Origin of the sequence: Ensifer sp. YR511, assembly GCF_900103045.1 — a bacterium.
GTDB lineage: Bacteria > Pseudomonadota > Alphaproteobacteria > Rhizobiales > Rhizobiaceae > Ensifer > Ensifer adhaerens.
In genome coordinates this window covers 501,002-556,190 of record NZ_FNGR01000001.1, presented here as the reverse complement: position 1 = coordinate 556,190, position 55,189 = coordinate 501,002, and the positions used below count along the sequence as shown (strand labels likewise).

At 63.8% G+C, this 55,189-nt stretch carries 56 protein-coding genes and 1 pseudogene (1 of these 57 only partly in view); 35 read left to right on the top strand and 22 right to left on the bottom strand.

All coding sequences use genetic code 11. The annotated features are described in order from the left end of the window. Positions 1 to 84 precede the first annotated feature (84 nt). The 9 genes from BLU15_RS02760 to BLU15_RS02720 all read left to right on the top strand — a co-directional run bounded on the left by BLU15_RS02760 (position 85) and on the right by BLU15_RS02720 (position 8,465). A complete protein-coding gene (locus BLU15_RS02760) occupies positions 85 to 642 on the top strand; it encodes a DsbA family protein (protein WP_034792975.1) in 558 nt (185 codons plus the stop codon). Positions 643 to 1,002: 360 nt separating this feature from the next. Beyond that, positions 1,003 to 1,665, top strand: coding sequence for a peroxiredoxin (locus BLU15_RS02755; RefSeq protein ID WP_034793680.1), 663 nt, complete (start codon positions 1,003 to 1,005; stop codon positions 1,663 to 1,665). Positions 1,666 to 2,071: 406 nt separating this feature from the next. Continuing rightward, the gene (gene ubiA, locus BLU15_RS02750; RefSeq protein WP_090294206.1) at positions 2,072 to 2,986 is read left to right on the top strand and encodes a 4-hydroxybenzoate octaprenyltransferase; all 915 of its coding nucleotides are present in this window, start codon (positions 2,072 to 2,074) and stop codon (positions 2,984 to 2,986) included. A 139-nt stretch (positions 2,987 to 3,125) separates the two neighbouring features. Beyond that, positions 3,126 to 3,341, top strand: a complete 216-nt coding sequence (locus tag BLU15_RS02745) for a hypothetical protein (RefSeq protein ID WP_034792977.1) — start codon at positions 3,126 to 3,128, stop codon at positions 3,339 to 3,341. A gap of 129 nt (positions 3,342 to 3,470) precedes the next feature. Further along, positions 3,471 to 3,986: a metal-dependent hydrolase gene (locus BLU15_RS02740; protein WP_060582795.1), complete on the top strand. Its 516-nt coding sequence runs from the start codon at positions 3,471 to 3,473 to the stop codon at positions 3,984 to 3,986. Positions 3,987 to 4,104: 118 nt separating this feature from the next. Then, positions 4,105 to 5,838 (top strand): methyl-accepting chemotaxis protein, encoded by a 1,734-nt coding sequence (locus BLU15_RS02735; protein WP_090294204.1) that lies wholly within the window; start codon positions 4,105 to 4,107, stop codon positions 5,836 to 5,838. A gap of 544 nt (positions 5,839 to 6,382) precedes the next feature. Beyond that, positions 6,383 to 7,297, top strand: a complete 915-nt coding sequence (locus tag BLU15_RS02730) for an ABC transporter substrate-binding protein (RefSeq protein ID WP_090294453.1) — start codon at positions 6,383 to 6,385, stop codon at positions 7,295 to 7,297. Next, complete coding sequence (locus tag BLU15_RS02725; protein WP_090294202.1) at positions 7,294 to 8,001, top strand: L,D-transpeptidase; 708 nt, start codon at positions 7,294 to 7,296, stop codon at positions 7,999 to 8,001. Before BLU15_RS02730 ends, BLU15_RS02725 begins: the two co-directional genes overlap by 4 nt. A 170-nt stretch (positions 8,002 to 8,171) precedes the next feature. Next, positions 8,172 to 8,465: a hypothetical protein gene (locus tag BLU15_RS02720; RefSeq protein ID WP_226020593.1), complete on the top strand. Its 294-nt coding sequence runs from the start codon at positions 8,172 to 8,174 to the stop codon at positions 8,463 to 8,465. 33 nt (positions 8,466 to 8,498) lie between these two features. Here the strand turns inward: BLU15_RS02720 and BLU15_RS02715 are convergent, their stop codons facing one another. Together BLU15_RS02715 and BLU15_RS02710 are read right to left on the bottom strand one after the other, a co-directional pair. Further along, the gene (locus BLU15_RS02715) at positions 8,499 to 10,019 is read right to left on the bottom strand and encodes an arylsulfatase B (RefSeq protein ID WP_090294199.1); all 1,521 of its coding nucleotides are present in this window, start codon (positions 10,017 to 10,019) and stop codon (positions 8,499 to 8,501) included. A 593-nt stretch (positions 10,020 to 10,612) separates the two neighbouring features. Further along, a complete protein-coding gene (locus BLU15_RS02710; protein ID WP_090294452.1) occupies positions 10,613 to 11,212 on the bottom strand; it encodes a class I SAM-dependent methyltransferase in 600 nt (199 codons plus the stop codon). Positions 11,213 to 11,452: 240 nt separating this feature from the next. Between BLU15_RS02710 and BLU15_RS02705 the strand changes: the two genes are divergently transcribed. Next, positions 11,453 to 12,115, top strand: coding sequence for a LysE family translocator (locus BLU15_RS02705; protein ID WP_090294197.1), 663 nt, complete (start codon positions 11,453 to 11,455; stop codon positions 12,113 to 12,115). Positions 12,116 to 12,237: 122 nt separating this feature from the next. On the opposite strand, the gene BLU15_RS02700 is transcribed toward BLU15_RS02705, so the two are convergent. Further along, positions 12,238 to 12,687 (bottom strand): hypothetical protein, encoded by a 450-nt coding sequence (locus tag BLU15_RS02700; RefSeq protein WP_060516042.1) that lies wholly within the window; start codon positions 12,685 to 12,687, stop codon positions 12,238 to 12,240. 497 nt (positions 12,688 to 13,184) lie between these two features. On the opposite strand from BLU15_RS02700, the gene BLU15_RS02695 reads away from it, so the two are divergent. The 4 genes from BLU15_RS02695 (at position 13,185) to BLU15_RS02680 (ending at position 16,595) form a co-directional block, all read left to right on the top strand. Further along, positions 13,185 to 14,414 carry an aminotransferase-like domain-containing protein gene (locus tag BLU15_RS02695; RefSeq protein WP_034792987.1) on the top strand — a complete coding sequence of 410 codons (1,230 nt, stop codon included), beginning with the start codon at positions 13,185 to 13,187 and terminating at the stop codon, positions 14,412 to 14,414. A gap of 271 nt (positions 14,415 to 14,685) precedes the next feature. After that, positions 14,686 to 15,456 carry a siderophore-interacting protein gene (locus BLU15_RS02690; RefSeq protein ID WP_034792990.1) on the top strand — a complete coding sequence of 257 codons (771 nt, stop codon included), beginning with the start codon at positions 14,686 to 14,688 and terminating at the stop codon, positions 15,454 to 15,456. 260 nt (positions 15,457 to 15,716) lie between these two features. Next, on the top strand, positions 15,717 to 16,304 hold the full coding sequence (gene recX, locus BLU15_RS02685) for a recombination regulator RecX (RefSeq protein ID WP_060516044.1): 588 nt from the start codon (positions 15,717 to 15,719) through the stop codon (positions 16,302 to 16,304). 27 nt (positions 16,305 to 16,331) lie between these two features. After that, entirely contained in the window at positions 16,332 to 16,595 is a 264-nt protein-coding gene (locus BLU15_RS02680; protein ID WP_060583206.1) for an EamA family transporter, read from the top strand. On the opposite strand, the gene BLU15_RS02675 is transcribed toward BLU15_RS02680, so the two are convergent. Continuing rightward, complete coding sequence (locus BLU15_RS02675) at positions 16,553 to 17,023, bottom strand: group III truncated hemoglobin (RefSeq protein ID WP_090294195.1); 471 nt, start codon at positions 17,021 to 17,023, stop codon at positions 16,553 to 16,555. The genes BLU15_RS02680 and BLU15_RS02675 overlap by 43 nt on opposite strands. Before the next feature lie 331 nt (positions 17,024 to 17,354). Between BLU15_RS02675 and BLU15_RS02670 the strand changes: the two genes are divergently transcribed. The 3 genes from BLU15_RS02670 (at position 17,355) to BLU15_RS02660 (ending at position 21,387) form a co-directional block, all read left to right on the top strand. Next, entirely contained in the window at positions 17,355 to 19,019 is a 1,665-nt protein-coding gene (locus tag BLU15_RS02670) for an arylsulfatase (RefSeq protein WP_162727320.1), read from the top strand. 151 nt (positions 19,020 to 19,170) lie between these two features. Continuing rightward, the gene (locus BLU15_RS02665) at positions 19,171 to 20,763 is read left to right on the top strand and encodes an arylsulfatase (RefSeq protein ID WP_090294193.1); all 1,593 of its coding nucleotides are present in this window, start codon (positions 19,171 to 19,173) and stop codon (positions 20,761 to 20,763) included. Positions 20,764 to 20,961: 198 nt separating this feature from the next. After that, complete coding sequence (locus tag BLU15_RS02660) at positions 20,962 to 21,387, top strand: GNAT family N-acetyltransferase (RefSeq protein ID WP_090294191.1); 426 nt, start codon at positions 20,962 to 20,964, stop codon at positions 21,385 to 21,387. A 26-nt stretch (positions 21,388 to 21,413) separates the two neighbouring features. Here BLU15_RS02660 and BLU15_RS02655 read toward each other — a convergent pair whose 3' ends face one another. The 11 genes from BLU15_RS02655 to BLU15_RS02600 form a co-directional block, all read right to left on the bottom strand. Further along, on the bottom strand, positions 21,414 to 21,755 hold the full coding sequence (locus BLU15_RS02655; protein WP_034793040.1) for a DUF6616 family protein: 342 nt from the start codon (positions 21,753 to 21,755) through the stop codon (positions 21,414 to 21,416). Positions 21,756 to 21,803: 48 nt separating this feature from the next. After that, positions 21,804 to 22,598 (bottom strand): DNA alkylation repair protein, encoded by a 795-nt coding sequence (locus BLU15_RS02650; protein ID WP_090294189.1) that lies wholly within the window; start codon positions 22,596 to 22,598, stop codon positions 21,804 to 21,806. Beyond that, complete coding sequence (locus tag BLU15_RS02645) at positions 22,595 to 23,119, bottom strand: MarR family winged helix-turn-helix transcriptional regulator (RefSeq protein ID WP_090294187.1); 525 nt, start codon at positions 23,117 to 23,119, stop codon at positions 22,595 to 22,597. Before BLU15_RS02645 ends, BLU15_RS02650 begins: the two co-directional genes overlap by 4 nt. 79 nt (positions 23,120 to 23,198) lie before the next feature. Next, positions 23,199 to 23,993, bottom strand: a complete 795-nt coding sequence (locus tag BLU15_RS02640) for a DUF1194 domain-containing protein (protein ID WP_089043536.1) — start codon at positions 23,991 to 23,993, stop codon at positions 23,199 to 23,201. A 137-nt stretch (positions 23,994 to 24,130) separates the two neighbouring features. Then, positions 24,131 to 24,949 (bottom strand): arginase family protein, encoded by an 819-nt coding sequence (locus BLU15_RS02635; RefSeq protein WP_090294186.1) that lies wholly within the window; start codon positions 24,947 to 24,949, stop codon positions 24,131 to 24,133. 138 nt (positions 24,950 to 25,087) lie between these two features. After that, a complete protein-coding gene (locus BLU15_RS02630; protein WP_090294184.1) occupies positions 25,088 to 25,972 on the bottom strand; it encodes an NAD(P)/FAD-dependent oxidoreductase in 885 nt (294 codons plus the stop codon). Positions 25,973 to 26,136: 164 nt separating this feature from the next. Then, on the bottom strand, positions 26,137 to 26,571 hold the full coding sequence (locus BLU15_RS02625) for an RrF2 family transcriptional regulator (protein ID WP_034793085.1): 435 nt from the start codon (positions 26,569 to 26,571) through the stop codon (positions 26,137 to 26,139). 447 nt (positions 26,572 to 27,018) lie between these two features. Further along, on the bottom strand, positions 27,019 to 27,750 hold the full coding sequence (locus tag BLU15_RS02615) for a hypothetical protein (RefSeq protein ID WP_090294183.1): 732 nt from the start codon (positions 27,748 to 27,750) through the stop codon (positions 27,019 to 27,021). 78 nt (positions 27,751 to 27,828) lie between these two features. Next, the gene (locus BLU15_RS02610; protein ID WP_090294181.1) at positions 27,829 to 28,770 is read right to left on the bottom strand and encodes a DMT family transporter; all 942 of its coding nucleotides are present in this window, start codon (positions 28,768 to 28,770) and stop codon (positions 27,829 to 27,831) included. A gap of 16 nt (positions 28,771 to 28,786) precedes the next feature. Then, complete coding sequence (locus BLU15_RS02605; RefSeq protein ID WP_090294179.1) at positions 28,787 to 29,752, bottom strand: DMT family transporter; 966 nt, start codon at positions 29,750 to 29,752, stop codon at positions 28,787 to 28,789. After that, complete coding sequence (locus tag BLU15_RS02600) at positions 29,749 to 30,324, bottom strand: TetR/AcrR family transcriptional regulator (protein WP_060516055.1); 576 nt, start codon at positions 30,322 to 30,324, stop codon at positions 29,749 to 29,751. The genes BLU15_RS02605 and BLU15_RS02600 overlap by 4 nt, the downstream gene beginning before the upstream one ends. 288 nt (positions 30,325 to 30,612) lie before the next feature. Here BLU15_RS02600 and BLU15_RS02595 point away from each other — a divergent pair, with 288 nt between their 5' ends. The 4 genes from BLU15_RS02595 (at position 30,613) to BLU15_RS02580 (ending at position 34,135) form a co-directional block, all read left to right on the top strand. After that, complete coding sequence (locus BLU15_RS02595; protein ID WP_034793096.1) at positions 30,613 to 32,016, top strand: DUF1254 domain-containing protein; 1,404 nt, start codon at positions 30,613 to 30,615, stop codon at positions 32,014 to 32,016. Positions 32,017 to 32,108: 92 nt separating this feature from the next. Further along, positions 32,109 to 32,804 carry an SOS response-associated peptidase gene (locus tag BLU15_RS02590; protein ID WP_089043543.1) on the top strand — a complete coding sequence of 232 codons (696 nt, stop codon included), beginning with the start codon at positions 32,109 to 32,111 and terminating at the stop codon, positions 32,802 to 32,804. Between the two features lie 268 nt (positions 32,805 to 33,072). Continuing rightward, positions 33,073 to 33,414, top strand: coding sequence for a hypothetical protein (locus BLU15_RS02585; protein ID WP_143034194.1), 342 nt, complete (start codon positions 33,073 to 33,075; stop codon positions 33,412 to 33,414). A gap of 94 nt (positions 33,415 to 33,508) precedes the next feature. Continuing rightward, the gene (locus tag BLU15_RS02580; RefSeq protein WP_210336535.1) at positions 33,509 to 34,135 is read left to right on the top strand and encodes a histidine phosphatase family protein; all 627 of its coding nucleotides are present in this window, start codon (positions 33,509 to 33,511) and stop codon (positions 34,133 to 34,135) included. Positions 34,136 to 34,255: 120 nt separating this feature from the next. Here the strand turns inward: BLU15_RS02580 and BLU15_RS02575 are convergent, their stop codons facing one another. Together BLU15_RS02575 and BLU15_RS02565 are read right to left on the bottom strand one after the other, a co-directional pair. After that, complete coding sequence (locus tag BLU15_RS02575) at positions 34,256 to 34,612, bottom strand: response regulator (RefSeq protein WP_090294177.1); 357 nt, start codon at positions 34,610 to 34,612, stop codon at positions 34,256 to 34,258. Between the two features lie 248 nt (positions 34,613 to 34,860). Beyond that, entirely contained in the window at positions 34,861 to 35,784 is a 924-nt protein-coding gene (locus BLU15_RS02565) for a bifunctional helix-turn-helix transcriptional regulator/GNAT family N-acetyltransferase (protein WP_090294175.1), read from the bottom strand. A 246-nt stretch (positions 35,785 to 36,030) separates the two neighbouring features. Between BLU15_RS02565 and BLU15_RS02560 the strand changes: the two genes are divergently transcribed. The 4 genes and pseudogenes from BLU15_RS02560 to BLU15_RS02545 all read left to right on the top strand — a co-directional run bounded on the left by BLU15_RS02560 (position 36,031) and on the right by BLU15_RS02545 (position 40,872). Continuing rightward, on the top strand, positions 36,031 to 37,767 hold the full coding sequence (locus BLU15_RS02560; protein ID WP_060516063.1) for an adenylate/guanylate cyclase domain-containing protein: 1,737 nt from the start codon (positions 36,031 to 36,033) through the stop codon (positions 37,765 to 37,767). A gap of 124 nt (positions 37,768 to 37,891) precedes the next feature. Beyond that, positions 37,892 to 40,201, top strand: a complete 2,310-nt coding sequence (locus BLU15_RS02555) for a rhodanese-like domain-containing protein (protein WP_090294174.1) — start codon at positions 37,892 to 37,894, stop codon at positions 40,199 to 40,201. Between the two features lie 184 nt (positions 40,202 to 40,385). Continuing rightward, positions 40,386 to 40,562: pseudogene (locus tag BLU15_RS38840) on the top strand (arsenical-resistance protein); the annotation flags it as partial. Between the two features lie 61 nt (positions 40,563 to 40,623). Continuing rightward, positions 40,624 to 40,872 carry a hypothetical protein gene (locus BLU15_RS02545; RefSeq protein WP_034793118.1) on the top strand — a complete coding sequence of 83 codons (249 nt, stop codon included), beginning with the start codon at positions 40,624 to 40,626 and terminating at the stop codon, positions 40,870 to 40,872. Between the two features lie 121 nt (positions 40,873 to 40,993). On the opposite strand, the gene BLU15_RS02540 is transcribed toward BLU15_RS02545, so the two are convergent. Both BLU15_RS02540 and BLU15_RS02535 read right to left on the bottom strand, forming a co-directional pair. After that, the gene (locus BLU15_RS02540) at positions 40,994 to 41,362 is read right to left on the bottom strand and encodes a VOC family protein (protein ID WP_060583226.1); all 369 of its coding nucleotides are present in this window, start codon (positions 41,360 to 41,362) and stop codon (positions 40,994 to 40,996) included. A gap of 156 nt (positions 41,363 to 41,518) precedes the next feature. Continuing rightward, positions 41,519 to 42,409: a LysR family transcriptional regulator gene (locus BLU15_RS02535; RefSeq protein ID WP_090294445.1), complete on the bottom strand. Its 891-nt coding sequence runs from the start codon at positions 42,407 to 42,409 to the stop codon at positions 41,519 to 41,521. A 285-nt stretch (positions 42,410 to 42,694) separates the two neighbouring features. On the opposite strand from BLU15_RS02535, the gene BLU15_RS02530 reads away from it, so the two are divergent. Beyond that, positions 42,695 to 44,140: an MFS transporter gene (locus BLU15_RS02530; RefSeq protein WP_090294171.1), complete on the top strand. Its 1,446-nt coding sequence runs from the start codon at positions 42,695 to 42,697 to the stop codon at positions 44,138 to 44,140. Between the two features lie 145 nt (positions 44,141 to 44,285). Here BLU15_RS02530 and BLU15_RS02525 read toward each other — a convergent pair whose 3' ends face one another. Together BLU15_RS02525 and BLU15_RS02520 are read right to left on the bottom strand one after the other, a co-directional pair. Then, positions 44,286 to 44,759, bottom strand: a complete 474-nt coding sequence (locus BLU15_RS02525) for a GNAT family N-acetyltransferase (RefSeq protein WP_244546698.1) — start codon at positions 44,757 to 44,759, stop codon at positions 44,286 to 44,288. 50 nt (positions 44,760 to 44,809) lie between these two features. After that, positions 44,810 to 45,184, bottom strand: a complete 375-nt coding sequence (locus BLU15_RS02520) for a DUF4180 domain-containing protein (RefSeq protein WP_034793127.1) — start codon at positions 45,182 to 45,184, stop codon at positions 44,810 to 44,812. Positions 45,185 to 45,573: 389 nt separating this feature from the next. Between BLU15_RS02520 and napE the strand changes: the two genes are divergently transcribed. The 8 genes from napE to BLU15_RS02480 all read left to right on the top strand — a co-directional run bounded on the left by napE (position 45,574) and on the right by BLU15_RS02480 (position 52,654). Next, on the top strand, positions 45,574 to 45,762 hold the full coding sequence (napE, locus tag BLU15_RS02515) for a periplasmic nitrate reductase, NapE protein (RefSeq protein WP_034793129.1): 189 nt from the start codon (positions 45,574 to 45,576) through the stop codon (positions 45,760 to 45,762). Between the two features lie 9 nt (positions 45,763 to 45,771). Continuing rightward, positions 45,772 to 46,272: a ferredoxin-type protein NapF gene (gene napF, locus BLU15_RS02510; RefSeq protein ID WP_034793131.1), complete on the top strand. Its 501-nt coding sequence runs from the start codon at positions 45,772 to 45,774 to the stop codon at positions 46,270 to 46,272. Further along, a complete protein-coding gene (locus BLU15_RS02505) occupies positions 46,265 to 46,549 on the top strand; it encodes a chaperone NapD (RefSeq protein WP_090294170.1) in 285 nt (94 codons plus the stop codon). The genes napF and BLU15_RS02505 overlap by 8 nt, the downstream gene beginning before the upstream one ends. Then, positions 46,546 to 49,053: a periplasmic nitrate reductase subunit alpha gene (gene napA / locus BLU15_RS02500; RefSeq protein WP_090294168.1), complete on the top strand. Its 2,508-nt coding sequence runs from the start codon at positions 46,546 to 46,548 to the stop codon at positions 49,051 to 49,053. The genes BLU15_RS02505 and napA overlap by 4 nt, the downstream gene beginning before the upstream one ends. 44 nt (positions 49,054 to 49,097) lie before the next feature. Then, a complete protein-coding gene (locus tag BLU15_RS02495) occupies positions 49,098 to 49,553 on the top strand; it encodes a nitrate reductase cytochrome c-type subunit (protein ID WP_089043553.1) in 456 nt (151 codons plus the stop codon). A gap of 4 nt (positions 49,554 to 49,557) precedes the next feature. Beyond that, a complete protein-coding gene (locus BLU15_RS02490; RefSeq protein ID WP_034793141.1) occupies positions 49,558 to 50,256 on the top strand; it encodes a NapC/NirT family cytochrome c in 699 nt (232 codons plus the stop codon). Positions 50,257 to 50,852: 596 nt separating this feature from the next. Continuing rightward, entirely contained in the window at positions 50,853 to 51,275 is a 423-nt protein-coding gene (locus BLU15_RS02485; protein ID WP_060516071.1) for a YciI family protein, read from the top strand. Between the two features lie 530 nt (positions 51,276 to 51,805). Continuing rightward, positions 51,806 to 52,654 (top strand): hypothetical protein, encoded by an 849-nt coding sequence (locus tag BLU15_RS02480; RefSeq protein ID WP_034793150.1) that lies wholly within the window; start codon positions 51,806 to 51,808, stop codon positions 52,652 to 52,654. Between the two features lie 106 nt (positions 52,655 to 52,760). Here BLU15_RS02480 and BLU15_RS02475 read toward each other — a convergent pair whose 3' ends face one another. Then, complete coding sequence (locus BLU15_RS02475; protein ID WP_090294166.1) at positions 52,761 to 54,698, bottom strand: elongation factor G; 1,938 nt, start codon at positions 54,696 to 54,698, stop codon at positions 52,761 to 52,763. Positions 54,699 to 55,025: 327 nt separating this feature from the next. Here BLU15_RS02475 and BLU15_RS02470 point away from each other — a divergent pair, with 327 nt between their 5' ends. Further along, positions 55,026 to 55,189, top strand: the 5' portion of a protein-coding gene (locus BLU15_RS02470) for a DUF1254 domain-containing protein (RefSeq protein WP_090294165.1). 1,276 nt of this gene lie beyond the right edge of the window; 164 of the gene's 1,440 nt are visible here — the first part of the coding sequence; it begins with the start codon at positions 55,026 to 55,028; the stop codon falls past the right edge of the window.

Genomic DNA, 55,189 nt, shown 5'->3' with positions numbered 1-55,189 from the left:
CATTTCGTCGAAGCCTTGCAGACCGGGCGCATGGCTCTCGACGTTCATCGAACAGATCAGGCGGCTTGAAGAAGGGGACATCACATGACAGACGCACCTTGGCACGCCGATCCACTTACCTGGGGCACCGGTCCGCACCTCTTCGAGGTCTTTCTGGAACCGACGGATCCTTACTCGGCCAAGGCATTCGGCAAGCTCGATGCCCTTCTCGCCCGCGCCGGCGCGGACAGGATCACCATCAAGATCCGGCTGCAGTCGCAGCCCTGGCACATGTATTCCGGCGTCGTCGTTCGCTGTATTCTTGCGGCCTCGACGCTGGCGGGCGGCAAGGAGACCGCAAAGACCGTCATCGCGGCCGTCGCTGCGCATCGGGAGGAGTTCGAGTTCACCCACCACGCCGGTGGGCCCAACATGGACGTGACCCCCAACACGATCATCGAGCGACTGGAAGGTTATAGCGGCGTGCAACTGAAGGCGGCCTTTGCGATCCCCGATCTCGATCGGGAGATCAAATGGCATTGCCGGTACGCCCGCCAGAACGGCATCCACGTCTCCCCGACCTTCATGATCGACGGGATCGTGCGGCCGGACGTGAGCAGCGGCGATGATGTTTCGGCCTGGGCGGCGAAGTTGCTCGCCTGACGAAGGTTGCAAGGGACGCTTCCGGCGGGCAGCGGCCAGGCCCCCGTTGCGGGCATTTTCCCGGGGCTCGACCGGGCCGTTGGCGACGCCCGTCTTAACAGTTGCCTTAACCGGCAAAAGTGGCACACTGAGCCTCGCGCGACGGCGCCAAGCGTCTGAATGACAGGGCGGAGGCCACTGTAATATTTTGTTTTTCTAAAGGATTTCTCTCCGGCCGATTTCCGTCGGAAAACACGTGTTGGAAAAAGCCAGAGGAATACAGCGGGCTTTTTGAGCGCCTTTTCGGACGCCGCGTTGCCAAAAATCTAAGCGCTGCCACCGCTCCGGATGGGCGCGGTGCATACACAACTGGAGGGTATCGTGACGCTTGCAATCAATGACCTCGCACCGGACTTCGAGGTCGGGACAACCGACGGCACGATCCGGTTTCACGACTGGATCGGCGACTCCTGGGCGGTGCTGTTTTCGCACCCGAAGGACTTTACGCCCGTCTGCACCACCGAGCTCGGCTACATGGCGCGCATCAAGCCGGAATTCGACCGGCGCGGCGTCAAGATCATCGGCCTTTCGGTCGATCCGCTCGACCGCCATGCCGGCTGGGCCGCCGATATCGAGGAGACACAGGGCCATGCGCCGAACTTCCCGATGATCGCCGATGTCGACTACACCGTCTCGAAGCTCTACGGCATGCTGCCGGCGCCGGTTTCCGGCGATCCGACCAAGCGCACGCCCGCTGACAACCAGACGGTGCGCAACGTCTTCGTCGTCGGCCCGGACAAGAAGATCAAGCTGATTCTCATCTATCCGATGACGACAGGCCGCAACTTCGACGAGGTGCTGCGCGTCATCGACTCGCTGCAACTGACGGCCAAGCACAAGGTGGCAACGCCGGTGAACTGGCAGCAGGGCGACGACGTGATCATCGCCGGCTCCGTCACGGATGAGGATGCCCGCAAGGTCTATCCGGAGGGCTGGCGCGCGCCGAAGCCCTATATCCGCATCGTGCCGCAGCCGAAGGGCTGAGGCGGGGCTGACATTTCGCCAGGGCGCGGAAGCGCCCGCGTTACGGGTTCGTCCTTCGTTGCTGGGGGTGAGGGTTTATCCGCATTCCGCGACGAGGGGGCTGCCCCTCATCTTGCGGTGAGGGAGCTGACCCTCACCCGCCTGCCGGCGCCTTCTCCCCGCATGCGGGGAGAAGGGACGTTGGCGTGCCTTCCGCGTTTCCTTTTCCCCGCCTCTGGGGGGCGGCGGATAGGCCGTTTAGCTTCCATTCCCACGACCCATGGTTGCCGGAGCGGCGAACCCCGCGCCGGAAGCCTGCTTCCTCTGCGACAGAATCCCTCCTTTATCTGAGCACGCCCGCGCCTATAGTGCCGCTGTTTGCGACCGCCGCCGGAGCGCGCCGCACGCTGACTGGATGACCCGCCCCATGACCGCAGCAAGCCGCCCCGACCTGACAGACATTCACCGCGGCGACTGGGTGGATCGCCGGTTGCCGCGGGCGGTGCGGCCCTATACCCGTCTTGCGCGGCTCGACAGGCCGGTCGGTATCTGGCTGACGCTCTTTCCCTGTTGGGCGGCGCTTTTCCAGGCGGCGCATGGCCTTCCCGAGATCCGGGATATTCTGGTTTTCACGCTCGGCGCATTTCTGATGCGCAGTGCCGGCTCCACCATCAATGACATGGCCGACCGCAATTTCGACGGGCATGTCGAGCGCACGCGGTTTCGTCCGCTTGCAAATGGTGAGATCGGTATGTCCCGGGCCGTTGTCTTCCTGATTGCGCAACTTGCGCTCGCCGCTTCGCTCCTTGTATTCTTGAGCCCCGCGACCCGTGTGCTTGCGGTGTGCGTCGTGCCGCTCGTGTTCCTCTACCCCTTCTGCAAGAGGTTCACCCATTGGCCGCAAGCGGTCTTGGGCGCTGCCTTCAACTGGGGCATGCTGATGGCCTGGTCGCAGGTTGCCGGACATGTTCCGGCGGGCGCTGTGCTGATGTGGGCCGGCGCCGTTGCGTGGCAGATCGGCTATGATACGGCCTACGCCTATGTCGATGTGCGAGACGACACGCGTCTCGGTCTCAAGTCGACGGCGATCCTGTTCGGCTCCCGCGGCAAGGCCTGCATCGCCCTGTTCTACGGCCTGACGCTGGCCGCCTGGTCTGTCGGCGGCTGGATGCTCGGCATGTCGAGCCTGTATGCCATCGGCATGGTGGTGATCGCGGCCCATCTCGCGTGGCAGGCCCGGCGCTTCGACCTCGATCGCCCCGAAATCAGCTATCGACTGTTTCTGACGAATATCCTGACCGGCGTGCTGCTGGCTGCCGCCGCTCTCGCCGGAAGTTTTTGAGGGACGCCGAACGTCCGGCCTGCCGCCTGGAATACGGCCGACAGGCGGGCGACGCATTGACGCCCGGCGCGAGCGCTCCATGTCATATCCAGATGTCATATCCAGGCGTTCAGCGCAGTCAAACGGGCAGGGGCAGGCCATGCAAAGGTTCTTCGTCAGCGTCGCCAAGGAATTCGAGGCCGATAGCGCCGAGGAGGCGGCCCTTTTGATGTACCAGTATCTGACCCGCGAGCCGGCGCCGCTTTCCTACGCCGTCACCGACGAGGCGAAGAACATTACCAGGCTGACGCTCGAGCGCGACAAGGCGGACGAATTCGCGAGCGTCGACCACACGGCAGATCCGGGCAACTGGTAACGTCCGCTGGCAGCGATGCCTGTGGGTGGAAGCCATCAAAGCGACAAGTTCGGTTGCAAATCCTCGGCGTTCGCGTCAAGACTGCGCCTGTTGGGCGCGGGTTTCGCCGCGCTTCGGGAGGAAACCTGCTTGTTCATTGCACATCTGCCGGCCGGGTATCTGCTGTGCCGCCCGTTTGCGCGCCGCAACCCGTCGCAGGCCCGCGCCATCTTCGGTGTCGGGCTTGTCTGTTCCGTCCTGCCGGATTTCGATCTCGCCTATTTCTACCTGATCGACCAGCGCCGCACGCCGCATCACGACTACTGGGTGCACACGCCGATCTTCTGGCTGGTGCTGGCGGCGACGGTTGCGCTTGTTCTCATCGCCACCGGGCGGCGCAAACAGCTCGTCCTTGTCGGTGTCGGGCTTTCGAGCGTGCTCCTGCATCTGGTGATGGATTCTGTCGCGGCTGATATCCGCTGGTTCTTTCCTTTTGTGGATCTCAGGGTGAACCTTGTGCATGTGCAGGCGGTCTACAAACCCTGGTACCTGAACTTCCTCTTGCACTGGACCTTTGCGCTCGAAGTTTTGATCTGGCTGCTTGCCGGCCATTTCGCTTTGCACGATTTGAGAGCGCGGCGCACGATCGGGACCGAGGCCGCATGAGAGCAAAAGCAGGGCAATTCTAGGGGGCGCGAAAAGAATCGCTTAAGAAATTTATCATACGAATAGCTACAATTCGCATGTATCCCTTTTCGATTTGTTAGCTATAGGTCCCGCCCTCATGACTGGCCTGCCGTTTCTTTTTTCGTCCGATGCCAAAGCCATGCTCGATGCGATCAACCGGTCGCAGGCGATCATCGAATTCGATCTTTCCGGCACGATCCTGACCGCCAACGGGAATTTCTGCCGCGCGATGGGTTACGATCTCCACGAGATTGGCGGCCGGCATCACCGCATGTTCGTGCAGCCGGAGGAGGCGGCGTCCGCTGCCTATGCCGACTTTTGGGCACGCCTTGCCCGCGGCGAATATGACAGCCAGCAGTACCGGCGCATCGGTAAGGGCGGGCGGGAGATCTGGATCGAGGCTTCCTATAATCCGGTGTTTCGCGGCCGCAAGCCCTACAAGGTGGTGAAGTTCGCGACGGACATCACCGCGTCGAAGGCAAAGAGCACCGACGATCAGGGCAAGATCGACGCCCTGTCGCGGGCCCAGGCGATCATCGAATTCACGCCTTCGGGCGAGATCATCACCGCCAACGAAAACTTCCTTTCGGCGATGGGCTACGCGCTTCCCGAGATCGTCGGCCGGCACCATTCCATGTTCTGCGAGCCGGACGATGTCCATTCGCCCGCCTATGCCGGCTTCTGGCGCGACCTTGCGGCCGGGCGCTTCGTCACCGACCAGTTCAAGCGTATCGGCAAGGGTGGCAAGACGGTCTTCATCCAGGCGTCCTACAATCCGATCCTCGACGATGCCGGTCGCGTGTCGAAGGTGGTGAAATTCGCCGTCGACGTTTCCGACCGCGTGCTTGCGGTCCAGGAGATCGGCGCCGGGCTCGGCCGCCTAGCCGAGTGCAACATCCGCATGACGCTGGACGAGCCCTTCGTCGGTGAGCTCGAAATCCTACGGCGCGACTTCAACACCTCGATCGGCATGTTCCAGGAAACGCTGTCGGCCGTGCTCAGCCAGACCCGCGACCTCAACAGCAACAGCCACGAGATGAAGGATGCCGCCGAGCATCTTGCCGACCGCACGCGCCAGCAGGCGGCAGCCCTGGAGCAGACCTCGGCGGCGCTGGAACAGGCGACGGCGACGGTGCGCACCTCAACCGAGAACACCCAGCAGACCCGCGCACTGGTGCAAAATGCGCGGCAATCGGCGCACAGCTCTTCCGGCGTCGTGCGCGATGCGGTGACGGCGATGCAACGCATCAAGGCGGCCTCCGAGGAGATCAGCCAGATCATCGGCGTGATCGACGAGATCGCTTTCCAGACCAACCTTTTGGCGCTCAACGCCGGGGTCGAGGCGGCGCGCGCCGGCGATGCCGGCAAGGGCTTTGCGGTCGTTGCCTCGGAGGTGCGCGAGCTCGCCCAGCGCTCGGCCAAGGCCGCCAAGGAGATCAAGGCGCTGATCCAGAATTCGGTCGCCGAAGTCGCCGAAGGCGTGCGCCTCGTCGGCGATACCGGCAGCGCGCTGAAGGAAATCGAGGACTTCGTCGCGGCGATCGACACGCGGATCGCGGCGATCGCGACGGCTGCGACCGAGCAGACGGCGGGCCTCGGCGAAATCAATGCTGCGGTCAACGACATCGACGTCATGACGCAGAAGAATGCGGGCATGGTGGAGCGCACCGCCGACGTCAGCGTCCGGCTGGCCGAAGGCGCGCAGCGGCTGACGGAACTGGTCAACCGCTTCCAGCTCAACCGCCGTGCCGAGCGGCGCGAGGCGGGCACGGCAGCGGCAACGGGCGGCATGGGTGACCGTCGCCGCGCGGCCGACGCGCGGGCCGCCTGAGGGAACAAAGCGGGACGTGCGGGGCGATCATGCCCTGCCGTTCCGCGGGCGGGCGGGCCGGGGGTGCGGCCCGCCTCATCCCCTCCAAGGCAACCTTCGTGCGTTGGAGAGCCTTACCGCAGCAACGAAATTGTGACCGCACCGTCTCCGAGGTCTCCCGTGGCATTGGCGCGTGATAGACGATCGGCAGACGTGTCCGTGCAACGTGTGGTATCGCTGATACGTTGACGAAGCCCACGGTTCTATGCATTCTGCCGGCCAACGAACGAAGATGCCGGATACGGCACGGGAAGAGCAGGGCCAAAGGCCCAAGGCATTGATAAGCTTCGCATTCGCCAACGGCGCCCGTGCGTCTCGCCAGGTCGCCATGGCATTCTGAAGAGCTGCAGGGTCTCGCGATCAAGGGAAACCTGCAGAGTTGCGACGCGCTTTGGCGTCGCTTGAGCACGACATACGCATTCACGACGTCATTCGCATCGATTGCTCGAGGCCGGAGGGGATTGTGAAGGAAAAGTCGAGGTTTCTGCCAGCGGTGCTGGCTGCCATGCTGGCCGCATCCGTGGCGCTGCCTGCCACTGCCGCCGATCTGGTGATCGCCATGCCGAACTGGCCGTCGGGCCAGGCGACGGCCAATATCCTGAAAGTGGGCATCGCCAAGAAATTCGGGCTCGATGCCGAGGTCAAGGAACTCGGTACGCTCAATGCCTTCGTCGGTTTCGAGGCGGGCACGGTCGACATTCAGCCTGAGGTCTGGCGACCGAACTTCGAAGACGTCGTGCGCAAATACGTGACCGAAAAGGGGGTCGGACAGCTGACCGAACGCAGCGTGCCGGCCTGGCAGGGCCTTTGCGCCACGCCGGAAGCGGCCAAGACGATCAAGTCCGCCGCCGATCTCAGCGACCCCGAAAAGACCAAGGTCCTCGACACCGACGGCGACGGCAAGGGCGAGATGTGGATCGGCGCCGCCACCTGGTTTTCGACCGGCATCGAGCGGGCGCGGGCGGCCGGCTACGGCTACGACAAGACGCTGACGCTGTTCGAGGCGGAAGAGGAGGTGGCGATGGCTGCCGTCGATGCGGCCGTCGCGACCGAGAGGCCGATGGTGTTCTACTGCTACGCGCCGCATCACGTGTTCGAGCTGCACCCGATCGCACGGCTCGAAGAGCCGCCGCACGATGCCGCCAAGTGGAAGATCCTGCCGCCGAGCGACCCGCTCTGGGTGTCGAAATCCAGCGCCTCGACCGCCTGGGAAGCGGCACATTTCCAGATTGCCTATGCCACTGCCTTCGGCAAGAAACACCCCGATGTCGCGAAGTTCCTGGAGAAGGTGGATTTCTCGCCGGAGGAAGTGACGAAGATGAGCTACGCGCTGGAGGTCGAGCGGCAGGCGCCGGCCGATTACGCGAAGAAATGGGCCGAGGACAACGCGGCGCGCATCGACGGGTGGGCCAAGCCATGAGCGGACGTTCTGACGACAATCGCCTTGCCGGCACGGACCGGCCCCTGTGGACGCGGCGCAGGCTCGGTGTCGCGGTGCTTGCCGCCGCCCTTACGCTCGAGCCGCTCGCCGCCTGGGCGCAGACCCAGATCTACGATGCCCGCACCAAGAAATGGGTGAACTACGACAAGAAGAAAGCGCGGCAGTATTTCGCCCGCAACAATCAGCTGCCAGAGGCGTTCCGCCGCCAGGTGGTGACCTTCCGAACGGCGGAACAGCCGGGCACGATCATCATCGACGGCAACCAGCACTTCCTCTACCTGGTGCAACCCGGCGGCGAGGCGATCCGCTACGGCATCGGCGTCGGGCGGGAGGGCTTCGGCTGGGCCGGCATCGTGCGCGTCGGGCGTACGGCCGAATGGCCGACCTGGACGCCGCCGGCCGAGATGGTGGCGCGCGACCCGAATGCGGCGAAATGGGCGGCCGGCATGCCCGGCGGGCCGGACAATCCGCTCGGCGCCCGCGCGCTCTATCTCTACGAGGGCGACCAGGACACGATCTACCGCATCCACGGCACGGTGGAGCCCTGGACGATTGGGCTCGACGTTTCCTCCGGCTGCATCCGCATGAACAATGACGACGTCATCGACCTGCATTCGCGCATCGAGATCGGCGCCAAGGTGATCGTGCTGATGCAGGGGGCAGCGCTCTACAAGGGCGTTTGAGGCAGTATAGGCAAGACGGGTCGCTTGAGAGCGGCGCGTCGGCGCAGGCACCTTGCGGGCGCCAGGAAAGAACCGATCGGCCGCCGGGGACACGGGTGGTCGATCGCGCGAAGAAACAGGGACAGAAGATGCGAAGGGGAGGATACGTGGTGAGCGAGGGGATATTGCGTATGAAAGGCCTTGTTCTGGCGCTGGCGGCCACGGCCGCGATCAGCGGTTGCCAGTCCGCGCCCAAGCCCGAGGATATGGCGCGCACCAGCCTGCAGACGGCGCCGGCTGATCTGCAGCTCCTGTGTGCCCATGCGGCCGCCGGTGCTGCCCAGGTCGACAGCGCCAAGGTCTTGCCGACCAGTTCGCGGGCGCTCGATGCCGCCTCCTACAGCGTCGACCTCGACGCCGCCGGCCGCAAGTTCACCTGCATCGTCGACACCGCCGGCAGCGTGAAGTCGGTCACGCCGGTCTAGCAGACAACCCGGCCGCGGCCATGCTGCCGGCCGTCAATCACCAATATTGAACAGCGTCGAAGGATCGGCAACGACGGGCGCTGCGTAGAAGGTCAGGCGCGCCGCGTCCATCAGCAGCAGCGGCTGGTCCATCTCGACCGCAAGGCTGGTGATCCAGTCCTGGAAGTCGCGCACGCGGTCGGCGTAATCGGCCGAAACATCGTGTGCCTCGGACGGGTCGGCGCCAAGATCGAAGAGTTCGACCTTTTGCGGCAGCGTCGCCTTCCAGACGAGCTTCCAGTTGTCCCGGCGCACGGCGCCGCCCATGGGGTCGACGTTGTAGACAACCTCGGTGCGCGGCGTCGGCTTGCCCTCGCTCAAAGAGGGCCAGAGGTTGATGCCGTCGAGCGGCTGGTTCTTGTCGAGCGTCGCGCCGACGATCGCTGCCAGCGTCGGATACATGTCGACCACATGGACCATGCCTGCGACCTTGCCGGGCTTGATCTTCTTCGGCCAGTTGGCAAGCGCGACCACGCGGGTGCCGCCCTCGTAGAGTGTGCCCTTGCCGTCGCGATAGGGGCCGTTGTCGGCCGGCAGCCCGCCGCTCACCTTGCTGTCGCCGGCAAAGAGCGAACTCGTCACACCGCCATTGTCGCTGTGAAAGACGATCATCGTGTTGTCGCGCATGCCGCGTTTTTCAAGCGACGCCAGCAGCTTGCCGATGCCGTCGTCGAGCACGGAGATCATCGCCGCATAGGCACGGCGGTTCTTGTCGGCGATGTGCTTGTAGCGCTCGAGATAGTCATCGGGCGCCTGGAAGGGCGTGTGCGGCGCCGTGAAGGCGAGGTAGAGGAAGAGCGGGCTTGCGGGATCGTGGCTTTCGACCACCCGGGCTGCCTCGTCGCCGATCAGCGTGTTGTCGAAGCCGGTCTCCTCGAGCGGCCTGTTGCCACGGTACCAGTCCTTCACCCCATGGGAGGCGTGCTTGAAGTGGTCGATCTCGCCGACCAGCGCGCCATAGAAGGTGTCGAAGCCGCGCTGCTTGGGCCAATATTCCGGCTTGGCATGGCCGAGATGCCACTTGCCGACCAGCGCGGTTCTGTAGCCGGCATCCTTCATGACCTGGGAAAGCAGGTATTCGTCGAGCGCCAGCCCGTAGGAGCCGGACGAGGGGATCACGCCCGTCTGCAGGCCATAGCGCAGCGGGTAGCGGCCGGTGAGGAAGGCTGCGCGCGTCGGCGTGCACATCGGCTGGGTGTAGAACTGGTCGAAGGTTACGCCGGTCGCCGCCAGCCTGTCGAGATTGGGTGTGCTGATGTCCGAGCCGCGGAAGCCGACATCGCCCCAACCGAGATCGTCGGCGATGATGTAGACGATGTTCGGCGCCGTCGCGCCGGCTGCTTGCGCCGCATTCGGGGCAAGAGCCGCAAGGCTCGCCGGCAGCCCGGCGGCAACGGCGATCGCCGCACTGCTCATGAGAATGTCGCGCCGGGTCAGGCCGGCTTCCGGATCCGCCCCAGCCGTCTTGCCGCCGCATGCGTTTGCACGGGCGTTGTTCGCTTGCAGTTCAGACATGCGCACCCCCTGGAAATGCGACCCGACCGGACGGCGGATCTTTTATTCGATATTTCTAATATCTGCACCGTCCGGTAGCGCCGTCAATTAACATTGTCGTGGTGGCAAAGGGGCGAAATGGCGCGTCGTTGACCGCCTATCGACGGCTGTATCGTTGAGCTATCGCGGCACTGTCACCGATAATTTTCATGGAATTAAGCTTTGTGCAGTGCAAATAAATAATGCTGCAGTGCAGATAGTATTTTGGAGAATTGCGTTGTTTGGTCAGTATATTTTCCAGAACTTCTTCCAAGTTTGGAAAATCTATGCTCTCATAGGTTTAGTTGGAAGGAGGACATGCCATGCTCTCGTTCTTCGAGCACTTTGCGCTTTTCGACGCCTTGATCGTTGCGGCAATCTGCACGCTTCTGATCCTGAGTTACTTCAGCCGCGAGGCCTGAGGGCGCGGGGAAGCAAAACGGGGTCCGTGGACGACCCGGAGGGGTTCCGCAATGGCGCGCGGGCGCTTCAAGCTTGCCGTCGCTGAACCGCGACAACACGTGGCGTCGTGCACTTCGATCTGCATGGCTTTACGGTCGTAGCGCTGAACCGGTTCAAGCCGTGCGCCTTGCCGAGACATGCAGCCAGCGGGTCGGTTCGCCGTCATAGCCGCTTCCATCGGCCTCGCTGATGTCAGGCTCGGGCCAGCCGGCGTCTTCGAAGCAGGCGCGCAGCCAGTCGGCTGAGGGGTAGTTGAAGTAGCGGCCGAAGCGGTCGTGGCCTTCCGTCTCGCCGGCCTTGAAACTCGCCTGCAGAAGACCGCCCGGCTTCAGCGTCCGGCGAATGCGTGTGAGCACGTCGGCAAGCTCCGTGCGCGGCACATGCAGAAGCGAGGCCTCGGCCCAGATGCCGTCGAACCGTCCTTCCCAAACGATCTCCTGAAACGTGATGACCTCGACCTTGCGGCCGATGCGCACTTCGGCTTCCCGCGCCAGTTCCGCCGAACCGTCGCAGGCGCTGACGTCGAAGCCATGGTCCAGCAGAACAAGGCTGTCATGCCCGCCGCCGCAGCCGAGATCGAGCACCGAGGCGCCGGGGGCGAGACGGGCCATGAAGGCCGCGAGACGGGTTGCCGGCGGCTTGCGTTCGCGCGCCGCATAGGTGGCGGCGTTGTCGCGATAGAAGGCGAGGGTGTCGTCGTCGGGTTTTGTCATCGATGCTTTCTGGGCGTTGGCGCCGGCGTGGGAAGGGCGATTGCCTTGGGCTGCGAAAATCCGTTCCGTCAGCGTTTCGTCATGGATCGTTTTTCTCCGTTCGAAGCCCGAGAGCAGACTAGACGAAGATGGCGGCAGGCGGAGCAAAAAATATCGGCATGCTGCGGGTAAAGCGGGCTGATCGACAGGCCTGACGCTTCCGGATAAGCATGTGGCAGTTGTCCTCAGCCGGAACCTTCAATGGTCGATCTTCCCATTTTCCTGACCTTCGTTGCTGCACTCTTCGTTCTGGAGATCACGCCCGGTCCGGACATGATGCTGGTGCTCGCCCGCGGGATCGGGCAGGGGCGCCGGGTGGCGCTGCTGACGGTGGTCGGCATGATCTTCGTCGCCGGCGTCGTGCAGGTAGGCCTGCTGGTCCTCGGCGTCGCCTCGCTGCTGAAGGCCTATCCCGCCGGTCTCATTTTTCTGCAGTGGGTGGGGGCCGCCTACATGCTCTATCTCGGCGCGCGCATGGTCTGGTCGAGTTTCGGCGATGCGGCTGAAAGCAAGCGGCTGGCGGCGACCGAGGTGTCCGACTGGCGCGCGGTCCGCGAGGGAACGATCAACAGCCTGACGAACCCGAAGTCGCTGCTCTTCATGTTCGCCTTCCTGCCGCAGTTCGTGGACCCGACCGCCGGCCCCGTTTGGCTGCAGCTTGCCGTGCTCGGCACCGTGCAGAAGCTTGCCGGCATCCTTTCGCTCGGTTCGGTAGCGCTTGCCTCGGGAACGGTCGGGCAGGCGCTTTATCGTTTTCCGCGGCTGCTCGTCTGGCAGCAGCGTTTTACCGGCGCCGTCATGCTGGGGCTTGGCTTCCGGCTCCTGTTTGCAGGCAACGCCAGCGCGCCGGCGGTCAAAACGTGAGGCGGTGCTGTCCCCGCTGGGCGGGGACAGCACTTGAAAGACGTTGCTTGATGGCAGAGGGCCTAGGTCATCTGCCGCGTCGTGTCGATTGGCCGGGTCTGGAGCCGGCAATGCCTACCGTCTCACTTGGCCGCCTGGGTCGTGCCGAGCACGTAGTCTCCGTCCCAGTGCCAGATCTGCTTGTCGTCAACCGTGACCTTCACGATCGCCTGGAAGCCCGCGAGCGTGCCGCTGCCGGCGTGGAACGCACAGGTGCCGAGCGGCGGCTTGGCCGTATCGTAGACGACGCAGTATCCGAGCGCCGAGTCGCCGTTTCCGACAGCGATGACGGCGGTGCTGCTGGAGAAGAGGGGATTGGCGACCACCGGTCCATAGTAGAGGATTTTGCTGCCAGCCGGGATCGCTTCGAGGTTCGATTCCGTAATGGTGCAGAAGCTCGGGGTGTCGCCGGTGAACTGGCTGCACTCCTTGGCGATCTTGAGGGGGTGCGTCTCCGGCGCTGCGGGTGCCGCCGACGCCGCTTGTGCCAGCGCCAGGGCGGCGCCAGCCGACAGGATAAACAGTCTGCTCATGGCCTAGTCCCTCCGGTCGAATTGAGGGGAGAAATTTTACGCTTCGCCTCCTTCTCCGGCAATTTGCCACTTTGGGTTATCAGGCGCCGGGTGCCGCTGCCGGCGCAAGGACAAGCGGACGACGGGCGTCTGTGCGATTGGGGCCAAGCGGCGCGAGCGTAGCGGTTGAGCGGATGGCTTGCTTTACCTCATGGCGCGTGGCATTCGGCTCAAGTTGACGTAACGTCAGGTCCTGGACGTTGCGTGCGCGGAGCCCCAAAAGCCCGAAAAGCGCACGGAATTAGGTCAATAATATTGACATAAATTGGTCGTCATGGTCCTGTCGCTTCACCGTCCAGAGCATCCTTCCTTCCAGGGGGATCGCCCGAAGCGGAAAGATGCTCTAAACAAAAAACCAGAGCGTGCTTTGTGCGTTCATGCGAACGCACGGCGCTCTAGAATGACGCGGGAGGAAGCGGAGAACCGCTTTCCGCTTATAATCTCTGAGGAAACACCCCATGCTGGATTGGGAACATATCTTCGCGACGCGCTCGAACCGGATGCGCGCTTCGGAAATCCGCGAACTGTTGAAGCTGCTCGATCGCCCCGACATCATCTCGTTTGCCGGCGGCATTCCCGATCCCGCGCTGTTTCCGGATGCGGAATTCAAGGACGCCTATGCGGAGATCTTTTCCGGCCCGGCCGTGAGTGCCGCACTGCAGTATTCGGTCAGCGAAGGCTACAAGCCGCTGCGCGAATGGCTTGCCAAGCAGATGGCCGATCTCGGCATTCCCGCCGGCGCCGACAACATCTTCATCACGTCCGGTTCGCAGCAGGGCCTCGACTATCTCGGCAAGCTGTTCCTGTCGCCGAACGATACCGCACTTGTCACCTGGCCGACCTATCTCGGCGCGTTGCAGGCCTTCAACGCCTATGAGCCGACCTACGACCAGCTGAACCCCAACGGCAACCGCACGCCGGAAGCCTACCGTCAGGCGGCGGGCGAGGCGGGCGGCCGCGTCAAGTTTGCCTATCTCTCGGCCGACTTCGCCAACCCGACCGGCGAGACCGTCGACCGGGCCGGCCGCGAGCGCGTGCTGACGCTTGCCGAAGAGCTCGACATTGCCGTCATCGAAGACGCGGCCTACCAGTCGCTGCGCTATGACGGCGAGCCGGTGCCGCCGATCCTGGCGCTCGAAATCGCCAAGAAGGGCGACATCAACAATACCCGCACGATCTATTGCGGCTCGTTCTCGAAGACGCTCGCTCCCGGCCTTCGCGTCGGCTGGGTCTGCGCCTCGGAAAAGGTGATCCGCAAGCTCGTGCTCTTGAAGCAGGCAGCCGATCTGCATTCCTCGACCATCAACCAGATGGCGATCTGCACCGTTGCCGAGCGCGGCTTCGATGAGCAGGTGGCGAAGATCCACCGGGTCTACAAGCAGCGCCGCAACGCCATGCTCGCAGCGCTTGAAAAGTACATGCCCGAGGGCGTGTCCTGGACGAAGCCGGAAGGCGGGATGTTCGTCTGGGTGACGCTGCCAAAGGGCATGGACGGCGCCGCACTGCTTGCAAAATCGATCGAGACCGCCAAGGTCGCCTTCGTTCCCGGTCGCGCCTTCTTTGCCGATGGCTCGGGCGAAAACACCCTGCGCGTTTCCTTCTCCTGCGCCAACGATCAAATGATCGACGAGGGCATCCGCCGGCTCGGCGACCTCATCCGTGGCGAAGTTGCGGCTCTGGCGGCTTAAGGCTTCGTCAGACCTTCTTCATTTTGAGAAACGCGCTTGCTCCTGCGGGCGCGTTTTTCTTTTGGCTGGTAAAACCTTCGTGTTTTAGTCAAGATGACGCATTGATCGAAGCGGGGCCTTCCGATAGTTAGAACGTGACATGACCGGGCCACCCCCGGCCACGTAAGCGTTAACGTCACTCAACGCGTATGATCGAACGGCCAGAAGCGGCTTCGATCTGCGCGACTGTGTCCTGCGGATCGAGCTTTTCGAGGCCCTCCAAAGGATGCAAATGGACAATTCTCCCAACTATTCCCATCTCCCGACGCCGCGCATCGAGCGTGTTCGCCATGAGCTGAAGCGCCGCTCGCTCGTCGTTTCCGGCATCGAGCGGGTGACGCCGGGCATGCTCCGGATCACGCTTTCCGGTGAGGATCTCGCCGACTTCGTCAGCCTCGGGGCGGATGACCACATCAAGATCTTCGTTCCCGGCGCAAACGGCACCGAAGAGCGCCGGGACTATACGCCACGGCGCTACGACACAGACGCGCGCGTTCTGGCGCTCGATTTCGCGTTGCACGAGGCGGGCCCCGTGACCGCCTGGGCAATGGCGGCCTCCGTGGGGGACAAGCTCGAGATCGGCGGGCCGCGTGGTTCGGCGGTCGTGTCTGGAGATTTCACGCGATGGCTGCTGATCGGCGACGAGACGGCGCTGCCGGCGATCGGGCGGCGGATCGAGGAGACGCCGGCGGGGCATCAGATCACCAGCGTCGCCGCGGTCACCGGGCTGGACGAGCGGCAGAAATTCCGCACCAAGGCGGCGCTCACCACCCATTGGGCCTATCGCCCGCTCGATCAAGCGCACGATCCGTCAGCGCTGCTTGCCGTCGTGCGTCAAGTGGCGCTCGAGCCCGGCACCTTCGTCTGGATCGCGGCCGAAGCCGCAGTCACCCGGGCGATCCGCACCCATCTCGTCGAGGAGCGCGGCTTGCCGCTCAGCTGGCTGAAAGCCTCCGGCTACTGGGTGAAGGGCAAGGCCGACAGCACCGAGAAGTTCGAATAGACATCACGCTTTCCGGTGCCTTTGCTCGGGCATCACGACGGGAACGCTCGGCCGGCGGATCAAAAGATCCGCGCAGGCCCTGCTGCGGTTACCTCAGGCGCGCCTCTCTTGAGGGGCGCCCGCCGCCCTCATGCCGGCGGAACAAGGCCGGGAAAACACGTCGTGGGCTCGGGTGCGCAATTGCCTTGTCGTGGAGAGTCAGGTCATTTCGCATCTTTGGGCGACGTCGATCCGATCACGCGGATCGACTGGTGCCATCAATGGTTCAATTCGAGGGCAGGGCAGGCTTGGACCTCATCGACGATCAAGCGCAATCCGATCAACCGACGCCGCGCATGTATGCCTGGGCGCGCAATTCAGCGGCCTATCGGCTGGCGCGGCAGATGCTGACGGAAAAGCAGCTCTTCGACGCCATCTCGCGCAAGGCGCGGGAGAAGTTCGAGGATATCAGCGTGAACCAGGTGGAGCTGCTGGCGGCTGCGGCCGTGACCTTTGCCTATGACAATGGCGCGCTCAACGACAAAGCTTATGCCGAGATCAAGACCCGCTCGGCCATGCGCGGCGGCAAGTCGAAGCGGGCGATCGCCCAGAAGCTGTCGGAAAAGGGCGTCGCGCGGGACGCCGTCGCTGCGGCGGTGGCGGAAGCCGACGATCTCTATGCGGCCGTCGTCTTGGCGCGAAAGCGCGCCTTCGGGCCGTTCCGCAAGGCGGCGCTCGACGAGAAGCGTACGGCCAAGGAGCTCTCCGCCTTTGCCCGGGGCGGTTTCAGCTTCGAACTGGGCAAGCGGGTCTTTGCGATGTCGGTCGACGAGGCCGAGGAGATTTTGTTTGCAGGCCGCTCGCTCTGACCCAAGGGGGCAGGTCGTGTTGTCTGATTGCTCTTCCTGTTCGCCTGGGTCACGCCTCAGGCGATCGGCAAGGACCTTGCCGCCGCGGGGGCGGGCATGCTGGCGCTCGCCCTGATCTCCGGCATCGTCCAGTACGCGCTTGCCTTCTGGCTCTACCTGATCGGCCTCAAGCGCCTGCCGGCGAGCACGGCTGCGCTGTTCCTGACCCTGACGCCCGTCTTCGGCATCGGGCGTAAAGGCCGCGGCAATTACCCGCGCTTCAGCGCCGGATCGTCCATCGCCGGATTGTAGAACAGCGAAAGCGTCAGGCTGCGGGCGATGCGTTCGGCCGTGGCCATGAACCAGGCCTTGGCCTCGCCGTTCGGGGCGATGTCGTCGAGCGTCGTGGAAAAGAGATCAAGCCATTTCGGAAAGAGATCCGGCGTCATGTTGGCGACGCCGACATGCGCCTGCACCGGCTTGCCGCCATAGGCGCCGTTGCGGAAGGCGACGGCCGACCAGAAGCTCTTCATCTTGTCCATGTGCTCCGGCCAGCGGCTGGAAAGCCTGGCGTCGAAGACGGGGCCGAGTTCGGGATGGGCGAGCACGCGGGCGTAGAAGGTCTCGACGAGACGATCGATGAAGGCCGCATCGATGCCGATCGCCTTCATCTCGGCTTCCGCTCGTTCGCGGATTGCTGCGACATGAGCGGCGCGGCCCTGCAAGTCGTTGTCGTCCATCCCGATGTCCCTGTCTCAATGCCCATGTCTCGATGCCCATGTCTCAGGCCCAGGCCCTTATCTTTGGCGTCTTGCATATAGGCATGCGGGGGCGTCGCGCCAGAGGCCAAAGGGGCGATTGCGTCAATCTGTCAGAGGTTACGCTGGGTGAGTTTTGCCAGTGCTGTTCTACCCGGCCTTGCAACGGATTGCCCGCGTCGCGCGTCGCAGTAACGGTTGCGAGCCGGCACGTCGTAACTGTTACGTACTTGGACACCCACCCCCGCACGCGCATCATCCGCCCGGTCCTCGACAGCAGTGCATTTCCGATCGCCTTAACTAGGAGAGTACGATGAGCATGCATGACGATAACAAGGCTGCGCCAGCGATGGCCGAGAATGGGGTAACGGATGTCAGCCGCCGCGATCTCCTTCTCAGTGGAACAATTTTTGCAGCCGCGTCGCTGGTGGCAGGCGCTGCTTCGGTAAGCCCGGCCAAGGCGCAATCCTCTTCTTCCGCGAGCGGCAAGCCGCCGAACATCCTCGTCATCTTCGGCGACGATATCGGCATTCCGCAGATCAGCGCCTACACGATGGGGCTGATGGGCTATCGCACGCCCAACATCGACCGTATCGCCGCCGAAGGCGCGATCTTTACCGACAGCTACGGCCAGAACAGTTGTACCGCGGGCCGCGCCTCCTTCATCCTCGGCCAGGAGCCTTTCCGCACCGGGCTCTTGACGATCGGCATGCCGGGCGACCCGCACGGCATCCAGGACTGGATGCCGACAATCGCCGACGTGTTGAAGACCAAGGGCTATTCGACCGGCCAGTTCGGCAAGAACCACCTCGGCGACCGCGACGAGCATCTGCCGACCAAACACGGCTTCGACGAGTTCTTCGGCAACCTCTACCACCTCAACGCCGAGGAAGAGCCGGAAGGCTACTTCTATCCGAAGGACCCGGAGTTCAAGAAGAAGTTCGGCCCGCGCGGCGTCATCAAGTCGAGCGCCGACGGCAAGATCGAGGACACCGGCGCGCTCAACACCAAGCGCATGGAAACGATCGACGAGGAATTCCTGACGGCTGCCAAGGATTACATCGACCGGCAGGTGAAGGCCGACAAACCGTTCTTCTGCTGGTTCAACTCGACCCGCATGCATGTCTTCACCCACCTGAAGCCGGACTCGCTCGGCAAGACCGGCAAGGGCATCCATGCCGACGGCATGGTGGAGCATGACGGTCACGTCGGCCAGCTCCTGAAACAGCTCGACGATCTCGGCATCGCCGACAACACCATCGTGCTCTACACCACCGACAACGGCGCGGAACTGGCGCTGTGGCCGGACGGCGCGCAGACGATGTTCCACGGCGAGAAAGGCACGACCTGGGAAGGCGGTTTCCGCATTCCGATGATGGTGCGTTGGCCGGGCGTGGTAAAGCCGGGCACGCAGATCAACGACCCGGTGACGCTGATGGACTGGCTGCCGACCTTTGCGACCGCCGCCGGCATCGCCGACGTCAAGGAAGAGATGAAGAAGGGCTTCAAGGGCACGTCGAAGACCTTCAAGGTGCATCTCGACGGCTACGACCTGACGGGGCTGTTGAAGGGCGAGGCGAAGGAGCCGCCGCGTGACTCGGTCTACTACTTCGACCAGGGCGGCAACCTCAACGCTATCCGCTGGAACGACTGGAAGCTGAGCTTCGCCCAGGCGAGCCACGGCAACATCGCCACCGCCACCCGTGAGGTGCCGAGCTGGGCCGTAATCGCCAACCTGCGCATGGACCCCTACGAGCGCGGCATGGAAGACGGCGGCGGGGCGATCGAGTTCCTCGCCCGCAACATGTGGCTGCTGGTGCCGATCCAGGGCAAGATCAAGGAGTTCTTCGCCGACTTCAACGATTATCCGTACCAGGCCGGCAGCACGCTGAACGCCAGCGGCATCAACTATGGCTGGCTTGCGCAGCAGGCAGCGATGAAGCGGCTGGGCGAACTGGAAAGCCTGGCGCCGCGGTAAAGAGCGGAAAGACTCCGCCGCCGGCGACCGCTGGCGGCGGGACGCAAAGCGCCGGCGGCTTGTAAAAAGGCCGCCACCTCTTGCCGCGGGTCAAGGTCCGGCGGCATCCCTTGCGTAATTCCTTGCGTTCGATCGCAAAAAGGAGCGTGCGATGTGCCTGCGGAGTCTGCGTGCCCTTGCCCTACACACGGCGATCCTGGTGGCGTTGCCGACAGTGGCGCCGGCACAATCGGTGCTGACTCAGGCCATACGCACGAGCGAGGCGCAGGAGCCAGCGCTGATCCATGCCGACCAGCAGTCCGCGGCGCAACAGAAGCTCGATACGCTTTATGCCAGGCTGGGCAAGAGGCCGAACATCGTCTGGCTCGTGGTTGATGACATGGGCTATGGCGATCCCGGCGCCTATGGCGGAGGTGCTGCGATCGGCGCTGCGACACCCAACATGGACAGGTTGGCGCGCGAGGGCCTGAGGCTCACCTCGGCCTATTCGCAACCCACCTGCACCCCGACGCGCTCGGCGATCCTGACGGGCCGGTTGCCGGTTCGCACCGGCCTGACGCGGCCGATCCTTGCCGGCGACAAGATCACCAAGAACCCCTGGGCCGACGAGATTTCCCTGCCGACGCTGCTTGGTGGGGCAGGGTACAAGACCGTGCTCTCGGGCAAGTGGCATGTGGGCGAAAGCGAAGGCATGCGGCCGCACGAGGTCGGGTTTGATGAATTCTACGGCTTCTACGAGGCCGAGAAGGAAATCACCCAAGGGGTCGACAAGCGGCGTTACCCCGATCTGGTGCTGAACCCCGAGCGGCTGGCGATGCTGAGGAAGACCGGATCGAGCACGGCGCTGGTACAGGCGGTAAAGGGCGGGCCAGTCAGCCAAGTCGAAGAGATCGACAGCATCGAGAAGATGGCCGAAGGCGATCGGATGCTCAAGGAATTCACGGTGAAGAAGATCAAGGAGCTTGCGTCGGGAACGGCGCCGTTCTTCCTCGAACACTGCTTCATGAAAGTGCACGCCGACAATTTCGCCTCCAAGGCCTTCGAAGGCAAGAGCGGCAGCAAGTACCCCTACAAGGACGACGTGGTGGAGGTGGATGCCTATATCGGCGAGATCGTCGACGCGCTCGATCAGGCCGGCGTCCTGGACAATACCTTCATCTTCGTCACCTCCGACAACGGCCCGCAGCTCGATAGCTGGCCGGACAGCGGCTATACGCCGTTTCGCGGCGCCAAGGGATCGGCCTGGGAGGGCGGCATCCGCATCCCGGCGATCGCCTACTGGAAGGGCATGATCAAGCCCGGCCGCGAAAGCGACGAGCTCTTCGACCTGATGGACCTCTTCAACACGTCGCTGAGCCTTGGCGGCATCAGAGACAACGTGCCGGTCGACCGCTACATCGACGGCATCGACCAGACCTCGTTCCTGCTTGCCGACGACGGCCGTTCGAACCGCGAGAAGGTGTTCGTCTGGAACGAGCAGAACCTGATGGCGATGCGCATGTACGAGTACAAGATCCACGTGAAGGTGGTGGAAACCAAGGCCCAGTGGCTGAACATCGACATGACGACGGTGAGCGACGTCGGCCTCGCGCCCTGGCTGTTCAATCTCTACATCGATCCGAAGGAGGAATATCCCGTCGGCCACCGGATGAACGCCTTCCTCGCCTCGATGCTGGCCGAGATGAAGGCGCATGCCGCCACCTTCAAAAAATATCCGCCGAAGAACATCGGGCTCGGGCAGTGAGCGATCCGGTACATAACAGGGGACGTCGTGGATTTTCAGTGGACGCGGCGGGGATTTTCAGACACCGCGCCGTCGCCTTGAGGTCCGGTGGCAACTTCGTCTTGCCGCCGTGAGAGGGGCAGTTGAGATAGCGCTTTCGCGATTGCGCCCAGCGACACCACATCCTAGTTTCCCGCCAAATCTGCCGGGAGCTGAACCATGCGAATTCGACCTGCGGTCAAGGACGACCATCCGGCGCTTTGCGCGATCGACAGCGTTGCGGCCGACGATCTGAAGCGACGCGCCGACATTGCCGACTGGATCCAGCAGGGCTGCTGCCATCTCATCGAGATCGAGGGGGAGGCTGCCGCCTATGGCGTGCTGACCCACCACTTCTTTGGCCAGGCCTTCATCGAAATGCTGATGGTGGGGACGTCCTGGCGCCGGCGTGGTCTGGCTGGGACGCTGATCGCTCACTTTCAATCCATGTCGTCGGGCGCGAAACTCTTCAGCTCGACCAACATGTCGAACCGTCCGATGCAGGACCTGTTGGTCAAGGCCGGGTTCCGGCCGAGCGGCTACATCGACAATCTCGACGAGAACGATCCGGAGATCGTGTTCTACAGCCCCCCAAGCCGAGCGTGACCTGAGGGGGCCGGATAGCGTGGGGCTCAGGCGGCCGCGCCGAGCTCGGCGAGGTGGCCGGCGAGGTCGGTGCCCCGACCGGCGGCGTTGATCGTGTCGAAATATTCGTGCCAGCCGGATTGGGCGATGCCGGCGACGAGGGCTTCGAGTGCTGTCGCGTCCGGGCAGCGCCAGACGGCGAAGAAGGTCTGCGATGCCGCATGCAGCTTCGACTGGTCGACCTTGCCGAAGGTGATGAGCTCGACGCCGAGCGCCGACAGGCCCGGCATGGCGGAGCCGATCGCGGCCAGGAACTGCTGGCGCCCCTGACGGGGAAGGGCGAGCCACGCCGGCTTGGCGCTGTAAAGTTCGGTCAGGTAGTGAGGCATAGTCTGCTTTCTTGTTGTCAGTCTGAGGTTATGCCATTCCGGGCGCTCTCAAGCGTTTCCGGAACTGGATCTGGTGGGGATGGATCGAAGCGCGCGGCGACAGATGCGCGATGTCGCGGGTCCTGAGCTTTCGGCGGACCAGCGTGCCGCCAGCGCCTGGACCCACTCGGGCCGATCCTTGGCCGCATCGTTCAGCCAGTTGCCGACCGAATCCTGCACGTAAGGTGAGGGATCGGCGCGCAACGGCTCGAGCACGGGCAGCGCGCGTTCGGGCTCCTGCTTGAGCGCGGTGATGTGGGCGCACCAGACGCCGCGCGGGCGGATGGATTCCGAGGCGAAACGGCGGATGCGTTCGGATGGATCTGATGTCCACTCGGCCGCCAGCAGGGCGATCGCTTGATCCAGATCGGCCGCGAGATGCGGGCGAACGGCGATCCAGGCCCATTCGCGAACACCGAAATGGCTATCGTCGGCCAGCGGCCGGATCGCGGCCAGCCGCTCGGCGAGGGTCATGTTTTCTCCGGCCGCCACCACGAAACAGGCCCAGCCGCGCACCGTGTCCGAGGAATGCTGCTTGAGCGTCTCGAAAGTCGAGGGGCCGAGGCGCTCTCCGATCAGCCGGGCGGCAAGCGGCATGCGCCGGGAGATGCCGGCCGACGCGGCCGATGTCATCTCGGCAAGGGCATCGTCGTCGATGCCGGGCACGATGTTGCCCATCAGCGCTGCGAAGTCGACCGCGAGGCATTCGGTCAAGGTGATGGCTTGCGCTCCGGCGTTCAGCTGCGCCAGGCGCTCGGCGCCAATGCCGATGGCGCCGCGTTTCTTGGTCTTGCTCTCGCTCACGCCTGTGTTTCCGGCGTGTTCTTGGGCGTGGCGCCAGTCTCCAGATTTTGCCAGATGCGCTTGAGCAGCCGGTGGAACGTCTGGTGTTCATCGGCGCTGAAACCGGCAAACAGCGAGGCGATCCAGGCGCTGTGTTCGCCCAGCAGATCGCGGGCAGTCCTGCGGCCGGTTTCGGTGAGCATTACCGCGATCTTGCGCCGGTCATTAAGGCCCGAGCGGCGCTCGACGAAGCGATCGCGCTCCAGGCCGTCGAGGAGCCCGGTGATGGTGGCGCGCGTCACGCCCGCGCGATCGGCAAGCTCATGCGGCGACAGGCCCTCGGGTTGATCGTTGAGCAGGAAGAGGATAACGAACTTGCCTTCCGACAGCCGGTGGGGCGCCAGTCTTGCGGCGCAATCCCGGTCGATCGCGCCTGACAGCGCCAGCAGTTCGAAGCAGGCGCGCATGTTGCCGGTCTCGGCGACCGCACGACGCTCGGCTTCCTGCAACATGGCCCGGTGTTTTTGTTCCAGCATTGTCATAAGGCGACAGATAATAAGGCGCCTAATTAGAGTCAACGGCTTCTTCGTTGTCGGCTGTGGATGGGGCGGCAGACCTGCCCTACCGCCCGATCATCCGCTCCTGCATTTCTTCGCCGATGAAGCAATTGTAGCCCTCACCGAACCGGGCTGCGCGCACCGTTTCGGGCGACAGGCGGCTTATCTCCAGGCCGGAGATTTCGATGATCAGCTTGCGCAGGATGGCGCGGGCGAACTCGCCGCTGTCCGTCACCTTCACCAGAAAGGCGCCGTCGCCGCCGATCACGCATTCGCGGTAATAGGCGTCGAGATCGGGGATCGCGGCGGAGTCCCAGGCGACGTGGGTCTTCAGCATGATCGGCAGGCCGTCGATGGTGATGCCGCGGGCAACGGTGGAATTGCGGGCGACAGGGGCGGGGACGCCGGAATTGTTGGGACCGTCGCCCGAGATGTCGATGACGCGGCGGCTGCCCTCAAAGGGGCTGTAGTCGAACAGCCGTCGGGTGAAGGCCAGCGTGTTGGAGATCGAGGTGAAGGCGATCCGCCGGATCGGCTGCCGCCGCAGCAGCTCGGAATATTGCGAGGCCGTGCCGCGGCCGTCGATCAGCGTCCAGGGCGTGACCTGCACCGCCGAGCCGCCCCATTCGACATAGGTGACGGCGATGCGGCCGACGGGACCATTCTCGATCGCCTCGATGAGGGCGGGCTCCAGGAAGGCCGCGACATAGCCCTGCCGCTGCAGCCGCTGCTCGTCGAGTTCCATGGAATAGGAAACGTCGACGGCGAGCACCAGTTCGAGATCGACCCGGAGCGGTTCGGCGGAAGCACTCCCGCAGAAAAGGCAGACGTAGGCAAGAAGGATCGATCCGAGCTTCATGGCAGCCGATACCGAAGGCGAGCGGGATATCCATGCTACGCCCAAACCGACCTAGCGCAATGCGGGGTCCGCCGCCGATGGATTGGCCGGCTGAGCCCCCTGCGGTTAGGCAAACCTGCCGGCAGGCTCTGGTCAGGTCAGCGGCGCAGCTTCTGCAAAAGCGGTTCCAGCGCCTCGATCAGCGGTTCGGGCGAAACCGGATCGCCGCCTTCCTCCCAAACATTCTGAAACTCGGCGATTTCAAGCCCGACGACTTCGCTCCTGGCAAGGACCGCACAGGCTGCACGCAGGTCATCGAGCGACAGCCCGTTTTCATGCTGGTAGTCGGTGGGCACGATGCCGGGGTTCAGCACGTCGCAGTCGAGGTGGATATAGACCGGACGGCCGGCGACGGCTTCGGCCAGCCTTTGCGGGAGATTGGCACCGGGACGAATATGCGGAATGCGCTTCGCCTCGATGAGTTCGGCCTCGAAGGGATCGAGGTCCCGCTGGCCGACGAGCACGATATTTTCGATGGAAAGCCCGCCGCCCAGACCGGACTGCCAGAGGCCGCAGGGCCCGGACAGCGCCAGCCCGCCGAGATAGCCGGTGCTGCTGGCCTCGGGCGTATTGAGGTCGCCATGGGCGTCGAACCAGACGACGACCGCATTGCCGTGGTGCCTCGCAAGGGCAGGCAGGGTTGCGAGCGAGACGGCACAGCGGCTGGTCGCTGCCAGCGAAAACGATCCCTCGGCGTAGATCACATCGAAGCGATCTCGCATGCGCTTCAGAGCCGGCGTCGCGGCTTCGAGCTCGACCGTCCAGTGGCCGTTCAGCGCCGGTTCCGGATCTCCGACCGTGACCGTTTCGAGGCCGAGTTTTCGGGCGAGATGGGCGGCAACGGACTTCGCGCCGGGAATGCCGAGGTCGTTGTGATCGCCGGCGCGACCCTGAAAGCAGGTGAGGGCAATGGGCATCGATGGCGGCTCCAACTCGCGTTTGCAGCGAACGAAGCACAGAGGCCGTCGATTTGGCAAGGCTGGAAGCCGAACGGCGCAAAGCGGTTGCGTCCGTCCGGTATTCCTTCATGCCAGCGTCCTTGCTCGGTGTGCCTTCTATCCGAACACCAGCGAGCGGTGCAGTTGCGCGCCGGCCCAGGCGCCGTCGCCGACGGCAAGCGAGACGGAGTGGGGAACGCGGCCGACGTCGCCGCAGGCATAGGCGCCGGGAATGGTGGTTTCCTTGGCGGCCGTCGCCCGGATCTGCAGGCCCATCGGGGTCTCCTCGATCTCGCAGCCGAAGCGCTCGGCGATGTCGCATGAGGGCGTGGTGCGGGTGGCGACGAAAAGGCCTGCGAAGGGCAGGCGGCGGCCATCCGTCAGCACCACGTCGGCATGGCCTTCGAGCCGTGCGACCGGGGTTTCGTCGATGGTTACGCCGCGCCTGACGAGATCGGCACGGCCTTCGGCGTCGAGGGTGATGGCGCCATTGGTGAAGAAGGTCACCTTGCCCCATTCCGGAATGAGCTGCGCCTGGTGGATCGACATGGGGCTTGCCGCGATTACGGCGATCTCGCCCTGGTTCAGCTCGTAGCCGTGGCAATAGGGGCAATGGAAGGCGCTCTTGCCCCAGCGCTCGGTCAGCCCCTCGATCTGCGGCAGGCCGTCCTTGACGCCGGTTGCAAAGAGCAGGCGCCGGCCTTCGAAGGAGGCGCCGTCAGCGGGGGTAACGACGAAGGCATCCTGCTTGCCGCTGGCTTTCTCGGCACGGCCGTCGATCCAGGTGAGCGTGGGGTATTTGGAGAGCTGCGCCCGCGCGGTTGCGGCAATCTCTGACGGGTCGATGCCGTCCTGACCGAGGAAGCCATGGGAATGGCTGGCAAAACGGTTGCGGCGAATGCCCTCGTCGATGATCGTCACGCGCCGGCGGGCGCGCAGGAGCTGGAGGGCGGCGGCCATGCCGGCATAACTGCCGCCGATGATGATGACGTCCTGTTGCATGGGTCTTCCTTTCGGTTGGGCGCAGGCCAGCCCACCGGTTTCTTGAACCAGTGTCTCGACCCGGGCTTTGGGCAATAGGGTTCCGGCCGGAAACCGCTTATGCGGTCCCGGTGTAATCGGATGTGTCGGGATCGATCACGTCAGGACGGATCGATCGGCTGCTGTCAATGCGATCGGAGCCGGTGCCGCCGGGCAAAGTCCTCGGCTAGGTCGGCAAGGGTCACGTGGGCGAAGCGGTCGAGCAGCAGCGCCTCGGCCTCCGCAAAGGCGGTATCGAGGGCGGCGTTGACCGCCTGTTCGACGAGGCATTCCGGCATTTCCTGCCGGTTGCCGATGGCAAAGATCGCGGGTTCGCCGAGTGTTTCGTGCAACTGCCTGAGCGTCACGGTCTTGAGATCGGCAGTGATCGCCCAGCCGCCCGCATGGCCGCGGGCGGAGGAAACGATGCCGGCATCGCGCAGGAAACCCATGGTGCGACGAACGACCACCGGATTGGTGCGCATGCACATGGCAAGCTCGTCCGAGGTCAAGGGCTCGCCGCGCTCGGCCATGTGCAGGAGCGCGTGCAGGACGGAGGAAAGGCGGCTGTCTTTTTTCATGTAACTTCAATTATTACGAATCGAAATACGATGCAAGCGGTACCTCTAGCTCACGCCTAAAAGTGCCAAGCGACAGAGGCTTGCCTGACGAGGTGCCACTCCTGTTGTCAGCGCATTCGGCTAAGATCGCCGGTATGCCCACCACCGCTCTTCGACTGGGGTCTTCGGTCCGCCGGAAGCTTGTACCGTGAAGACGGACGTTATCGTTTCATAGCTGAAATCCGCGACCACCTCAGTTGCAACAACTTCACAACGTTCTCGATCTTCATCGTCAAAAGCTGAGTCTACTAAGAACTCGAGGACGATATTGTCGTTGTTCCAGCCGCACGTTACGGCCGATATCGTCGGCGGGACTGTTCCGAGCAAGGCGCGTTGCACACTGAGGAGCAGTCGTTTCTCGCGATCTGACGCTGGCATAAGTACCTTCATTGCTGGGGCGGTTCGAATCTATGACGCCAGATGGATGGCCCCAAAGGGATTGTACTTGAACTCGTCCTCATCATAGGCGTCGACGGGCAGCAATTGGGCGCCGCGGTGCTTAAGCACCGTCTCGACGCCGTCGCTGAAGACCTCGTCGGCAACGGTGTCGATCAACGCGCTCAGGGCCAGTTCGTCGTCGGATAGGCTGCGTGGCGCGTAGACTTCGGGTATCCCGACCAGATGGAAGCCGATGCTGTAGAGATGTTCGTCGGTGCCGATCGGCCGCTTGGCAAAGGCGAGGCGGCAGGGGTGGGCAAGTGCAGCGCCTGTTTGGCCTTCGGCGTCGCGAGCAAGCTCTTTCCACCTCTCAACGCCGTGGGCGACGCCGGCGCTCTCGCCCTTGGCGGCGACGATGCCGTTATCGAGGGTGTGGGCGACCAGCCGAAGTGCGATGGCTGAATGTTTGACCGCATCCTCTGCCGTCATCGGCGGGCCGAGCACATAGATGACCGAGCGATGGTCGCTGACGGCCTCTTCGTCGACTTCGGTCCAGGCACCCTTCTTGACGCGATCCCGGCAGACTTCGAAGGATATCGGCATGCGGTCATCCGGCGCGTCCTCGGAAAACGTATAGTCGATCTCGAAACCCAGGGCGAAATCGTCGATCGCCGACTGGATCATCTCGCAAAGGTCGGAGAAGGGGCGTTCTCCGCCGAGCAGGCAGAGCACGTGACGTGGTTTGACTTCGGAAAAGCTCATGGCCGCGGTCCCCCGGTGGTTTGGGCGAAGCTGTCGCAGACACCACCACAAGATGCGAGCGGTCAGTGGATGGCTTTCCTAGGCGTGCGCCGGACTTTGGCCGCCGGCCGGCTGCTGTGCTCGTGCGACAATGACGATGCCGACGAGCGAGACGGCGAGGCCGGCGGCCATGGCCCAGGAGAGGGGCTCGCCGAACATGATAAAGGCCCAGATCATCGTCACGGGCGGGCTCAAATAGAGGATGGCGGTGACGCGGGCGGGCGAGGATTTTTTCAGCGCCAGATAATAGAGGCTCCAGGCGCCGAAGGTGGCGACGAAGACCAGCCAGAGGATACCGCCGACAAAGCCCGGATCGAGCACCGGCAGAACGCTGCCCTCATGCCAGGCAAAGAGCGCGAAGATCGCTGCCGCCGACAGGCACTGGATCGAGAGGCTTTGATGCACCGGCATGGCGCCCGCCGGGCTGCGCTTCTGCAGCAGGGTCGCCAGCGCCAGCGACAGGGTGCCGAGAACCGGCAGGCCATAGGCCCAGAGCGGAACGTTGCCGATATCGAGCGACCAGCCGGAGGCGATCAAGACACCGGTCAGCCCGATGAAGGAGCCGAGCCATTGGCGGGCGGTCAAGGCCTGGCCGAGGACCGGCCAGGAGAGGATGGCGACGGCAAGCGGCAGCATGTCGGTGATCAGCGCCACGAGGCCAGTGGGCACGCCATAGGAGATCGCCAGCGCAAAGCCCGCGAGATAGCCGGACATGGCAAGCGCGCCGAAGAGCATCTGCGGCACGGCGTCCTGCAACCGGATCTTTGGCCCGACCGTCAGGGCGAAGGGCAGCAGTATGAGACCGGAGACGAGGCTGCGCCAGAAGAGGATCAGGAAGAGCGGCGCGTGATCGATGGCGAAGCGGATGCCGACGAAGCCGGCGCTCCAGGAGATCACCAGCGCGGCCTCAAGCAGGATCAGGATGACGACGGCCCACATCCGGTTTGGCTGGCGGGAAGGCAGCGCAGCGACGTCGCTCATATCAAGGGTTCCGGCTCTAGCGGCTGGGGAGGGCAGCGTCGATGGCGGCGGCGGATCGCGGGCGTTCGGCGCGGCGGCGCCGGCCCGGCATCGGCAGGGTAAGGATGAAGAGCGAGCCGACGATCAGCCCGATGCCCGCCCAGCCCTCGGCCGGCAGGCGCTCGCCGACGATGACGACGGCAAGCACGGCGGCGATGACCGGTTCAAGCAGCGACAGCGTGGTCGCCATGGTGGCCGACACGCGCGCGAGGCCATAGGCGAAGAGCACGTAAGCGACCAGCACCGGCACCAGCGCCATGTAGATACCGACGGCGACATTGGTCCACGACGCTAAAAGCGGCGCGCCGGTGAAGGCGAGCACCGGCAACAGCAGAGTGCCGCCGACACCGAAGATCGAGCCCATGGCGGCGCGTGGCGGAATGCCCGCCTGCATCAGCCGCCGCGCCACCCAGGAATAGAGCGCGTAGAGCAGGCCGGAGACGAGGCCGAGCAGGATGCCGTAGAGGACCACCGTCGCGTCGGCAGCACCGGCGCTGCCGTGGCTTTCCGAAAAGGTGAGAAGCACGGCGCCGCCAAGGCCGGCGGCGGCACCGAGCAACCAGCGAGTGGTGAGCTTCTGACCGTCGAAGATGCGCTCGATCAGCGAAGCGGCGAGTGGCGCCGAGCCGATGGAGATGACGGTGCCGATGGCGACGCCGGCGAGATGCATGGAAGAGTAGAAGGCGAGCGGATAGATCGCGACCGAGAGCGAGCCGAGGATCAGCATCGGCCACTGCGCGGCGATCTTCGCCCTGCTTTTGACGATCGAATGCAGCGCCGTCAGCGCCAGGAGCAGGCCGCCAAGGCCCATGGCGACGGCGCCGATGCCAAGCGGGCTGACCCCTGAAGCAAAGGTGGCGGTGGTGCCGGTCGTGCCCCAGAGCGCGGAGGCGGTGAGCACGCAGGCAAAGCCGACGAGAGAAGCGGAATTTCGGGAGGTCATAGCTGGTCCATGATCGAGATGGCGATCCGGCGCGCGGTCTTCAGCCGTGCGTCATGTCCGTCGAGTCCGGCACGCGACATCGCGCCTTCGAGCAGGAAGGAGAGGTGCTCCGCCGTCTCGTCGATGGCGGCACCCGCGTCGGGCTTCATCTCGGCGAGATATTGCTTGAAGAGCGTTTCCACCTCGTCCTTCTGCGAGGCGACGATGTCGCGGGCGGGATCGCCGACCGAAAGCTCGGCTGCGGCATTCAGGAGGCCGCAGCCGCGGAAGCCCCAGGAATAGGCCATTTCAGCGTGGTCGACATAGCTGTCGAAGATCGCCAGTACACGGTCTCTCGGCGTTGCCGCATGGGCCAGGCGCTCGCGGTAAAGCTCCTGCCATTCCCGGTGGCGCGCCTCGATATAGGCGTTCACCAGATCGGTCTTGGACGAGAAGTTGTTGTAGAGGCTCATCTTGGCGACGCCCGCATGCGCGGTGATCGCATCGATGCCCGTGGCACCGACCCCATCCCGGTAGAACAGTTCGGCTGCCGCCTTCAAAAGCCGCTCGCGCGCCGGCGCCTTGTCGCTCATCGCCTTCTCCAATCTATTAGGTAGACCGATCTACCTATTTTGGTCCGATGTCAAGTGACGCGGTGTTTTTCAAAGGGGATGAGGATGCGGTGATGCGCCGGCCGATCGCCGCCGTTTGTGTTTGCGGCTGTAACCGTAACGTACTTCCGCGCGTCGCACGCAACGGGTCTACTGCTCGGCATGCATTCGCACTAAATTTCGCATTGGTGGCCCGCAATGGAGTTTGCGAGGCAGCGGCGGTCGAGAGATTTCAAGGCCGCCGGCCGCGGCGTATGAGGGAGATTCGGCATGCTGCGATTTATACTCACAGGCGTGGTGCTTCTGGCCGGCGCGACGAACGTCGCGGCGCAGGATATGTTGCCGGCCGAACTCCGGGACCGCGCGATCGCCCGCCGGGCGACGGAGGCGGTGATCTGGGGCATGCCGGCGGTCAATGCCGACCTGATGCTGCAGACGATGCTTTCGACGACGAAGGCCAGGGCCAACGAAGTCGTCTACTGGTCTCGCCCGGTCAACTGGAAGAACCAGACGCTGACGCCGAACCCGGATTCGATCTATTTCATGTCCTTCTGGAACGTGAAGGAAGGGCCCATCGTCATCGAGATCCCACCGGCCGAGGGCGGATCGATCGCCGGCAACATCGTCAACGCCTGGCAGATGCCGCTCGAAGATGCCGGCCCGCATGGCGCCGACGAGGGCAAGGGCGGCAAGTACCTGATCCTGCCGCCGGATTACATGGGCGAGGTGCCGGAGGGCTTCATTCCGCTTCGCTCGGACACCTTCACCGGATTTGCTCTGCTGCGTTCCAACCTGAAGAGCCATGCCGACGCCGATATCGAAAAGTCGGTCGCCTATGGCAAGAAGATCAAGATCTACCCGATGCCGGTGACCGACAAGCCGCCGGAAACGGTCTTTACCGACGCCTATGACGTGCTGTTCGACAGCACCATCCGCTTCGACGCCAGCTTCTTCGACAATCTGAACCGGGTCGTCCAGACCGAGCCGTGGCTCGAGCGCGACCGGGCGATGATCGACCAGCTGAAGACGCTCGGCATCGAGAAGGGCAAGCCCTTCCAGCCAAGCGCCGAAACCAAGGCGCTGCTCGACAAGGCGGCGGCCGAAGCCAGAGCCGAGCTTTCGGCGCGCTATGACGCCGGCTTTCCTGTCATCAACGAGGGCATCCGCTGGTTCCCCGCCGGGTTGCCGGACATGGTGAAGGCCGCCTCGGAGGCCTATGCCGATCCCGGTCTCTATCCGGTCGATGCCCGAGGCGTGACCTATACGCTCGGCTTCACCGGCATCAAGCGGCTGGGCACGGCGCAGTTCTACCTGATGGCCAACAAGGACAAGGACGGCAATCCGTTCGACGGCGGCGCTAACTACCGCCTCGTCGTGCCGAAGGATGCGCCGGTCGAGCAGTACTGGTCGGTGACCGCCTACGACCGCGAGACCCATGCGCTGATCCGCAACATGGACAAGGCGAGCGTCGCCTCGATCGGCGAGGGGGTGAAGAAAAATGCCGACGGCTCGGTCGACGTCTATTTCGGCGCCAAGGCGCCTGCGGGCAAGGAGGCGAACTTCGTGCCCGTCGACCCCGCCCGCAAGTTCGAACTGCTTTTCAGGCTCTACGGCCCGGAAAAGCCGCTGTTCGAGAAAAGCTGGAAGCTGCCCGACGTGGAGAAGATGCCGTAGCGCTTGCAAATGCCGTACTTGCAAAGTGACGGTGTTGACGCATTCCGGCGGAGCCATAGCTATGCATGCAGCCGCGGGCGGAAGGAGCCACCATGTGCGGACGCGTCTATCTGAAGACCAATCTGGAGGGGTTGCTGCGCGCCTTCGGCTTTGCCGAGCGTGGCGGCGTCGAGACGATCGCCAACCAGTTTCCGCGCTATAACGGAGCGCCGACGCTCACCTATCCGATCATCATCCGCGACGTGATCCGCGATCCCGATCTCTTCGGGCCGGTCTTCGTCTCGGCCCGCTGGGGCCTGATCCCGAGCTGGACCAAGGACCCGAAAGCGGGCAGGCCGCTCGTCAACGTGCGTTCCGACACGATCGCCAGCAAGTTCCGCTCGTCCTACCAGCGCCGGCGCTGCCTGGTGCCGATCGACGGCTTCTTCGAATGGAAGGACATTCACGGGACCGGCAAGGACAAGCAGCCCTATGCAATCGCCATGAAAACGGGCGAGCCGTTCTGCCTTGCCGGCATCTGGGAGAGCTGGCGGAACCCCGATACCGACGAGGATATCCGCACGTTTGCGATCGTCACCACCGACGCCAACGCGATGATGGCCGACATCCACGACCGCATGCCTGTCATCCTGCATCCCGACGATTACGAGCGCTGGCTTTCGCCGGAGCCGGAAGCCCCTGACCTGATGAAGCCGTTTCCGCCTGAGCTCATGACGATGTGGAAGATCGGCAGCAAGGTCGGCTCGCCGAAGAACGATACGCCGGATATCTTGGATCCGGTGGATTGAAGGAGAAGCATGCTGAAAAACGAAGGCAAATTCTGATGTCTCGAACCGCTGCCCTGCAGCTTTGCTGTGGCGACACCAATCCCTTGATTGTGGCGCCAATTGAAGGCGATCCTTCGCATGATGCGAGAGGTGTGGCCCCCGAACGAGCCGGATCGCCCGATGAGTAAGCAAGCTCAAATCTCGACAACCTCTCCGCGACCTGATCTAGATGCTTGGGTTCCAGACAGAGCGAATGGCAGGGAGTTCGGGTTTTGGTTGATGCCAGGACATGACAAATCCATCCGGCAAAACGATGTTGAAGGCCTTCGCAGCCACATTCGCAGTCCTGATCGCTGCCGTGTACATCTACGGCGAAACGCTGCAATCACACGAAAGTCCGGAAGATCAAGCCAAGGCTCGTTTGAGAAAGCACCTCGCGGAACGTGGGGAAGTCGACCGGATGCGCTACGTGACTTGCTCCCGACACGATGAACCGGAGCACAATCCGCTTCCGAATGTGTCCTACTATGTGCTGTGTGTGATCGAGCAGCCTAAGTCTGCGGGGGCAGTTGCCATCGAAGTGGCCTTCGGCCAACGCGATCAGGTGGAGTTTTGGGACCTGTCGCGCTGAAGATGACGGTAAGCGCTGCGGTGAGACCCTGGTCTTGCGGCGCAAGGCAGGTCCGAACACCGGTTCGAACGTCAGCGACCGATAGCCACAAATTTTGAAGGAAGGCCATCTCTTCATCTATCTTCTCCGCCATGGCGAAACCGTCTGGAACACGCTCGGTCGGTTCCAGGGGCAGCTGGATTCGCCGCTGACGAGGCTTGGCGCCGAGCAGGCAGATGCTGTCGCCAACCTCCTTCGCGCCGAGATTGGTGATGAGGTGCCGTCGTTCGAGATGCATGTCAGCCCGCTCGGACGGACCCGCGAAACCGCCGAAAGGGTGCAGCGGGTGCTGCCGCTTGCGAGCCGCGAGGATGCGCGGTTGATGGAGGTTTCGGTCGGCTGCTGGGATGGCATGACCAAGTTCGAGATCGACATGGAGTATCCGGGCAAACTCGATGGTTCCGATGTCTTCGACTGGTATTTCCGTTCGCCGGATGGGGAGAGTTTCGATGCCGCCTGTGCGCGGGCGGAAAGCTGGCTTGCGGATATCCGGCGACCGACGGTCGCGATTTCCCATGGGCTGTTCGGCCGGTTGCTGCGCGGCGTCTATGCCGGCCTCTCCAGGCGGGAAATGCTGGAGTTGCCGGTGCCGCAGGATGGATTTTATCGTCTCGGCGATGGGGCGTTCAGCCTCGTCACCGGCGTATCGGCCGGCCGGCAACTGGCGTCCGCTACCGAGTGAAAACACTAGCGCGGCACCTCGTGTCGGCTCCCGGGCCTTTCCAGTGGCCGCCGCCGTGGATCGACGTTTCTTCGCGGTTGGAGGGCTATCAGCCAAAGGCAGGCGCGGACTGCGCAAGCATCACGTTTGCATCACCTGCTCCAGAGCGCTCAGCAACGCCCGCGTATCCGCCGGCTTGCCGACATTGACTGCCCCCGCCAGAACCTCTCCGCCGACCTGCTCCGGCTTTTCATAGGCGCTGGCAAGCACGAAGGGCACGCTCTGCGCCCGCAGCGCCTCCGCCACCGGCGTCACGGTGCCGTCTTTCAGGGTAACGTCCAGAATGGCCACCGCCGGCTCGGCGCTTCGCAAGAGCTGCAGGGCCTGCTTTACCGTCGCGGCGGGTCCCAAGACATGCCAGCCGTGCCTTTCCAGCAGCAGCTCGAGGTCCATGGCGATCAGGAACTCATCCTCGACGAGAAGCACGGACTTGGACATAAAACCAGTCTCTGTCTTTGGAGACCGGTGACAGGGGCGTAGCGATCTCTACTGCCAAACCCTTTGGTGCATAGTTCAGTTCCACGCGCGCGCCCAATACGCTTCTCACGGAGAATTCGATAAGCCTGGTGCCGAAGCCCGCCGTCGTCGGGGGCGTGACCGACGGACCGCCGCTTTCCTGCAAGGCCAGCAGAAGACGCCTCTTAATGGCCTTCTCGATCTTCAAGCGGATGGCGTGCCTGCCGTTCCTACAGGTCCCGCGCGAAAATCTGGCCGGTGAGATCCTTGCCGAAGCTGTGGTGTTGTTCTTCCTCGATCAGCGCGAAGCCGGCCTTCTCGTAGATGTGGCGGGCGGCGTCGAGGCCGGCATTGGTCCACAGGATCATGCGGTGGTAGCCCAGAAGGCGGGCGTGGCGCATGCATTCCTCGACCAGCCGACGGCCGATGCCGAGGCCCCGGGCGGTGGGCTCGACATAGAGCAGGCGCAGCTTCGCCGTCGTTTCATCGTGGCGGACGAGAAATACCGAGCCGACGACCTTGCCGTCTTTTTCGGCGATCCAGCATCGATCCGACTTCGGATCGTAGTCGTGCATGTATTGGACGACGATCTCGGCGACCAGCGCTTCGAACGCGGTGGTCCAGCCATATTCCTGCGCATAGAGCGCGCCCTGCCGGTGGATCACCCAGCCCATGTCGCCCGGCTGCGGATCGCGCAGGATGAAGCCCGGCGTGCGCTCCTCGGCAAGCAGGCTTTCGATCTCGCCCATGGCGCCCACCAGCTGCTTCTGTTCCGGCACCGAAAGCTTTTCCAGCATGGCGACGACTTCGCGCTGTGATGCATCCTCCAGGGGCTGGAAGATCGCGCGCCCCGCGTCCGTCAGCTCGAGTTGCGTGACCCGGCCGTCGGCCGGCGAACGGGTCTTTTCGATCAGCCCCTTCTTCTCGAAGCCGGTAATGACGCGGCTGAGATATCCCGCATCGAGGCCGAGTTCGCGGCAGAGGTCGCTCCCCGTCAGACCGGAGCGATGCGCCAACTCATAGAGAATGCGGACTTCGGTCAGCGAGAAGGCGCTGGCGAGCAGATGCTCGTGCAGCAGGCCCATCAGTCGGGTGTAAAAGCGGTTGAAGCGCCGCACCGTCTGGGCGCGGTCATCGATTTGCTGCGGAGACATGGGATGCCTTTATGAGTTTGCCTTGATCAGATAATTAGTTGCCTAAGGCAAGTATTGTCAAGCAGGAATGCGCCAAGGCCCGCGGGACCGCCCGTTGCCGAGCGCCGGCGCATGTGCGTCCCCTTTTGGTTTTTGCATTTGCTAATTTAGGTAGGAGATCGTTTCAGGCTGCGATAATATCGGATCGGATATCTCTTAGGTCCGGAAATCCGGAACGGGCCGCTTTTCAACGTGTTTGGCAAGCCCATGGAGCAGAGATTAGCCGCAGTGCTGGCGGCCGATATGGCCGGCTACTCCAGGCTGATGGAGGCCGACGAAGCGGGCACGCTTGCGCGGCTCCGCACCCACCGCATCGAGCTCATAGATCCCGCGATCGCCAAGAACAAGGGGCGGTTGATCAAGACCACCGGCGACGGGCTGCTGGTGGAATTCCAGAGCGTGACCGATGCGGTCAAATGCGCGGTCGAGATCCAGCAGCGCATGAAGAGGCGGAACTCCGATGTGCCGGAGGACCGGCGGATCGAATTCCGCATCGGCATCAATCTAGGCGACATCATCTTCGAGGACGACGACATCTTCGGCGACGGCGTCAACATCGCCGCGCGCGCCGAGCAGCTGGCCGAGGTCGGCGGCATCTGCGTGACAGCGGCGGTGGCAACGCAAGTGGCTGACCGGCTGGAATTGCCGATCGAAGATCTCGGAGAGAAGACGCTGAAGAACATCAGCCGGCCGGTGCGCCTCTACCGCGTCGGTCTCGAGGGTCTGGACCTTCCGGCCTCGACGGGGGGGAGCGAAGCGAAAAAGGGCGTCTGCAAACCGACGATCGTCGTCTTGCCCTTCGACAATATGAGCGGCGATCCCGACCAGGAGTTCTTCGCCGACGGGCTGACCGAGGACATCATCACCGAGCTTTCGCGAAGGCATGAGCTCTTCGTCATCTCGCGCAACTCGTCCTTCGTCTACAAGAACCAGTCGGTCAACGTGCGCGAGGTGGCCGCCAGCCTCGGGGCGCAATATCTGGTGGAAGGCAGCGTGCGCAAGATCGGCGAGCGGGTGCGCGTCACCGTCCAGTTGATCGACGCGGTCAACGACGCGCACATCTGGGCCGACAAATACGACCGGCAGCTCGACGACATCTTTGCCATTCAGGACGAGGTGACGGCGGCGATCGCCGCGACCGTGCCCGGTCGGCTGGAGGCCGCCCAGCGCGACCAGCTTTCGCGCACCAAGCCGGCCAACATGGCGGCCTATGAATGTGCGCTTGCCGCCAAGGTGCTGCATCACCGCAGCAGTGCCGACGACAACAGGCAGGCGCAGGCGTTGATCGACCGTGCCGTTTCGCTCGATCCCGGCTATGCCCACGCGCATGCCTGGCGGGCCTGCATCCTCGGGCAATCCTGGGTCTACGGCTGGTGTGCCGACAAGGAGGCGACCTGGGCCGAGGTCAACGCCGAGCTCGAACGGGCGCTTGCGCTCGACGACAACGACGCCGACGTGCATCGCATCCTTGCCGCCGTCAACGTCAACACCAACGAACTGACGACGGCGCGCTATCACCAGGAGCGGGCGCTGTTCCTCAACCCCAATTACGACCTCGTCGTGGTGCAGCAGGGCGAACTCTTGACCTGGCTCGGCCGGCCGGAGGAGGGAGCGGAATGGATCCTGAAGGCGATGCGCCTCAACCCGCACCACCCGGAACGCTTCTGGAGCCACCTCGGCAAGGCGCATTTCGCCGCGCGCCGATATGGCGAGGCGATCGAGGCCTTCATGCACCTGACCTCGATGGACGAGACCCAGCACGCCTTCGTCGCCGCCTGCCACGGCTGGCGCGGTGATGCGATTGCGGCGGGCGCGCATATCGGCAAGGTCAAGGCGCTGGCGCCGAGCTTCGAGATCGAGACCTTTCTGGCGACCATGCACTATGCGCAGGAGGAGGACCTGCAGCATCTGCGCGAGGGGCTGGTGAAGGCGGGGGCAGGGTGAAAAGCGGGCCCGCGCGCTCAAGGCCTGCGCGTGGACGCGAGCACGGATCCGGAGGCGAGGAGGATGCGTTTCCGCCCCTGACAACGCAATTGCGGAGCCTGCTGCACCGTCGGGAGAGGTGGCTATGGAAGCAGTTCGCGCAGAACGGCGGCTGGTGGCCATTCTTGCCGTCGACGTTGTCGGCTACTCGCGGCTGATGGAGGCCGACGAGGCCCGTACGCTCGCAGCCATCAAGGCGTGGCGTTGCGACATCTTCGATCCCCTCATGCAGGACTACCACGGCCGCATCGTCAAACTGATGGGCGACGGTGCGATCGTCGAATTCGGCTCCGTCGTCGATGCCGTCGCCTGTGCGGTCGCGTCGCAAAACAGGGTTGCGGCGCGCCAGGCGGATATCCCGCGCGAGCATCGGCTGCTGCTGCGCATGGGCATCAACCTCGGCGATGTCGTCGTCGAGGGGGATGATCTGCTCGGCGACGGCGTCAACGTCGCAGCCCGCCTCGAGCAGATGTGCGAGCCAGGGGGCCTGTTCGTCTCCGGCACCGCCTTCGACCACCTGCAGGGCAAGTTCGAACTGCCGCTGGAGTTCATTGGCGAGCATCACGTGAAGAACATCCAGCGGCCCGTCCGCGTCTACCGGGTGCAGTTCGACGGAGATCTCAAGAGTCGGCGCTTCACCTTCGAGACCCTTCGCGGCTGGCGCATTGCGGCTGCGCTGGCCGTGATCGTTGCGACCGGCCTTGCCGCGACGTGGCTGGTGCAGAGGCGCGAGAGCGTCGAGCCCGCGTCCGTTGCGCGGAGCGCCTTGCCGCTGCCGCAGACGCCCTCGATCGCGGTGCTGCCTTTCGAAAATCTCAGCTCCGATTCAGCGCAAAGCTACTTCGCCGACGGCATGACCGACGACCTGATCACCGAACTGTCGAAACTGTCGGGCATCTTCGTCATCGCGCGCAACTCGACCTTTGCCTACAAGGGCAAGCCCACCAAGGCGCAGCAGGTGGGGGCGGAACTGGGCGTCCACTATATCCTTGAGGGCAGCGTCCGTCGGGAGGGAAACCAGGTTCGGGTCAATGCCCAATTGATCGACGCGATCGACGGGCACCACCTGTGGGCCGAGCGCTATGATGGGGAAATGAGCGGCGTGTTCGGGCTGCAGGACAAGGTGATCGGACAGATCGTCTCGACGCTCTCCGTGAAGCTGACGAGTGCCGAAAAGAACGTGGCGGCGGTGCCGGAAACGACGAACCCGAAGGCCTACGATACCCTGTTGCGCGGCTGGGAGCATCTTCGCCGCGACAGCGAAGCGGAAACGGTCGCAGCTTCCGCATTTTTCCAGAAGGCGATCGTGCTCGACCCGCACTACAGCCGCGCCTACGCGTCGCTGGCGGCGGCAAACTGGCGGGCGAGCATCCTGTCCTGGGATTATTCCCGCAGGGAGGCCGCGTCCAGGAACCTCGCCAGAAATCTCGCAAAGGCGATGGAGAAGCCGACGCCGCTTGCCTATGCCGTCTCGGCGCAGGTGCTTGCGCAGCAGGGGCGTTACGACGAAGCCTTCGCCGCCATCGACCGAGCGATGACGCTTGCGCCCAACGATCCCGACAACCATGTCGGCATGGCGCGGATCCTTAACGCGACAGGACGCGCGACGGAGGCGGAACAGGAGGCGCGCCTGGCGATGCGGTTCGATCCTCACCCGACGCGGGCAACGCTGCGCATGCTCGCCGTCTCGCTGTTTTCTCAAGGCAAATACGACGAGGCCGCCGCCACTTACGAGCGGGTGCTCGAGAAAAGCTCCGAACTCTTGGGGGATTACGCCACGCTGACTTCGAGCTATGGACATCTCGGCCGCACGGGCGACATTCAGAGGCTGGTCGACCAGTACAACAAGCTGGCGGCGTCCTCGCTGGGAGATCCGCTCACCGTCCAGGAAAGCGCCTATGACTGGTATGGCAGCGCCTTCAGCTACCACCGGCCCTATATCGCGCGGCTGCAGGAGGGACTTCGCAAGGCCGGATTGCCGGAAGGGGCCGGCACGGACCTTGCCTTCGACGACTATGCCAAGTTCATTTCGCTGACGAAGGGCGAGCTCAGCGTCGAGCGAACGATAAAGGTCGACGTTGCGGAAGTGAAAGCGCTGCTTGCGCGCGGCGTCACCTTCATCGATGTGCGGGCGCCGCTCACCTATGACATTGGCCATCTCCCCAAGGCCGTCAATCTGTCGCTGCTGACCGCGCTATCGAAGGAAAGCCTCGCCAAGGTGGTGGGAAAGGCAGACGAGGTCGCCTTCTATTGTCAGGGCAGAAACTGCACCCATGCCGCCTATGCGTCCGCCAAGGCGATCGCCTGGGGCTACACCCGCGTCTACTATTTCGCCGGCGGATTTCTGGAGTGGGATGACGAGGGCTACCCGCTCGTGATCGAGGTCGGCAAGTAGTTCGGGCAGGGATGTCCGCGATCCATTGCTACCGTGGCCCGATGCTGATGAAGATCGACTTCCGGTCGCTGTGCGAGCTGGGGCGCCACTGGCGCGGCATCGGCGTGACGCTCTTCATCAACGGGGCGATCAAGCCATTCTCGATGGCCCTGCTGGCATGGTTGTTCTGCTGGCTCTTCCGCCCGTTGCCGCCGCCATCAGCCTGTTCGGCATCCAGTCGGGCGCCGCGCTCGCGACCGTCGTCGGGGCACTCATCGAGGTACCGGTGATGCTGTCGGTCGTCTGGATCGTGAACAGGTCCAGGGACTGGTACGAGGCAGCGCCGGCGGTGGCCCGGAATTCCGTCTCGAAAGGCGCATGAGCGATGGAGGCGCGTGTCGCGCTCGCTGGACAGCCCTTGATACATGCGCCAATGATGACGGATGGACGAAATCGTCATCCAGGCGCACAAGCATTGCGCCAACCATCGAGCGGAAATCGAAGCGAGCCCGTCCTGCGGATGCTTCTATTGTTGCGAGATCTTTCCGGCGGCCGAGATCAACGAATGGATCGACGATGACACAACGGCGATCTGTCCCCGTTGCGGCATCGATTCCGTCATCGGCAGTGGCTCAGGCTTTCCCGTGACGACGGTCGAATTCCTGGCGCGGATGAGACGCTATTGGTTTTGAGCGTCGCGCCGTCCGCCCTGAAGCGGGGGCGCAACGCCACGTAGACTTCAGCCTGTCGCCATCAAGGCCCAGCTCGTTTGCCGGGCATCGATGGCGGCTCCTTGCCGCGATCTTGGTCGGATCAGGCCTCAGGCTCGTGGCAGACAGCCTCGATGTTGTGGCCATCCGGATCGAAAACGAAGGCGGCGTAATAGTTGGCGTGGTAGCGCGGGCGCAGGCCCGGCGCGCCGTTGTCCCTGCCGCCGGCCGCAAGGGCTGCGCTGTAGAAGGCGTCGACCTGCTCACGGGTCGTGGCCATGAAGGCGAGGTGAAGGTGCGCCGGCGATTCCTCGGTCTGGTAGAGGCACAGCGACGACTTGCCGTCCGTACTCATCTCCACGCCATGCGCGCCATGATCGACCACCGAAACGCCGAGCGGTTCGAGCGTCTTCAGGTAGAAGTCGAGGCTTGCCGCATAGTCGCGGACACCGAATTTGACGTGGTCGAACATCGCGTTCTCCTGTGTGCGGGTTTGAGGTGCGCTGGCGAGGCGGCGCATTTGCGGCCGGGATTGGGCTGATAGCCCGATGGCCTGTTGCAGGCAACCGTAGGTCCTTGGGGGCGCATCGGTATGCGCTCGGGGCCTGGCCTCTTGCCGCGCGGCGCGTCACACGGCGCAGACCTCCCGCACGCATCCCCTTAGCCACCTGTGCGCCGGATCGGCGTCGAGGCGGGGGTGCCAGAGCAACGAAATGGTGATTTCGGGCAGGGCGACGGGCAGGGGGAAGGTGACGAGGTTTTCGCGCAGGCTTCCGGTGTAGCGCTCGGGCACGCTGGCGACGAGGTCGGTGGCGCGGACAAGCGCCAGGGCCTCGGAGAAGCTGCCGACGGAAGCGGTGATCTTGCGGCTAAGGCCGAGGGCCTGGAGGGCAGTGTCGATCGGGCCGACGTCGTTGCCGCGGCGCGAGACATGGATGTGGTGGCCTTCGGCGTAGCGGGCGGGCGTCACTTCGCCTGATGTCAGCGGATGGCCCGGGCGGACCACGGCGACGAAACGGTCGTGGAAGAGGGCTTGGGCGCGAAGCTCCGGGCCCGTCATGTCGCCGACAACGGCAGTTTCGAGATCGACGGTTCCTTCGCGAAGCGGGCTGCTTTCCCGGTCGAGCTTCTGCACGAAGCGCAGACGCACGCCGGGCGCCTCTCGCTCGACACGGGCAATCAGTCCAGCGCCGAAGTTTTCGACGAAACCCTCGCGGTTCCTGAGCGTGAAGGTGCGGGCAAGCGTCTTCAGGTCCAGGCTCTCGGCCGGGCGAAGGCAGGCTTCGGCCGCTTCGACGATGGGGCCGGTGAGCGTGCGCAGCTCCAGCGCCCTCGGCGTCGGAACGAGGCCGCGGCCGGCACGCACCAGAAGCGGATCGCCGGTCGCCTCGCGCAGCCTTGCCAGCGCCCGGCTCATGGCCGAGGGGCTGAGCCGCAGGCGCCTGGCGGCGCGGGCGACGCTGCCTTCCGCAAGCAGCACGTCGAGGGTCACGAGCAGGTTGAGATCCGGTCTGGTCATGCCCATCCATAACACAGTTGGCTCATGATGTGGCGTCAAACGCACGAATGAAGTGCAAATGCTGCGTCTTCCGCCACATGAAGCCGAGGTCTATTTTTTCGGAGAACTGACCTTGGAGGGTTTTTCGATGATCTCATGCCCACTGATGCCCGCCCCGATTTCCCTGTCTGATCGGAAGTCGTTGCCGCCCATTTTGAATCATGAAAGCGCGCTATCGCCTTGTTTCCCCGCGATTTCCCGTGCTGCAAAAGATCGGTGCGAAACCTCGCGCGCGGGAGGTGGTCGATGAGCGCGACGAAGACTGCAAACGCTCCCGCCACCGCCTCGGTTCGCTGCGTGCTCACCAGCCTGTCGCTGTCGATGCTGCTCTCCTCGCTTGGCACCAGCAGCGCCAATGTGGCGCTTCCGGCGCTGGCGGACGCTTTTGGTGTCTCGTTCCAGGCGGTGCAATGGGTGGTGCTTGCCTATCTGCTTGCCATCACCACGCTGATCGTCAGCGTCGGGCGGCTTGGCGATATCGTCGGCCGGCGGCGGCTTCTGCTTGCCGGCATCGCGCTCTTTATCGCAGCCTCGGTGCTTTGCGGCCTGACGCCCGCTTTCCCGCTGCTCGTCGCGGCGCGAGCGATGCAGGGCGTCGGGGCTGCGATCATGATGGCGCTGACCATGGCGTTTGTCGGCGAGACGGTGGCGACGGAGAAGACCGGCAGCGCCATGGGCTTGCTCGGCACCATGTCGGCCATCGGCACAGCGCTCGGGCCGTCGCTCGGCGGCGCGCTGATTGCCGGGCCCGGTTGGCGGGCGATCTTTCTCGTCAACGTGCCGTTGGGGCTTCTGGCGCTCGTGCTCGCCCATCGGTATCTGCCGGCGGACAAGGGGTATGAGGGCAGGGAACGCCCACGCTTCGACGTCGCCGGCACCTTGCTGCTTGCGCTTTCGCTGGGCGCCTATGCATTGGCGATGACGGTGGGCCGCGGCAGTTTCGGCATGCTCAATGTCGCGCTGCTTTCGGCCGCCGTTTTGGGTCTTGCACTGTTCCTGCGGGTCGAGACCAAGGTAGCCTCGCCGCTGATCCGGCCGGCGATGTTGCGTGATCCGGTTTTCAGCCGCGGGCTTTCGACCAATGCGCTGGTCTCGACCGTGATGATGGCGACGCTGGTGGTCGGGCCGTTTTATCTGTCGCGCGGGCTGGGGCTCGATGCGGCGATGGTCGGGCTCGTCCTGTCGGTCGGTCCCGTCATCTCGGCCTTCGGTGGCGTGGTCGCCGGCCGTATCGTCGATCGCCTGGGCGCGGGCTTCGTAGTCACGATCGGTCTTGCCGCGATGGTTGCGGGCTGCGCGGCGCTTGTGCTGCTGCCCGGGCTTTTTGGCGTTGCCGGTTATGTCGCGGCGATCGCGCTTTTGACGCCCGGCTACCAGCTGTTCCAGGCGGCCAACAATACGGCGGTCATGGCGGATGTGAGCGCGGACCGGCGCGGCGTCGTTTCCGGCCTGCTCTACCTTTCGCGCAATCTCGGCCTCGTCACCGGCGCATCGGTCATGGGCGCGGTCTTTGCCTCAGCCGTGGTGGCAAGCGACATGGCCGGGGCGGCGCCAGCCTTGGTCGCCAGGGGCATGCAGGTGACCTTTGCTGTGGCTGGGCTGTTGACCGTGACCGCGCTGGCGATTGCCGTTGCGGGCAGGGCGTTCAGGCGCGCACAACGGGCCGTCGCCGCGGAGCCAGCTGGAGAGTGATGATCCCGCAAAAGACGGACCGCACCGACACGCCGCCGCTCAGCGATCGGCACCCGACCGATTGCGCCACGCCTCTGACGCGAGGCTGTAGCTCTGGTGGAGGATCTCTTCGCCCCTCGAGCGGGAGGCCTTCCGCATGGTTTTCTCAGGGCGAAAGCCGAGCTTGAGCAGGACCTTGCCGGAGGCCGGATTGTCGGCCGCGTGGCCTGATTTCAGCCTCGCGAGCGAGCTGCTCGAAGGCGAAGGACACCACTGCCTGCGCTGCCTCGAAGGCATAGCCCTGGCCCCAGCTTGGCTTCTCCAGCCAGTAGCCGAGTTCGCCTTCTTCGCCGTCGATCTCGTCGAGATCGACCAGGCCGATCATGTGGCCTTTGCGCTCGATGGCAAATCGAAAGGCCGTGCCGGCGATCCATTCCTGCCGGTGCACACCGAACCAGACGGTCATGTCGTCGGGATCGGGTGGAAACTGCGCCATGCGTAGCATGCGCGTGACGTCCCAATCCGACTGGATCTCAAAGGCGCGCTGCGCATCGGCGGGCGTTGTCGGGCGCAGCGCGAGTCGATCGGTCGTCAGCGTGACCGCGGGGCGATTTCCAGTGTTCGCTGCGGATGGGCGCATTGTCACGGGTCTCCCCATCGATCCGCACTGATCGTCAGACACTACCGCGTTCAGGCGGTCGGCAAACGCTCGAGCCGGGCGCGAAGCGTTTCGAAATCCGGCACGAACCAGATCGAATCACCCTTGTTCGTTTCGCGCACGAAATCGGTCAGCGCCTTGCTGGCTTCGAGCCTGGTGCTGATATCGCCGACGATGGCGAGCCGCATGCGGTAGTTGACGAATTTCTGGAACACCTCGCCGGCGACGCGGGTCGAAAGATCGAGGAAATGGGGACCCAGCCGTTCGACCGGGACTGCCAGCAAGTCGGCCTCATGCGCCCAGCCGTCGCCGAGAAAATCATTGGCGTCGCCCGGTGCCGCAAGCAGAGGGCCATCGACAGCGCATTGCAGCACGCGCGCGGTTCCGATTTCGATCAGCTGTGTCATGCGCCAAGAAGTAGGCTGCAAAGCCCAGGGTTGCAAGGGCTGTTGCCTCGGGTTCTGCCGTCGGGGCAGGTTGCGCTCGCCGCCGGCAGGATTGGTCCCGTATCCGCATGTCCGGTCGGTTCGGCCGAGCGGGCATGAGGCGATGTATTTCTAGAAATATATCGATATTCGCAAAAACTGATTGGCGTCCGCAAGTTATGCCGGAACGACGCGTGAGAATTTCTCGGGAATTCCGGTGCCAGTTTTCTGTCAATTTGACACAGATCAATGACCCCTTCTGTTCGGCATTTACTCTGAGGCACGGTGAAAAGCTGTCATCGGCCGGTCACGGGATTGATTTTTATTTCCGGTGGCGCATCTTACCTTGGATTGTGTTGGGGGACGCAGGAATGCCGGAAGTCGTTCAGGCACAGCCGATCGAAAAGCCGCCGCGCTCGCGACGCGCGGAGCTGATTACCTTCTTCGTGCTCGCCTTCGGCATCTGGCCGATCGTCGCCGTCGGCATTGTCGGCGGCTATGGTTTCCTCGTCTGGATGCTGCAGATCATCTTTGGCCCGCCGGGCCCGCCCGGGCATTGAGGTCGAGCCATGAAGGTCGAACCTCTCTCACGCCGTGAATTTTTTACCGGCCGCGCTGCCGCAAAGCCCGTCCGCATCCGCCCGCCGGGCGTTTCGGAGCTCAGCCTTGCCGCCTGCACCGGTTGCGGCGCCTGTGCGGAGCGATGTCCCACCGCCATAATCCGTCTTTCTGACGGTCTTCCCTTCGTCGACTTTTCGGGCGGCGAATGCACCTTCTGTGGTGCCTGCGAGGAAGCCTGTCCCGAGCCGGTATTCACCGAGAAGGCCGTGCGCCGTTTCCCGCATGTCGCCGCGGTCACCGATACCTGTCTCGCGCGCCGATACATTGCCTGCCAGTCCTGCGGCGAAAGCTGTCCGGAGCAGGCGATCCGTTTTCGCCCGCGTATCGGCGGGCCGTTTCTGCCTGAGATCAACGAAGACCGATGCACCGGCTGCGGCGCCTGCCTCAGTGGCTGCCCGGTGAGTGCGATTGCAGTGAAGGCATTGGAAGTGGAGGTGGCGCATGTCTGAGGCCGCAGCGGCAAAGGCGGGTACGCCCTATCACATTTCGAGCGCCGTGGTCGCCACGATGCCGCAGAGCACCGAAGCGATCCTGGCGACGCTCGCGGGAATGGAAAACGTCGAAATCCATGGCTATGGCGGCGGCAAGATCGTCGTCGTCATCGAAGGCAGAAGCACGGGCGCGCTCGGCGAACGGCTGACTCAGATCTCGCTGCTCGACGGGGTGATCTCGGCCAACATGGTTTTCGAGCATGTGGAAATGGAAGAGGAAGGGCAGGAGCCATGAGCGGAGAACTGACGCGGCGTGACATTCTGAAGGCCCATGCGGCCGGCATCGCCGCCGCCACGGCCGGCATTGCGCTGCCTGCCGCCGCACAGCCGGTGCCGGGCGGCGTCAACGCGCTGGAAATCAAGTGGTCCAAGGCGCCGTGTCGCTTCTGCGGCACGGGCTGCGGCGTGATGGTGGGCGTGAAGGAAGGCCAGGTTGTCGCCACCCACGGCGACATGCAGGCCGAGGTCAACCGCGGCCTCAACTGCATCAAGGGCTATTTCCTTTCCAAGATCATGTACGGCAACGACCGCCTGACGACGCCGCTCTTAAGGAAGCGCGGCGGCACTTACGCCAAGGACGGCGAGTTCGAGCCCGTCAGCTGGGACGAGGCCTTCAACGTCATGGCCGAGCAGGCAAAGAAGGTGCTGAAGGAGAAAGGCCCGACGGCCGTCGGCATGTTCGGCTCCGGTCAATGGACGATCTTCGAGGGTTATGCGGCGACCAAGCTGATGCGGGCGGGTTTCCGCTCCAACAATCTCGATCCCAATGCCCGCCACTGCATGGCGTCCGCCGCCGTCGCCTTCATGCGCACCTTCGGCATGGACGAGCCGATGGGCTGCTACGACGACTTCGAGAACGCCGATGCCTTCGTGCTCTGGGGCTCGAACATGGCGGAGATGCACCCGATCCTCTGGACCCGTGTCGCCGACCGGCGTCTCGGCCAGCCGCATGTGCGCGTCGCGGTGCTTTCGACCTTCACCCATCGCAGCATGGACCTGGCCGATATCCCGATCGTCTTCAAGCCAGGCACCGACCTCGTCATCCTCAACTACATCGCCAACCACATCATCACGACCGGCAAGGTCAACGATGACTTCGTCAACAAGCACACGAAGTTTGCTCGCGGGGTCACCGACATCGGCTATGGTCTCCGGCCCGACAATCCGGTCGAGGTGAATGCCGCAAACTCCAAGGACCCCGGCAAGACCGAGCCGATGGATTTCGAGGCGTTCAAGGAGTTCGTTTCCGAATATACGCTGAAGAAGACCGCCGAGATGACCGGCGTCGATCCGGAGTTCCTGGAGCAGCTGGCCGAGCTTTATGCCGACCCGAGCCGCAAGGTCATGTCGCTCTGGACCATGGGCTTCAACCAGCATGTGCGCGGTGTGTGGGCCAACCAGATGGTCTACAATCTGCATCTTCTGACCGGAAAGATCTCCGAGCCCGGCAACAGCCCGTTCTCGCTGACCGGACAGCCGTCTGCCTGCGGCACGGCGCGCGAGGTCGGCACCTTCGCCCATCGCCTGCCTGCCGACATGGTGGTGACCAATCCCGAGCACCGGAAGCACGCCGAAGAAATCTGGCGCATTCCGCACGGTATCATTCCGGAAAAGCCCGGCTACCACGCCGTGCAGCAGGACCGGATGCTGAAGGACGGCAAGCTCAATTTCTACTGGGTGCAGGTCAACAACAACGTCCAGGCGGGGCCGAACACCGCCAACGAGACCTGGCAGGGCTATCGCAACCCGGACAATTTCATCGTCGTTTCCGATGCCTATCCGACGATCACGGCGATGAGCGCCGACCTGATCCTGCCCGCCGCCATGTGGGTGGAGAAGGAAGGGGCCTACGGCAATGCCGAGCGGCGCACCCATGTCTGGCACCAGCTGGTGCAAGCGGGCGGCGAAGCGCGCTCGGACCTCTGGCAGATGGTGGAGTTTTCCAAGCGCTTCACCACCGACGAGGTGTGGCCGAAGGAGATCCTCGACGCCAGCCCCGAATATCGCGGCAAGACGCTGTTCGAGGTTCTGTTCAAGAACGGCGAAGTCGATCGTTTCCCGCTGACCGATGTCAGCGCCGAATACGACAACAACGAAGCCAAGGATTTCGGCTTCTACATCCAGAAGGGGCTGTTCGAGGAATATGCCACTTTCGGACGCGGCCATGGTCATGATCTGGCGCCCTACGACACCTATCACGAGGTGCGCGGGCTGCGCTGGCCTGTGGTCAACGGCCAGGAGACGCGCTGGCGCTACCGCGAGGGCTTCGACCCCTATGTGAAGCCGGGCGAGGGCGTGAAGTTCTATGGCAACAAGGACGGCAAGGCGATCATCCTTGCGGTGCCCTACGAGCCGCCGGCCGAATCTCCCGACGACGAATACGATACCTGGCTGGTGACCGGCCGCGTGCTGGAACACTGGCACTCGGGCTCGATGACCATGCGGGTGCCGGAACTCTACAAGGCGTTTCCGGGCGCGCGCGTCTTCATGAACGCGGAGGATGCCCGCAAGCGCGGCATCAACCAGGGCATGGAAGTGCGCATCGTCTCGCGCCGCGGCGAGATCCGCTCACGCGTCGACATCCGCGGCCGCAACCGCATGCCGCCCGGCGTCGTCTTCGTTCCCTGGTTCGACGCCAGCCAGCTGATCAACAAGGTTACCCTCGACGCCACCGATCCCATCTCCAAACAGACGGATTTCAAAAAATGCGCGGTCAAGATTCTTCCCGTCACCCTCTAGGGTGGTCACGGCTGGTTCGGGCCGTTGCCAAACGGCCCGCATGGATGGCCCTTGCGGCTGGCCTTCTGATGTTCGTCACGACGGCGGCCGTCGCCCAAGTGGCGGAAAAACTGGTGCCGCAGCTCGAAGGGCCGACGCCGCAGATGGCGACGGAAGCGGCGGCACCGCTGCCGAAATGGGTGGTCGACGACAAGCGCAAGATGCGCGCCTATCCCGATCAGCCGCCGGTCATTCCGCATTCGATCGAGGGCTACGAGCTTTCGGTCAATGCCAACCGGTGCCTGTCCTGTCACAAGCGCGAGTTCACGCAGGATTCGGGTGCGCCGATGATCAGCGTCACCCACTACATGACGCGCGACGGGCAGATGATCGCCGACGTTTCGCCCCGGCGTTACTTCTGCACCGCCTGCCACGTGCCGCAGGCCGATACCAGCCCGCTGGTGCCGAGCAATTTCAAGGACATGAGCGAACTGGGCTTCAAGCCGGCCGGAAGCGAGTGACGACATGATCGCATGGATCAGGAAAATCATCCTTTGGGCCTGGGGCATCATGAAGACGCCGGCCGGCACGCTCGGCCTTGGCTTCCTCACGCTCGGCGGCTTCATCGGCGGCGTCATGTTCTGGGGTGCATTCAACACGGCGCTGGAACTCACCAACACCGAAAAGTTCTGCACCTCGTGCCATGAGATGCACGACAACGTCTATCAGGAGCTGACGCGCACCATCCACTTCTCCAACCGCTCGGGCGTGCGCGCCAGTTGCCCGGACTGCCACGTGCCGCATGAATGGACCGACAAGATCGCCCGCAAGATGCAGGCTTCGAAGGAAGTCTGGGGCAAGATCTTTGGCACGATCAATACCAGGCCGAAATTCCTCGAGAAGCGGCTGGAACTGGCGCAGCACGAATGGGCGCGCATGAAGGCCAATGACAGCCTGGAATGCCGCAACTGCCATTCCTCCGTCGCCATGGACCTGCAGAAGCAGACGCAGCGGGCGGCCGAGATCCACACCCGCTATCTGCTCTCGGGCAAGGCCACCTGCATCGATTGCCATAAGGGCATCGCCCACGAGCTGCCCAACATGGAAGGCATCGATCCAGGCTGGAAGATGCCGCCGGAACTGGAGGGCAAGAAGATGGCCAATCAGACGCCGATCGATGATCTGAGGCAGGCGATGGCGGATCTGCATATGCAGGCGCAGTAAGACGCGCCGGCCCACCTGAGCCGCATTGAATTCTCCAGGGCCATGCCGGTGCGGTGTGGCCCTCTTTTTTACGGTTCTTGGGCAGTGCGTCCTTCATTCCTGTGCTTGTCACAGGAATTCAGCCGCGTCGCGTCGGCGGCGCGAGGGACCTGGTTCCCAAGAGGCGTCGTGCCAAGACCGTACTTCCCACCGTGCCGACGCACGGCTGCTGGATCTCTGTGACGAGCACAGAGATGAGGGTGGGTGGGGGCCGGCCTCGTGCCAAGCCGCCAGATGAGGGGAGTGGCTTGGGGGTTCTTGAGCCAACGGCGCACGTTCGGATCTGCGGCGATGGACTTGTCGAGCAGCGCTTTTCTCTCTTCATTTCCCCCCGCCAATCTTATTTCGGAAAAAAAACGACACCGCTGTCGGCGCCGCCATTTCCCGTTCGTCATTTAGGCAGGGAGGCAATCTGGCTTCCTCCACCGGAGCGGGATAGGAAAAAAAATCCGCGCGGGTCTTTCGCCCGCAGCCTGCTCTCACTATTTGGGTTTCACCACGCCGGCACCCCCAGAGGTCACGAGGACCGGGACTGGCGTGACAGAGGAGAATGGACAATGCGCGTAGTGGTTTTCGTAAAGGCGACCAAGGACAGCGAAGCGGGCAACATGCCCTCGACCGAGCTGCTGGAAGCCATGGGCAAGTACAACGAGGAACTGGTCAATGCCGGCATCATGCAGGCGGGCGAGGGGCTGCATCCCTCGTCGCGTGGCGCCCGCGTCGCCTTCGACGGCGCCGACCGCATGGTCATCGATGGCCCCTTTGCCGAGACCAAGGAACTGGTCGCGGGCTTCTGGATCTGGACCGTCAAGGACATGGCCGAGGCAATCGCCTGGGTGAAGCGCTGCCCGAACCCGATGCCGGGCCCGAGCGAAATCGAAATCCGCCCGGTCTTCGAGATGGAAGATTTCGGCGACTTGGTGACGCCGGAGATCGCCGCCCAGGACGAGCGCCTGCGCGAGAAGATCGCCAACCAGTAAGGGCTGTTAGCCGAACCTTGGGGTGGCCTTGCCCATCTCCCCAGGTTTAACCCGGGAGCAACTCTGCTTGCCCCTCACCCTAACCCTCTCCCCGCAGGCGGGGAGAGGGTACGAGCCCGGTTCTCGGTGATTTCGAACGCAGCGCCGTCACGGTCAAATGTGTTTGGTCGGGGGGCCGGATTGCGGTGCTTGTCGCCGAGGGAGTGAGTGCCACGCATGTCCTTCTCCCCGCCAAGCGGGGAGAAGGTGCCGGCAGGATGAGGGGCAAGTCGTCACCGGGCGGATGAGGAGTTAGTCCTCACCGGGCGGATGAGGAGTAAGTCCTCACCGCGGGATGAGGGGCAGCCGCCGGTTTTGCGCGGTGACAAGGTGTTGTGCGGCGAGCGGGACGAAGGCCGTTCGCGGGATGAACGGCTGCCACGGTGTCCGGATCGTGTCGATGTTGGCAGGACGTCTGCTCTGCTTCCCGTAGAGATTGTATTAACCGTGTTCGTTTACCTTATTTCCGGGGTTTGAACCGGAGTGGGGCAATGGTCAGGACGAGCAGTTTCGTCATTTTTCTTCTTTCAAGTGTTTCGATCGCGGCGGCTGCCGATATCGATGGTCCGTTGGTGGGGCCGCAGGACGCCTATGAGGTGCCGGTGGAGCAGGCGTCGGGCGGCATCGTCGGCTACGTCGAGACGTCCTACGGCGCGGCCGTGGACTCGCCCGGCGATATCGATGCGGATGCATGGGACCTGCGCGGTGCGGTGAACTTCGACGCCGGCGCCGGCTTCAACCTGCAGGTCGATCTCGGCTACACGCGCGCCTCCTTTGAGGATATCGACACGAACAGCTATGACGGCGCGCTGCACGGCTACTACCGTAATGATCTCTTTGCGGCAGGCGTCTTCGTGCAAGGCGCACGCCTCGACCCGGGCATCGGCCTCGACCTCAACGATTACATGGGTGGCGTCGAAGCGGCCTACTTCCTTGATACCTGGACGCTGCATGGCGCGATCGGCTACGGCCAGGCGAGTGTGGAAGACTTCGACGACATCGATGCCGATCATTACATGGGCTCGCTCGGCGCGCGCATCTACGCGACCGACAACCTGCGCTTCGACGTCGACGGCTCGCTGCATCGCATGAGCGAAAACGACCTGGATTACGACCTGCGCAGCGTAAAGCTGACGGCCAACTACCGGCTGGACGCTTTCCCCGTCACGCTCTTTGCCGGCTACAAATACACCAACGAAGAGCTTTCAGGGCTGAGCGCTTCGGTTTCCGGCGACACCAGCACCCTCTTCGGCGGCCTGCGCTTCTCCTACGGTTCGACGACGCTCAAGGAAGAAGAGCGCCTCGGCCCGGTCTGGTCCAGCAATCGCCTGGCGTTCTGATCGGCTTGGCAGGCGGCAGCATTTTGCGCCGCTGCCAGCCAGGTACAATCATCAAGCAAGAGCATGGTGGCACCGCGCGTCTGAAGAGGCGCGCGGTGTTCTTATGTTATCGCAGGCTCCGGAGATAATTGGCCCGATCGAACGGGTTCGCGCCCAACCGGGGCCGGGAAGGCTGCGTGCCTGCGATCGGCGCGTAGTGATCGAAGCTGTTTTCGAGCACGCCGGCGCCGCTGGTGAGCCCCGGCAACTGCCGCTGGACGCCCTGGACGTTGGCCGATGCGATCGTTCCGGCAAGCCGGGCGACGCCGCCTTCGATGATCGAATCCGTCGTCGACGCGCCTGACTTGGCGAGCAGCGTGTGAATGGCCGTCAGGACGGACGCGGGCGCTTCAAGGCGGAAGCTGTCGATCGGCTCGCAGACGACCGTTCCGGCCGAAGACAACGCCTCGGCGAGCACCAGCGGCGTCAGCCGGCGAAAATCGACGGCGGTGCTGGCCGGCGAGGTCTGGCGCGCCGCTGTCATGGCGACGTGGCAATCGATCACCTGCCAGCCGAAGAGCCCGGCCTTCAGCGTTTCGGCAACGGCCTCTTCGACCGCCCGGTAAAAGCTCGCAGGCATCTGGCCGACATCCACTTCGAGGGCAAAACTGTTGCCCGCTGCCGCCGGCCGCGGTTCGATCCTGAGGCCGACGGTCGCAAGGAAGGGGTTCGGCTCGCGGAAGATGATCTCGATGCCGGTTCCGGTGCCAAGGGGCCGTTCGACGCAGATGACCGTGCTTTCCTCGAAATGCGCCTCCAGCCCGAAATCGGCCGACAGGGTGGCCTCGATCACCTCCTTCTGCACCTCACCATAGAGCGAAACGAACATCTCGCTGGCATCGTCGCTGGTGCGCAGGTTGATGAACGGGTCCTGTTCGGCCAGTTGCTGAAGGGCAAGCCACAGCGCCGTGTTGTCCGAAGGGCGCCTCGGCCGCACGAGGGTTTCGAGCGTCGGCGGGGCGAAATGAAACGCTCCGGCACGCGTTCCGTCGACGCCGACCCAATCACCGATGCGGGCATGGGCAAGCCCGCCCACCTTGGCGATGCGGCCGGCTGTCACCCGGTCCACCTTTTCCAGCCGACCCTGGTCGAAGAGCTGGATGCTGGTCACCTTCGCCGCGCCGCCGGAAAGGACGAGATAGTCGCGCGTGGCGACAGTGCCGGACGTCAGGTTGAGAAAGGCGAGCTTTTCACCGCCCCAGCCGCGCTCGATCTTGAAGATCCGGCCTTCGACCGGTGCATCCGGGGCGGGCGCCTTCGCCGGCAACAGCGTCTCGATCGCGGTGATCAGGCCCGGCACGCCGACGCCGGTCATGGCGATGCCGCAATAGACCGGGTGCAGAAGGCCTTCGGCAAGCTGCGTCGCCAAGGCCTTCCGCAGCCGCTCGACAGTCAGACGCTCCGGTGCCAGCACATAATCGTCGAGCAAGGCTTCATCATTGGCGGCAAGCGCCTCCGAAAGTGCCGAAAAATGCGGTTCCTGCGCAAAGTCGATCGGCTCGGTTCTCGCGTGTCGGCTGCCGACCTCGACCGCCGCCGACATGATGACGGGGCGTACCGAGAGTTGGCTGGCGATCTCTTCGACCACTTCGGCGGGACGCGCCCCGAGGCGATCGATCTTGTTGACGAAGAACAGGAAGGGGACGCCGAGGCGGCGCAAGGCGCGCACCAGCACGCGGGTCTGCGCCTGCACGCCTTCCACCGCCGAGACGACCACGACGGCGGCATCGAGCGATTGCAGCACGCGCTCGACCTCGGCGATGAAGTCCGGATGCCCGGGGGTGTCGATGAGGTTTACGACCAGATCGCCAAGCCTGAACGACACGACGGAGGCGGCAATGGTGATGCCACGCTGCCGTTCGAGTTCAAGGCTGTCGGTCTGGGTATTGCCGCTATCGACGCTGCCGAGCCTGTCGATCGCACCGGTGTCAAAAAGGAGTCTTTCCGTAAGGCTAGTCTTGCCTGCATCCACGTGGGCGAGGATGCCCAGATTCAATGTGCGCATATCCCATCAGCTGCTCAAAAATTCGGATCTGGGTTTCTTGAGAAGTGACTCGGCGCATCGGGGCCTCCAGACTTGAGCTTCTTGCGGATCGCGCAACCCACGGCAGGCGAGGGTGCTCGTGAAATCTAAGGACGCCAAAGGAAGGGCGTCAAGCGCCGCCTGACAACTCCGACGCGGTGTTGCAGATTTGCTGGTGTGGTCGGGGCCATCGAAAAATGGCGATGCTCCCTTCAGGCGGTTACGCGAGGACAGGCCGAACACAATGTCTGGTCGTACTTATTAGTATATGCTAACTTCCTCCCGCCAAAGAAAAAGGGGGAGGCAAACATGGACATGACCCGTCGCGTCGTCGCTTTGGGCGGCGCCGGCCTGCTTGCATCAGCATCGTTCTTACCTGCGAACGCGCTGGAATCGCCGCTTTTCGATCCGGTCGAGGCTGCCGATGATTTCTGGCTGGCGGTGGAAGCCTATATCTACGGCTACCCACTGGT

Coding starts and splice junctions, on each gene's coding strand:
- BLU15_RS02760 (WP_034792975.1), top strand. CDS start 85: ATGACAGACGCACCTTGGCACGCCGATCCACTTACCTGGGGCACCGGT.
- ubiA (WP_090294206.1), top strand. CDS start 2,072: ATGACCGCAGCAAGCCGCCCCGACCTGACAGACATTCACCGCGGCGAC.
- BLU15_RS02745 (WP_034792977.1), top strand. CDS start 3,126: ATGCAAAGGTTCTTCGTCAGCGTCGCCAAGGAATTCGAGGCCGATAGC.
- BLU15_RS02735 (WP_090294204.1), top strand. CDS start 4,105: ATGACTGGCCTGCCGTTTCTTTTTTCGTCCGATGCCAAAGCCATGCTC.
- BLU15_RS02730 (WP_090294453.1), top strand. CDS start 6,383: ATGCTGGCCGCATCCGTGGCGCTGCCTGCCACTGCCGCCGATCTGGTG.
- BLU15_RS02725 (WP_090294202.1), top strand. CDS start 7,294: ATGAGCGGACGTTCTGACGACAATCGCCTTGCCGGCACGGACCGGCCC.
- BLU15_RS02720 (WP_226020593.1), top strand. CDS start 8,172: ATGAAAGGCCTTGTTCTGGCGCTGGCGGCCACGGCCGCGATCAGCGGT.
- BLU15_RS02715 (WP_090294199.1), bottom strand. CDS start 10,019: ATGTCTGAACTGCAAGCGAACAACGCCCGTGCAAACGCATGCGGCGGC.
- BLU15_RS02710 (WP_090294452.1), bottom strand. CDS start 11,212: ATGACAAAACCCGACGACGACACCCTCGCCTTCTATCGCGACAACGCC.
- BLU15_RS02705 (WP_090294197.1), top strand. CDS start 11,453: ATGGTCGATCTTCCCATTTTCCTGACCTTCGTTGCTGCACTCTTCGTT.
- BLU15_RS02700 (WP_060516042.1), bottom strand. CDS start 12,687: ATGAGCAGACTGTTTATCCTGTCGGCTGGCGCCGCCCTGGCGCTGGCA.
- BLU15_RS02695 (WP_034792987.1), top strand. CDS start 13,185: ATGCTGGATTGGGAACATATCTTCGCGACGCGCTCGAACCGGATGCGC.
- BLU15_RS02690 (WP_034792990.1), top strand. CDS start 14,686: ATGGACAATTCTCCCAACTATTCCCATCTCCCGACGCCGCGCATCGAG.
- recX (WP_060516044.1), top strand. CDS start 15,717: ATGGTTCAATTCGAGGGCAGGGCAGGCTTGGACCTCATCGACGATCAA.
- BLU15_RS02675 (WP_090294195.1), bottom strand. CDS start 17,023: ATGGACGACAACGACTTGCAGGGCCGCGCCGCTCATGTCGCAGCAATC.
- BLU15_RS02670 (WP_162727320.1), top strand. CDS start 17,355: ATGAGCATGCATGACGATAACAAGGCTGCGCCAGCGATGGCCGAGAAT.
- BLU15_RS02665 (WP_090294193.1), top strand. CDS start 19,171: ATGTGCCTGCGGAGTCTGCGTGCCCTTGCCCTACACACGGCGATCCTG.
- BLU15_RS02660 (WP_090294191.1), top strand. CDS start 20,962: ATGCGAATTCGACCTGCGGTCAAGGACGACCATCCGGCGCTTTGCGCG.
- BLU15_RS02655 (WP_034793040.1), bottom strand. CDS start 21,755: ATGCCTCACTACCTGACCGAACTTTACAGCGCCAAGCCGGCGTGGCTC.
- BLU15_RS02645 (WP_090294187.1), bottom strand. CDS start 23,119: ATGACAATGCTGGAACAAAAACACCGGGCCATGTTGCAGGAAGCCGAG.
- BLU15_RS02640 (WP_089043536.1), bottom strand. CDS start 23,993: ATGAAGCTCGGATCGATCCTTCTTGCCTACGTCTGCCTTTTCTGCGGG.
- BLU15_RS02635 (WP_090294186.1), bottom strand. CDS start 24,949: ATGCCCATTGCCCTCACCTGCTTTCAGGGTCGCGCCGGCGATCACAAC.
- BLU15_RS02630 (WP_090294184.1), bottom strand. CDS start 25,972: ATGCAACAGGACGTCATCATCATCGGCGGCAGTTATGCCGGCATGGCC.
- BLU15_RS02625 (WP_034793085.1), bottom strand. CDS start 26,571: ATGAAAAAAGACAGCCGCCTTTCCTCCGTCCTGCACGCGCTCCTGCAC.
- BLU15_RS02615 (WP_090294183.1), bottom strand. CDS start 27,750: ATGAGCTTTTCCGAAGTCAAACCACGTCACGTGCTCTGCCTGCTCGGC.
- BLU15_RS02610 (WP_090294181.1), bottom strand. CDS start 28,770: ATGAGCGACGTCGCTGCGCTGCCTTCCCGCCAGCCAAACCGGATGTGG.
- BLU15_RS02605 (WP_090294179.1), bottom strand. CDS start 29,752: ATGACCTCCCGAAATTCCGCTTCTCTCGTCGGCTTTGCCTGCGTGCTC.
- BLU15_RS02600 (WP_060516055.1), bottom strand. CDS start 30,324: ATGAGCGACAAGGCGCCGGCGCGCGAGCGGCTTTTGAAGGCGGCAGCC.
- BLU15_RS02595 (WP_034793096.1), top strand. CDS start 30,613: ATGCTGCGATTTATACTCACAGGCGTGGTGCTTCTGGCCGGCGCGACG.
- BLU15_RS02590 (WP_089043543.1), top strand. CDS start 32,109: ATGTGCGGACGCGTCTATCTGAAGACCAATCTGGAGGGGTTGCTGCGC.
- BLU15_RS02585 (WP_143034194.1), top strand. CDS start 33,073: ATGACAAATCCATCCGGCAAAACGATGTTGAAGGCCTTCGCAGCCACA.
- BLU15_RS02575 (WP_090294177.1), bottom strand. CDS start 34,612: ATGTCCAAGTCCGTGCTTCTCGTCGAGGATGAGTTCCTGATCGCCATG.
- BLU15_RS02565 (WP_090294175.1), bottom strand. CDS start 35,784: ATGTCTCCGCAGCAAATCGATGACCGCGCCCAGACGGTGCGGCGCTTC.
- BLU15_RS02560 (WP_060516063.1), top strand. CDS start 36,031: ATGGAGCAGAGATTAGCCGCAGTGCTGGCGGCCGATATGGCCGGCTAC.
- BLU15_RS02555 (WP_090294174.1), top strand. CDS start 37,892: ATGGAAGCAGTTCGCGCAGAACGGCGGCTGGTGGCCATTCTTGCCGTC.
- BLU15_RS02545 (WP_034793118.1), top strand. CDS start 40,624: ATGGACGAAATCGTCATCCAGGCGCACAAGCATTGCGCCAACCATCGA.
- BLU15_RS02540 (WP_060583226.1), bottom strand. CDS start 41,362: ATGTTCGACCACGTCAAATTCGGTGTCCGCGACTATGCGGCAAGCCTC.
- BLU15_RS02535 (WP_090294445.1), bottom strand. CDS start 42,409: ATGACCAGACCGGATCTCAACCTGCTCGTGACCCTCGACGTGCTGCTT.
- BLU15_RS02530 (WP_090294171.1), top strand. CDS start 42,695: ATGAGCGCGACGAAGACTGCAAACGCTCCCGCCACCGCCTCGGTTCGC.
- BLU15_RS02525 (WP_244546698.1), bottom strand. CDS start 44,759: ATGCGCCCATCCGCAGCGAACACTGGAAATCGCCCCGCGGTCACGCTG.
- BLU15_RS02520 (WP_034793127.1), bottom strand. CDS start 45,184: ATGACACAGCTGATCGAAATCGGAACCGCGCGCGTGCTGCAATGCGCT.
- napE (WP_034793129.1), top strand. CDS start 45,574: ATGCCGGAAGTCGTTCAGGCACAGCCGATCGAAAAGCCGCCGCGCTCG.
- napF (WP_034793131.1), top strand. CDS start 45,772: ATGAAGGTCGAACCTCTCTCACGCCGTGAATTTTTTACCGGCCGCGCT.
- BLU15_RS02505 (WP_090294170.1), top strand. CDS start 46,265: ATGTCTGAGGCCGCAGCGGCAAAGGCGGGTACGCCCTATCACATTTCG.
- napA (WP_090294168.1), top strand. CDS start 46,546: ATGAGCGGAGAACTGACGCGGCGTGACATTCTGAAGGCCCATGCGGCC.
- BLU15_RS02495 (WP_089043553.1), top strand. CDS start 49,098: ATGGCCCTTGCGGCTGGCCTTCTGATGTTCGTCACGACGGCGGCCGTC.
- BLU15_RS02490 (WP_034793141.1), top strand. CDS start 49,558: ATGATCGCATGGATCAGGAAAATCATCCTTTGGGCCTGGGGCATCATG.
- BLU15_RS02485 (WP_060516071.1), top strand. CDS start 50,853: ATGCGCGTAGTGGTTTTCGTAAAGGCGACCAAGGACAGCGAAGCGGGC.
- BLU15_RS02480 (WP_034793150.1), top strand. CDS start 51,806: ATGGTCAGGACGAGCAGTTTCGTCATTTTTCTTCTTTCAAGTGTTTCG.
- BLU15_RS02475 (WP_090294166.1), bottom strand. CDS start 54,698: ATGCGCACATTGAATCTGGGCATCCTCGCCCACGTGGATGCAGGCAAG.